Genomic DNA, 57,671 nt, shown 5'->3' with positions numbered 1-57,671 from the left:
AGCTTTTCCGTGCCAGCCTACTGCGTTCTCCATGTAGGAAACGCCTTTACCTTTTACTGTTTTCATGATGATAGCTGTCGGCATACCCTTTGTAGCTCTTGCCTCATCAAAAGCAGCCTTCAGCTGATCCATATCGTTGCCGTCCGCAACATTGATCACATGGAAATTGAAAGCTTCAAATTTCTTGTCGATCGGATACGGGGAGCATACATCTGCAATGTCACCATCGATCTGAAGTCCATTGTTATCTACGATCACAACCAGGTTGTCCAGTTTACGGAAGCCTGCAAACATAGCTGCCTCCCACACCTGGCCTTCCTCGATCTCACCATCACCCAGCAATGTATATACTCGATAGTCATCATTACTGAGTTTGGCAGAAAGAGCCATACCTGCTGCTGCAGAGATTCCCTGACCAAGAGAACCACTGGACATATCAACGCCCGGAATATGCTTCATATCCGGATGTCCCTGAAGATAGGAGCCCAGATGACGAAGTGTTTTCAGATCCTCTTTTGGAAAATATCCTCTCTCTGCAAGTACAGAATAGAGTCCCGGTGCTGTATGTCCTTTAGAAAGGACAAAACGGTCACGGTCTGCCTTCTTAGGATCCTTCGGATCGATGTTCATCTCTTCAAAATATAAATAGGTGAACACGTCTGCTGCAGAAAGGGATCCGCCCGGATGGCCGGCCTTTGCTGCATGGACTGCTGTTACGATATCCTTGCGGACTTCGTTGGCAACTTTCTGAAGTTCTAACTTATCCATGTTATTAATGTCTCCTTTTTAGTGCCCTGCTGTTCACAGGGAATTTGTATATAAAAGAGGTTTCGATCACTCACCGAATACTGCCTTGTAATCAGCCTGGAATTTAGCGATACCTGCATCTGTCAGCGGATGATGTGTCATCTGCTCAATTACCTTGAACGGTACCGTAGCGATATCTGCGCCTGCAAGTGCACATGCAGTTACATGCATTGGATGACGAACGCTTGCTGCGATGATCTCTGTCGGGATATCTGCAACTGCAAACATCTCAGCGATCTGCTGGATCAGCTCAACGCCATCTGTGGAGATGTCATCCAGTCTTCCAAGGAACGGAGATACATATGTAGCACCTGCTCTTGCTGCAAGAAGTGCCTGGTTAGCAGAAAAGATCAGAGTAACGTTTGTCTTGATCCCCTCAGAGGAAAGAACCTTAACTGCCTTCAGTCCCTCTGTTGTCATAGGAATCTTAACAACCATGTTCGGATGGATGGCTGCGATCTCACGTCCCTCACGGATCATTCCCTCAGCATCTGTTGTGGTAGCTTTAACCTCACCGCTGATCGGTCCGTCAACGATCGTTGTGATCTCTTTGATCACCTCGTTGAAGTCTCTTCCTTCTTTGGCGATCAGAGACGGGTTTGTTGTAACTCCACAGATAACTCCCATGTCATTTGCTTCTCTGATATCCTCTACTTTAGCTGTGTCGATAAAAAATTTCATTGTTTTTTCCTCCTGTTTACGTTCGTTCTTTTTCTTGATGATTCCATTATAACAAACTCATTGCGGGGGTCAAGGCACCTGTTTTTTATTAATAAATATTTTATTAATAAAATAGCGTTTTATTAATAGTGCCTGTCAATTTTTTCACCCAAAACAGCTTCTTTCCATTTTCCTCAATTCGAATATCGCCGTAATTATCGTAGCTAACAAGGTTTCTATTCAAATGTGTCATGGAAACTCTCTCTATATATTATTATTAATAATTTTTGCGCCATTATTTATTTTTCTGTTCATCAGACTGGTTTCTGTCCAGTCTTGCATACCCCGTCGTGCGGCGCTTGATCAGCTTCGGGGTATATTCGATATTATACAGGCTGGCAGGTCTTTCATCCAGGTAAAATTTATCATTCATGTCGATCTTACGGATGATGATGTCGCAGGCATCTCTTCCCTTCAGCGCAACAAAATGATCAATGGTTGTCAGGGAGATCCTGCGGATGCCGGAATAAAAAATATTGTCGCACCCTATGACAGAAACATCCTTCGGAACGTGTATCCTCATTTCATGCAGCGCATCAATGGCGCCTATGGCCATCATGTCATTCTGTCCTGCGATAGCCGTAAATTTCTGTCCTTCCTGGAGAAGCTCCATGGTCAGCTCGTAGCCCATGGCATACTCGGAATCCATCCGCGGGATTTTTCTGTCATTGGACTCATCTGCCGCCTTGATGAGCACATGATCCTTTTTTCCCTCTTTTTCAAACTCGCGAACAAAGCCCTCCACACGCTTGGATCGCTGCCACTGCCGTCTGGTAAGTGGCGGCGTGATAAATGCCACATCCGTGTGCCCCAGATCAAGAAGATGTCTGGCCATCAGCCTTCCTACCACTGTGTTGTCCTGATTGATAGCATCTACCGTGGTTGTTTTTTCCTTGTTGCTGATGATGACCAGTGGTGTTTCTTTTGCGATCTTTTCTACCTGATGCTGGAAATCCGGATGAGGATTGCAGGTATAGATGATCCCTGCCGGCCGCATGGTCTGCATCATACGGAGATATTTTTCTTCCAACCCCGCATCGCGCTGGGTGTTGCAGATAAATACCCCATATCCCTGCTCATTGGCCACAGCCTCGATCCCCTGAAGCAGCAGTACATAATAGGGACTGGTGAGTGTGGGGCAGAAAACAACGATCAGCTTTTCTTTTCTGTCAGCTTTGTGTTTCCGACGTCCGGGAAGCTCATAGCCAAGCTCTCTGGCCGCCTGCTCCACCCGCTCCACAGTTTCTCTCGAAAAAGAAACATTATATTTCCGGTTCAGCACCATGGATACCGTTGCCTGGGAAACTCCTGCGCGTGCTGCCACATCCGATGAGGTTGCTTTCTTTTTTGCCACCAGTCTCACCTCCTTTATAACCTGGGGAAATTTCCTGGCTGCTTATCACTTTTTGCAATCCCTCAGGGAATTTTTTACCTGATCCGATTAAAGCTCCACTCTTCCTTCCAATGCCCGGAGAAGTGTCACCTCATCAATATACTCCAGATCACCGCCCACCGGAACTCCGCTGGCGATACGGCTTACTTTGATCCCGGTCGGTTTGATCAGCTTACTGATGTACATAGCTGTCGTTTCACCTTCAAGACTGGAATTAGTTGCCACAATAACTTCCTTTACATCCCCCTGAAGGCGCTTCATCAGTTCCTTCAGTTTGATATCATCTGGCCCGATTCCAAGCATCGGGGAGATCGCACCATGAAGTACATGATATACACCGTCAAATTTACCTGTTTTCTCATATGCTGCCAGATCCCTGGTATTCTCAACCACCATGATCGTGCTGTGATCCCTTTTGGAATTGGCGCAGATCGGACAAAGCTCCTGATCTGTCAGCGTGTAACAGCACTTACAGTACTGAACATTCTGCCTTGCATCGGTAATGGAGGCGGTCAGCTGCTCCACCTGGTCCTTCGGCATATTCATGATATGAAATGCAAGACGCTGGGCAGATTTGGCTCCGATCCCCGGAAGATGGGAAAGCTGCTCAATAAGTTTATTGATATGGCTGCTGTAATATTCCATCAGAAAGGAAGACCTCCGCCAAGACCGCCAAGGCCGCCTGTGAGTTTGGACATCACTGCTGCTGACTCGGACTCAACCTGACGGAGCGCCTCATTTGTTGCTGCCGCGATCATGTCCTCAAGCATCTCGATATCATCCGGATCTACCGCTTCCTCGGAAAGTGTGACCTTTGTTATTTCACGTTTACCGGAAACTGTAACGGAAACAGCTCCGCCGCCTACTGTTGCTGTAAACTCTTTTTCCTCAAGAGCTTTCTGGTTTTCTTCCATCTGACGCTGCATTTTCTGCGCCTGTTTCATAAGATTATTCATGTTTCCCGGCATACCCATGCCAGGAAATCCACCTCTTTTTGCCATAATACTTTCCTCCTGTTTTTTGTTTACGGATTTATGACTCCTCATCCGGGTCTTCTTCCACTACGATATCCATGTGGATATTCTCCCGAAGTGCATCGTCTACTGTGATCTGCGCGAGATTGGTGTGCTGATGTTTGTTGGCTACCAGCATATGTATCTCCACGCTTTTGCCTGTCCGGGCAGCAATAATATCCTGAAGCTCTTTCTTCGCCTCCGGATTGTCTACATAATTCATCCCCAGAAAATCCTGGAATTCCACATAAAGGATGGGATCTCCTGTCTCTCCGTTATACTTGGGGACTGCACGCTGCAGGGACTGCTTGAAAAGTCCGGTAGTCTGACCCACGATGGCACGCCAGCCTGCCACGATCTTCTGAAGATCCTCAGGAGCTGCCTTCTGTGGTTTCTGCTGCTGTACCGTTGCTGTACCGGTCACTGCCGCCCCCGGTTCCCCGGCTCCACCGGCCTCGCTCTCCCGAACGATCACCTGCTGCACAGGCCGTTCCTCCATCTGCTTTTCCAGGACACGAAGCCTGTCAAGAACAGAGTCCAGATTTGTCTCCATGGCCGGTCTGCACAGCTTGATCAGTGCGATTTCCACCAATACACGCTTCTGGCTTGCAAAACGGATCTGATTGGACAGATCGGAAAAAATACGAATGTAACGCATCAGCGTCTCCACATCTGTCATCCCGCTCTCTTCCTTCAGAAGCTTCAGATTCTCAGAAGAAACATCAATGGCTTCCTCTGGATTTTCGGAAGTCTTCACAAGCAGAAGATTTCGCATATACCAGGTAAAATCTGATACAAACTGTCCCAGCTCCCGGCCGCCTGTGATCAGGTCCTCCAGCACATGGATGGAACCTGTCACATCGCCGGAAAGAACCTTTCGGAGAAGCCTGCTGAATACCTCTGTATCCACAGCTCCCAGAACATCCAGGACTTTATCATAAGTAAGCACCTGTCCCAGATAAAAGGAAATACACTGATCCAGAAGACTCAGGGCATCTCGCATGGACCCGTCGCCTTTTTTTGCCACATAGCGTACAGCCTTCTCCTCTGCTTCCACCCCTTCTGCTGTCAGAAGCTCGGAAAGTCTGGCAGCAATGGTATCAATGGATATCCGGTGAAAGTCATAGCGCTGACATCTGGACAGTATTGTGATCGGTATCTTGTGGGCCTCTGTAGTCGCCAGGATAAAAATAACATAAGAAGGCGGCTCCTCCAATGTTTTCAGAAGAGCATTAAATGCACCTGTTGAGAGCATATGCACCTCATCGATGATATAAACCTTGTATTTACCCTCTGTTGGACGATAAGCCACTTCCTCACGGATCTCACGGATGTTATCAACACCGTTGTTGGAGGCTGCATCGATTTCGATCACATTCATGGCAGTTCCCGCCTGAATGGCCTTGCACATGGCACATTCATTGCAGGGGCTGCCATTTACAGGATGTTCACAGTTTACTGCCTTCGCCAGGATCTTTGCAACCGTAGTTTTTCCGGTACCACGCGTTCCGCAGAACAGGTATGCGTGTCCGATACGGTTCGCCTTGATCTGGTTGGTCAGTGTTGTCACAATATGATCCTGTCCTTTTACATCGTCAAAATTGTCGGGACGAAATTTACGGTAAAGAGCAGTATAACTCATAAAACTCTCCTTCTCTTCGCCACAGTCGCCGCGGAAAGACTCCCGCGGCGGCCAGATGACTCATAATTCATTAATCGCCAAAACTGATTCCGATCTGTTTGGCTGCTTTTACAAGCTGATCCTTTGGAGATACCATCTTCAGCTTGCCTGCGCATTCAGCAAGAGGAACCCTCTTGATCTTGCCGTTGATGACACCGATCATAACACCGTATTCCTCATCCATGATCGCCTGCGCTGCACCGGCACCGATCCTTGTGGAAAGAACGCGGTCATATGCACATGGCTCTCCGCCTCGCTGCATATGTCCCGGAACTGTGATACGTACCTCACTTCCGGTCACCTGCTGGATCTGGTCTGCGATCTCATAGGATACAGACGGATATTTCTTCGCTCTTTCCGCAAGCTTTTCTTTGTATTTTTTCTTCGGAAGCTCTGCATCTTCTTTTGAGATAGCTCCCTCAGCTACTGCAAGAATGGTAAAACGCTTGCCTGCCTTGTTACGCTTCTGGATGGCTTCTACAACCTTATTGATATCGTATGGGATCTCCGGGATCAGGATCACATCTGCTCCGCCTGCAACACCGGCATTCAGTGTAAGGCTTCCGACCTTATGTCCCATGATCTCAACAATAAATACACGTCCATGAGATGCAGCTGTTGTATGGATGCAGTCAATGGCATTTGTTGCGATCTCCAGAGCGCTCTGGAAGCCAAAGGTCATATCTGTACCCCAGATATCATTATCAATGGTCTTCGGAAGATGGATGATATTCAGGCCTTCCTCGCGGAGAAGATTGGCGGTTTTCTGCGTTCCGTTTCCGCCGAGGATCACAAGACAGTCAAGACAGAGCTTATAGTAAGTCTGTTTCATGGCCTCAACCTTGTCCAGTCCCTTCTCATCCGGAACCCGCATCAGTTTGAATGGCTGTCTGGATGTTCCGAGAATAGTTCCGCCCTGAGTCAGGATTCCGGAAAAGTCCCTGGCTGTAAGCATACGGTATTTCCCGTAGATCAGTCCCTTATATCCGTCATCAAATCCATAAACCTCAAGGTTCTCAACGCTGTTGCTCAGACCCTTTACAACGCCTCTCATGGTTGCGTTCAGTGCCTGACAGTCACCACCGCTTGTCAGCAGACCGATTCTTTTAATCATAGCGTCCTCCATTCTGTGCCCTCTTATGTGCACATTTTATTTGTTGCTGTCTGCATATAAGACAGATATTCCACCTGACGTATTTCTGCAGAACAACTACTGTATCCTCTCTTTTCACAGAGTTTTACACAATATAATATTATAAAGCATTTTCAGGCAGTGTACAATAGCCAAAAAAGCACGAAAACAGCGAGTGTATTGATTGACTTTACCTGTATCTCATCGTAAAATAAAATTATCAGTAACTTTCGTATGTTTACAGAAAATTTTCATCTAGAAAGGAGAGTCCTATGAAAAAATTTCTCAAAAAACTATCCTGCGCTTTATTAGCCGCAGCCATGGTATGCGCCATGACTCCTCTCGCCGCCAGTGCAGCGATCAATTATTCCAAAACCCGGATCGTTTATATGCCCACATCCGGAAAGGACCTGGGATACGATGAGATCTCGATCAGCAATATTCCTGCTAAACAGAACATTCTCAAATCCAATGTTAAAGTAGTCAGCGGAGGATCTGTGATCGCACTGGATTACTTCGGTTCCAGCAGATTCAAAAGTACCACGGAGGCTTTCCGCAAGGGTGCAAAACCGTACACTCACTCCGATCATTTCTACAATATCGGTTTTGCCGTTAAAAAGCCCGGAACCGGAAAGATTTCCTTCAAGGTCGGAAACAAAACCTATACTTCCACCATCAAGGTGCTTCGTTATGTCAACCCGTTGAAATCCGTCTCCATCACAGGTGTAAAAGGCAATCTTGCCGGAAAATTCAAAAGATCCGGTCATAACGCCTTTCGTTACGCCAACAAGGCACAGAAGAATGCTGTCATGAAATGCACCGCTGCAAATGGCTGGAAGATCACAGGCGTTTCTTTCAACAACAACCGGACCCATACACAGTATAGTACCAATTACAACGCCCCTAACAGCGGGGCTTCTTCTTCCACGCTCCGTATCGGAAACCTTTCCGCGAAGCAGTCCGCCTATATCAGCTTCACCCTTCGCAACACCAAAAACGGGGCGGTACAGTACTGTACACTTAATATGAACTGATTTATTTCGGTCTGTACCTTGACAAATCCGGCTTCAGCGTCTATAATTAAATTCCGCGCAGCCGGGGAGATAGCGGTGCCCTGTACCTGCAATCCGCTACAGCAGGGGTGATGCCAATCTGAGGCTTGTATCTTGCAGAGCAGCCCTTTATAAGTGGCGTTGACGTCTGGGTCTTACGCAACAGGAATCTGTGAACCGTGTCAGGGCAGGAATGCAGCAGCACTAAGCAGAAGCTCTTGTGTGCCGTGAGGGTGCCTGGGCTGAGTTAACTGTAAAGGTAACGTCTGTGAGACCATTCCGAGGTGCGGCGCGCGTAAAAAAGGTTATAATATATGATCTCTATATAAACAGCATTCCCGCCGGGTCCGTCATTTATGACTGATCCGGCGGGATTTTTTGTACTATTATTTTATTTACAATATCCGGCAACTACCTGATTGATCAGCTTGCCGTCTGCCTTTCCCTTCAGATCTCCCATAACTGCCTTCATGATCTGGCCTTTATTTCCTGTTTCCAGAACATCTGCAAATTTCTCCTCGATATAAGCCTTGATCTCTGCTTCATCCATCTGCTTCGGAGCATATTTCGCAATGATATCATATCTTGCCTGATACTCCTCTTTCAGATCTGTACGTTCTGCAGGGCAGGTGTCGATCTGCTCTTTTGCTGTTTTCAGCTCTTTCAGGATAACTTTGTCTACAAGCTCTCCTTTGATGTCATCACGGCATCCCTCATCAATGGCAGCTTTTTTTACTGCTGCGATCAGTGCGGAAACTGCTTCCTTTGTTACCTTATCTTTGGCCTTCATTGCTGCTACCATGTCTTTTCTTAAAGCTTCAAGTTCCATTTTTTGTTCCTCCATTTTCTGTCGTTCCTGTATCAACGACTTTCGTTTGACCTGAATGGATTTTCTGTCTGTAATAGTGAAATCCATTTATGATTTTATTTTGATATTTTCACAGGATTCTGTCAAGAGTAAATCTCCCGGGACTTTTCGTTCTGTTCCGCTCTCTCTGACTGTGTCTGCCCGGCAAGGCGCTCTGCTTCCTGCTTCTTCAGGATTTTTGCCTGCTTCTTTTTCTCCCGCAGTTCCCTGAAAAATGTGGAAAGCATTTCGGAGCATTCCTCTTCCAATACCCCTTCTGTGATCTTTACCTGATGATTAAAGCCTTCGATCTGAAGAAGATTCATCACAGATCCGGCACAGCCTGCTTTCGGGTTCATACAGCCGATCACCACCTCATCGATCCTGGACTGTACCAGTGCACCGGAACACATCTGACAAGGCTCCAGCGTTACATACATGGTGCATCCCTCCAGACGCCAGTCTCCCAGCTTTTTACTTGCCCTTCGGATAGCATTAAGCTCTGCATGGGATAAGGTATTTTTATCTGTATTGCGACGATTGTAGCCTCTGGCTATGATCTTTCCCTCATGCACGATCACGCAGCCGATCGGCACTTCCTCCAATGCACGGGCCTTTTTTGCCTGGCGGATTGCCTCTTTCATAAAACGTTCCTGATCTGTCACGTTTTTACTCCTCCTGTAACTTCACATTCCGGAAAAAGCTCCGGGATTCTATCTGTTCAAACTAAGACTGTTCTCAGCCTTCTGTCCGTTCGATTATAGCTTTTCCGGTATTTCATGTCAATCTGCTGCAAAACAGATATTTGCAACACAAAAAACGCCACAGAAATTTCCACACTAATTTCTGCAGCGTTTTCTTATTGTATAACAGAAAAACGCAGACAACGGAAGCTCTCGCGAACTCCATTGTCTGCGTCAATGAATGCATTATATCTGCTTTTTTTCCGGAAAGTCAAGCAGCCAGATTATTTGTGAAGTGACTCACCATTGGTAGCGATCACATCTTTATACCAATAGAAGGATTTTTTCTTATAACGGTTCAGTGTACCTGTTCCATCGTTGTTGCGGTCCACGTAGATGTAGCCGTAACGTTTTTTCAGCTCTGCTGTAGATGCACTGACAAGGTCAATGCAGCCCCAAGAGGTGTAGCCCATAAATTATATGTTTTTTTCTTCCATGAGCAAGTCCCCATCTCTGCTTACTGCTTTTCGCAGCTCCGCAGGAAACTTACTTGATTCGGTTAAAAAGGCTTGCAGCTTTTTTCGGGGGAGAGTATGCTTGTAGTATCATAAATAAGAGAAACAAGGGGATTTTCCTATGAAAATATGTGGATTTAACAAAACAACCCTGCTGGATTATCCGGGAAGGGTAGCCTGTACCATATTCTTAGGCGGCTGCAACTTCCGCTGCCCATTCTGCCAGAATGGAGCTCTTGTCGTAGAGCCTGACACCCAGCCTGAATATTCCCAGGAGGAAATCCTGGCTTTTCTAAAAAAAAGAAAGGGGATTCTCGATGGCGTCTGTATTTCCGGCGGTGAACCCACACTTGCACCGGAGCTGCCGGAATTTCTCAGCAGGATCAGGGAACTGGGCTATGATGTGAAGCTCGATACCAACGGTTCCCGCCCCTCCGTGGTAAAAAATCTCGCAGCAGCTGACCTGATCAACAAGGTTGCCATGGATATCAAGGCCTGTCCTTCCAACTATCATGTGCTTACCGGTGTACATGCTGATCTGGATGGGATCCGGGAAACTGCCGGATGGCTGCTGGACGGACACCTTGATTATGAATTTCGTACAACAGTTGTGAGGGAACTTCATTCCGAAAAAGATTTTCAGGAGATCAGCCGGTGGTTAAGCGGTGCAAAAGCTTATTATCTCCAGGCTTACCGGGATTCCGATGGAGTTCTGATACCGGGATTCTCTGCCTGCTCCGAGGAAGAAATGAAAAACTACCGGGATATCCTGTCTCAGACGATCCCGGTAGTAGAAATTCGTGGTATGGAGCTGTGATCTGCGGATTTGCAAAACTGTTTGCTTATCTGCATGGATGCCGAAATTTTTCTGATCAGATGTTAATAAAACAGTACCAGTATCCTCCCTTTCCGCCTGGGATATGAATATCCGGACATTCCTTAAAGTAGGGAAAGCCAAACATATTGGCCATAAACCGTTCCTGCTGGCTGTATCCACCGGGTACTCCCAGTATGTACTGTCCCCGGGGATTTCTGCACAGCAGAAGATGGCCGAAATTCTGATATCCGTACATGACAAAACGGTTGCTGCAGAAGCAGCCGTTTTTTCTGCATAAGGCACTGCAGTCCGATGGTCTGATCTTGCTGCAGTCTGTGAAATAGCCGTCGTTAAAGGGATCATCACAGGGTATTCCCGGAAGTGGACGAGATGGCTCCGGTCTCGATGGTTTCGGCGGATGCGGTGACGGCTGGCCTGGCCGTGGTGGTTCCGGCGGATGCGGTGACGGCTGGCCTGGTCGTGGTGGTTCCGGCGGATGTGGTGATGGCTGGCCTGGTCGCGGTGGCTCCGGCGGATGCGGACCGGGAGCCTGATATGAATTTCCGGTTTCCGATGTCTTTAATACATCCTCCTGAATCTCCTCCACCGTCATGATCCTGTCTGACTCCTTCTGATTTTCCTGCACTTCTGGCAAGGTTCCATCTTTTTGATTTTCTTCTTCCTTTTCTTCCCGCTCTCTGCCTTTTTTCTCCGCCGCATTCTGATATTCCGTTCCTGTTTTCTCCGTTTCCTTCCGAGATTCCATTTCTTTTTTCTTCCACTCGCGGAAATTCTCCGGCCGGATCGGCTGATCATCCCATTCCGTTCCCCAGAATCCGCCGGCATCGGAGATCAGAAGCAGTCCTCCAAGCTCCTGAAGACTTTTTCCCATGCCTCCAATATCCCCTGTATCCGTCTCCAGTGCGCACTCGATCCGTTCCCGCCCTGTAACACAGCTTCCGATCAAAATACCATCCATCAGCCCTTCCTGCCGCACAAACCCATACACTCTGCACCGACTTCCAGGCTCCAGTCCAACGCAGCGCAGATGAACCTCCACACGGCATTTCCTATCTCTGGCCTCCACCCTCACATAACCACTGCTGCCATCTTTTTTTCCTTTCCGATACTCGTACACATACGCAACAAAACGCTGATATCCAGCCAACGCACGTCCCTCCGGTATTTCGGTTTCGTTAATATATATGAAGATCGAGAGAAATCATTCCATCAACTGAAAAAAGCTCCAGGATATACAAACATAAAAAAACCTCAACCAAGGGATTCTCAAGCTGTTAGTCGAAAGAATACGACTATACCCGAATCAGTACACCGAAACAGAATATTAACAGACAGGTGAAGAATTAAGACGTACAGAAAATTTGCACATTTGTCAAAAAAGCATTACTATCTTAGAACATTCTGCGCTTGTCAGGATTTTCCGTATATGTTGCACTGTGCAGGAACAATCGTGTTACAGGGTGGCTGACCTCTAGTCCCAAAAGGATGGAGGTGGTGCTGATGAACAACAATTATTTTGACTTCAAAGATCTTATGGCTTTTGGCATGTTCATTCTAGCATTGCTTACGTTCGTATTAACGTTTTGTAAGTAATTCTTTACATAGAAAAACCACCCTAAAACTTTGGCCGAGTACAGGGTGGGATTTTCTAATCTTCTCTTATAAGGTCAACCTCTTGTGGGCGGTTGTCCTTTATATTTGTATTATAGCACTGCTATTTAAAGCATTCAAGAATATTTTCATCTGTAAATATAAAAAAAACTCTGGTGGGCCATGCTCGGGACATTCACCAAAGGCTTTCTCCTTTCTTTTCTCATTGAGGTAACACAAACTTACGTTCTTTCATTTTTCACAAGCAAAAAAAGAACCCCTCAACCAAGGGATTCTCAAGCTGTTAGTCGAAGCGACAGGATTTGAACCTGCGACCTCTGCGTCCCGAACGCAGCGCTCTACCAAACTGAGCCACGCTTCGTTATTCTGTTTCAGTTGTTTATGTATTACTCAACTGCAAGAGCTATTATATTAGAGTTTCTTTACTTTGTCAATAGAAAAAATTAAAATTTTTCAAAAAAATCGAATTTTTTCTTTTTTCCTGCTTCGGGCATACTTTTTTTTGCAGACCCGAAGCAGTTTTTGGAAAGGTTCTTATAAATATCTATGCCCAGCGGCTCTTCTGTTCTTCGCAGATACTGTTCCACTGGCAGTTTCCACAGATTTCCTTACGTTTATCCAGCGCAAGGATTTTTTCCTGGACTTCTTTTGTAAATTCGCTGAAGTACAATGTCTGTCCGGCCTTCAGTCCACATTTTTCCAGCACGGCATTGTCATACTCTGCCACTTTATCTCCGGCTTCGCAATGTCCGCCCAGATTATTCGGACAGGCAGAGCAGATCTCATCCGTATCCACATGAAGCCTTATTTTCTTTCCCTCCAGAAAAATCTTCAACATCTCGGCCATATGTGCAGTAAAACTGTTACTGTAGCCTTCCCCCTTAAAATACGCCAGGCACATACCATGATGAGGGCGCAGCGGAATGACCATTCCCTCTGTGCCCTCATCAGAAGCATATGCCGCAGCACTGCTTTTATCTTGCATATTTACGTACCTTTCCTGATAAAACATAAGCCAGTGCGATCTTGATAAGATCCGGAATGATAAACGGGAATACACACCAGCCAAGAACTGCCATAAGACCTACCGGACCTGTGCTTCTTGTGTAAGCAAACATAAACCATACGGTTCCAAAGGCATAGCATACGATCAGTCCAACGACCATGGAAATGATCTGAACGACCGGCTTTCTGCCAAAAACATGCTCAATTGCCCACATAACAAGTGCGGAAAAGATAAATCCAATGATATATCCACCTGCATTTCCGAGAAGAGCTCCAATGCCTCCGGAAAATCCTGCAAAAACCGGAACTCCTACTGCTCCAAGAAGAACGTAAACCAGAACTGCCAGAGTTCCTCTTTTTCCTCCAAGCACACCAACTGCCATAAATACTCCGAATGTCTGCAGAGTAAACGGTACCTGTGCCGGAATGGAAATCCATGAGCAAACTGCCATCACTACTGCAAAAACTGCAATGTAAACAAGATCATACGTCTTGCTTCTGCCTGCTGCCACTGTTGTCATAATAATCTGTATCCTCTCTTTCCTTTTCTGCTTTTCCTGTCGGAAGATCATTCCTGTCCTTTATAAATGATATCCGTTCTTTCGCTGTTAACAATTTAACACAGCAGGATTTTAATGTCAACTTAATTTTATTTTTTAAGTTTACATTTTGCGATGCCGTTTACAACTATGTAAACCTGCCATTTACAAATGATATTGTCAATTTTCACTTTCAAATTCCACTCTCTGATGCTATACTGAAACCAATGAGTTTTCAGCAAAAAGGGGGATTTTTCCACATGAATATACACGATATTCATAACATCAGCACCAACTGCACACGGACTGAATTTGTAGGGACCGCAGTCCTTGACACAATCGGACTCGTGATCTCCGGAGTTGATGATTCTCTGCTTAAAGAGATGAACGTAGGTACCCAATACCACTGTCTGGGGCTTTTCAGTTCCCGAACAGGCGCTGCCGGCCAGATCACAGCTATTGACGATGCAGTAAAAGCCACAAATACAGAAGTCCTTTCCATTGAACTTCCAAGAGACACCAAGGGCTGGGGCGGTCACGGAAACTATATCGTCCTTGGCGGAAATGATGTATCCGACGTGCGTCACGCCATTTCTCTGGCTCTGGAACTGACTAACAAATATGCAGGTGAGGTCTACATCAGCGAATCCGGCCACCTGGAGTTTGCTTTTTCCGCAAGTGCAGGTCCTGCTATCCATAAAGCCTTCGGCACACCTCTGGGTGAAGCATTTGGTTTCATGGCAGGTTCTCCGGCTGCTATCGGTCTTGTGATGGCAGATAATGCCGTGAAATCCGCAGCAGTATCCATTACACAATATATGACTCCGAATATCGGTACCAGTCATTCCAATGAAGTGATCATCGCCATCTCCGGTGATGCCAGTGCTGTAAAAGCTGCTGTACTGGAAGGCCGTCAGACAGGCCTTGAGCTTCTCATCGGTATGGGAACCTATCCGGAGATCCCGGGTACGCCGTATCTGTAAAATCTCCGGATTGCAGGAAATTTGTGAATTTCCACACACTACACTTCATGAAACACATATCTACGTCATGCATACAAAAGCAGCGCTGCAAGGATTAGCATACGATCCTGCAGCGCTGTATTTCTCTTAAATATTCTCCTCTGGATTTTTCCGGATCAGCCCACCTGATATACATCTGCAGACTGAAGTCCGAAGCTTAATGCCTCAGAATGGCTTCCACAATAGATATCCACATGTCCGTAAGGAGTTCCCAGATCCTCTACCGTATAAACAGTGCCATTGATCAGAAGCTTGGTCCCAAACGGAACACCTGCCATGGCAACGGTACGTCCTGCTGTCGGAACTGTTCCGCTGGCGGTAAGATTGCCGGCTGTACCGCAGCACTGTGCACAGTTGCAGTATGCGGTCAGTGTAAAGTTTCCAAGATATGTTCCCTGACTGGAAGAACCGGAATCGGACGTATCCGCAGAGGCATCTTCCGTCTCCTCGGAAGCTGTCTCATCATTGGAAACCTCCTCAGAAACCTCCTCCTGGGAGCTGTCCTCGGAAACATCTTCGGAACTTCCGGACTGTACATCATCCGCTTCCTCTTCCTCCTCTACAACAATGTCTGTACTTGTAGAGCTACTGGAAGACTCGGTTGTATCCTCCTCCGGATCATAGCCGTAATCATCGTCAGAATCAGCCTCTTCACTGTCCTCGTTATCCTGATCGGCTTCTTCCTGGGCTGCCGCTTCTGCTGCCTGTCTCTCAGCCTCTGCTGCCGCTTCAGCCTTAGCTTTCTCTTCTGCAGCCTTCTCCGCCTCTGCCTGCTGTACCAGAGCGGTAATACTGCTGTCTGCATTACTGATATCTGCCATCAGCTGCTGAGCCTCTTCCTGGCTGGCGCTGATCTGGTTTACATAAGAGTTAATATCATCGCTTGTACTGGAAGCCATGGACTGCACTTCCTGCTGTTTGGCTGCACGCTCCGTCATCAGTTCATCGATCTCTGCGGACTCCGTTTCAACCTTTTTCTCATTCTTCTGGATATTCTTCTGAAGACTCACATATTTATCCAGCATGTCTCTGTCGTATGTAGAAATCTGGATCGCATTCTCCGCGCGATTGAGGAATTCTGCAAGGCTCTCGGAAGAAAGCAGTGTCTCCAGTGCGGAAGTCCCGGCATTCTCATACATATATGCGATTCGAAGCTTCATGGATTCATACTGATCTGCAGATGCCTTCTTCGCTTTTTTCAGTTCTTTTTTTACTTTATTTAATTCATCTTCCTTCTCAGCAGCCTGGATACTAAGCTCAGAAATGCTGTTGGTAAGATCCTCATACTGTGCGTTTAAATCAGCCAGATAGCTCTCCAGCTCCTGCTTCTTGCTCTCCAGTGTGCCGATGCTGCTCTGTACCTGTGCAAGACCCTCTTCAGCGGCCTGTTTCTCCGCCTGTGCCTCTGCGATCGCAGCGTCTGTACCTGATGCATATACGGGGTTTCCCATGGAAAGAGCGAGCATACCCGTAAGCAGTAATGTGAAAACTTTTCTATTCTTCATATAAACACCTTTCGTCCTTTCATGGGTTCTAGTATAACACATTTTTCATAAAAAGCAATAATTTTATTTTATTTTTGTAACAAATACGTAATAATTTAAATATTTATGAACTGGAAAGCGTTTTTTTGTTTTCCGGAGCACAAAAAAACTGCCCTCTCACAGATTTATCTGTAAAACGGCAGTTTTTATTCTATACTGTTCCAATTCAAAAATCATCAGCTACGAGAATACTTCTCTGATGTAATCCCCCCCTGAAGCTGCTTCTCTTACTCCGCAGCCTCCATAAGAACCTCATTCTCAGCTTCCTCAGCCATTACTTCCTGATACTTGTCCAGGATGATCGTCTGGATCTGCTCTCTTGTTGCTGAATTGATCGGATGAGCGATGTCACGATATTCACCGTCGCTTGCCTTACGGCTTGGCATTGCGATGAACAGCCCCTTCTCGCCTTCGATCACTTTGATGTCATGTACCACAAACTCATCATCTATTGTGACAGACACAACGGCCTTCATTTTCCCTTCTTTTGCTACCTTCCTCACACGTACATCTGTAATATTCATTGCTACTTGCCCCTTTCATTTCGCTAACCGTATCTGCGGAAAACTGATCTTCCGCATTTATAATACGTAGCGTTCGTTTTTCTCTACGACGATCTTCACTTCTCCTTCTTCGCCGCAGTAATATGAATTCGCCCGGATGGTATCCCGGCTCTCAACAATGCAATTCTCAATATGCGTATTATCTCCAAGATATACGTCATTAAGGATCACAGAGTTTTTGATCACACAGTTATTTCCTACAAATACATCACGGAACAGAACAGAATTCTCCACAGTTCCGTTGATGATACATCCGCTGGACACCAGACTGTTCTTCACAGTTGCACCCGGATTGTACTTAGCAGGAGGTACATCTGCGATCTTGGTTTTGATCGCCGGCTCCTGTTTGAAGAAATAGTTCCGGATCTCCGGTTTCAGGAAATCCATATTTGTCTGATAATAAGCCTCTGCAGTAGAGATATTATTCCAGTAGTTATCGATCTTATATCCGTAAATTCTCTTCAGATTTTTGTAACGGATAAGAATATCATTTACAAAATCATGCCTTCCTTCCTGGGCAGCACGCTCGATCAGTTCGATCAGCTGCCTTCTTCGGATGACATAGATACCAGTAGATACCGTATTATAGGAGGAAACGATCGGTTTCTCCTCAAATTCCTCGATCCGACAGTCCTCATTCATGCGAAGAACACCAAATCTCTCAACCTGGCTCTGATCCTTGCATGTAGTACATACAACGGTAACATCTGCCCGCTTTGCGATATGATACTCCAGGACTTTATTGTAATCCAGCTTGTAGATTCCATCGCCGGAAGCGATCACCGCATAGGGTTCATGACTGTTCTTTAAAAAGCTCAGGTTCTGATAGATCGCATCTGCAGTACCCTGATACCATAAGCTGTTATCTCTGGTAATGGTTGGAGTAAAGACATAAAGTCCTCCCTGTTTTCTTCCGAAATCCCACCATTTAGATGAACTTAAATGCTCATTAAGGGAACGGGCATTATACTGTGTCAGCACAGCAACCTTCTGGATATGTGAATTTGCCATGTTGCTGAGGGCAAAGTCGATCGCGCGGTAACTTCCTGCAATAGGCATTGCCGCGATTGCTCTTTTGTTTGATAATTCTCTCATGCGGTTATTATTACCGCCTGCCAAAATAATACCTATCGCTCTCATTCTTTCCCACCGTCCTTTGCTGCAATTACCTGGCCGGCTGCCAGTTCTCCGTCAGGGTAGTCTTCTTTTGTTGTAACACCGGCGATAGCGGTATTCTTACCGATTTTGACACTGTCTGGAATCACGCTGTTTTCGCCGATAGCCACAAGTCCAAAGGAATATACAGCCGGTTTCAGAACATTCGGTGCCTCCTCGCCGCATCCGATCACAACATTATTTCCGATGACAACATCTTCTGCCACGATGGCTTTATCCATAACAACGTTCTCACCAACTGCTGTATTCTTCATGATAATAGAATCACGGATCACACTGCCCTTGCCGATGATAACATTCGGACCGATCACTGAATTATGTACTTCACCATAGATTTCTGTTCCCTCACCGATGATACACTTGTCCACAACTGCATCTGCGGAAATATACTGTGGCGGGATCACATCTCCCTTGGTGTAGATCCTCCAGAATTCCTCATAAAGATTAAACTCCGGAATGATATCGATCAGCTCCATATTTGCTTCCCAGTAAGAACCAAGAGTTCCTACATCTTTCCAGTAGCCGTTGTACTCATAAGCAAAAAGGCGCTGCCCCTTCTCTTTACAGTACGGAAGGATATGTTTACCGAAGTCACAGCCATTCTGATCCTTCAGGGCGATCAGTGCTTCCTTCAGAACCGGCCATGAGAAAATATAGATACCCATGGATGCAAGATTGCTGCTTGGATGCTCCGGCTTCTCCTCAAACTCAGTAATACGGCTGCTCTCATCAGTAACCATAATACCAAAACGGCTGGCTTCCTCAATGGGAACCGGCATACACGCGATCGTAATATCTGCCTTGTTCGCCTTGTGGAAATCCAGCATCACTTCGTAATCCATCTTATAGATATGGTCACCGGAAAGGATCAGTACATAATCCGGGTTATACTGCTCCATATAAGCCAGATTCTGATAGATCGCATTGGCAGTTCCTGTGTACCATTCACTGCTTGTGCTCTTCTCATACGGAGGAAGGACTGTGACACCGCCTTCATTGCGGTCAAGATCCCACGGAATACCGATACCGATATGTGTATTCAGGCGGAGAGGCTGGTACTGTGTCAGCACACCCACCGTGTCAATTCCCGAGTTAATACAATTGCTCAGTGGAAAATCGATGATACGATATTTACCACCAAAAGCGACTGCCGGCTTTGCAACCTTTTCTGTCAAAACTCCTAACCTGCTGCCTTGCCCACCGGCCAAGAGCATGGCAATCATCTCTTTCTTAATCATGCGATCACCTCTTGTATGTTATGATTATTCCATTATAGCATACTTTACTGTATTAGTGAACATTTTTTACAATTATTTTATCTGTATTTTACTTTTTTTATCGCTATTGTATATTATAAATTGGTAAGACTCATCATTTTTTTCATTCCTCTGGTAATTTTCAACATTTTTCGATGTTATTTTCTGGTTACTTTTATATTCCGTAAAAAACCGCTTTTTTAGCCAAAAGAACCACTTTTCAATTGTTTCTGTTGGCGTTATAATAAAACAGACAAAAGAACTACGAAAATAACATATATATAAGGAGATTATTATGTATCAGATAGACTTTCATAAACCGCTCCATATTCATTTCATCGGGATCGGAGGCATCAGCATGAGCGGCCTTGCCGAGATCCTTCTGGAAGAAAATTTCCGGATTTCCGGTTCCGATGCCAAATCCAGCCCGCTGACCCGCACCCTGGAAGAACGTGGCGCTGTGATCTATTACGGACAGCGCGCTTCCAACATCAAGGATGATGTAGATGTGGTTGTCTATACAGCAGCGATCCACCCGGACAACCCGGAATTTGCCTGTGCGAAAGAAAAAGGGCTTCCAATGCTCACCCGCGCAGAGCTTCTGGGACAGATCATGCGGAACTACGATACACCGATCGCAATTTCCGGAACCCACGGAAAAACCACTACTACTTCCATGGTTTCTCATATCCTTCTTGAGGGTGACTGTGATCCTACCATCAGTGTTGGCGGAATCCTTCCTGCTATCCACGGAAATATCCGCGTTGGAAATTCTGAGACCTTTATCACAGAGGCATGCGAATACACCAACAGCTTTTTAAGCTTCTTCCCTAAGATCAGTGTGATCCTGAACATGGATGCCGATCATCTGGATTTCTTCAAGGACATCGATGACATCCGCCATTCCTTCCGGAAATTTGCAGAGCTTCTCCCTGCTGACGGTACTCTGATCATCAACGCCGACACACCGAAGTATGAGACGATCACCCGGGAGCTTCCATGCAATGTTCTTACCTATGGTCTGGAGCACGATGCCGATTACACCGCGGCAGACATTACCTGGGATAAATACGGACATCCTTCCTTCTCCGTTCTCTTCCGGGGCAAAAAGATCGGCAGCTATTACCTTCGTGTACCGGGCATCCACAATGTATCCAATGCGCTGGCTGCTATTGCCATAGGACGCCTTCTGGACCTTCCGGATGATGTGATCGTCAAAGGTCTCGGAAGCTTTACCGGTACAGACCGTCGTTTCCAGTATAAAGGCGAGATCGGCGGTGTCACCATCATTGATGATTACGCTCATCATCCAACCGAGATCGAGGCAACCCTTCATGCTGCAAAGAATTATCCGCATCAGAAGGTATGGTGTGTATTCCAGCCTCATACCTACACACGTACCAAAGCTCTTCTTCCGGAATTTGCAAAAGCACTGACTCTGGCCGATCATGTTGTACTGGCTGATATTTATGCCGCACGAGAAACAGACAATCTTGGTATTTCTTCCCAGGATCTCCAGAAACAGATCCAGGAACTTGGAACCCCCTGCGAATATTTCCCGACTTTTGATGAGATCGAGAGCTTCCTCTTAAAAAGTTGTGCACATGGTGATCTGTTGATAACTATGGGCGCCGGAGACGTTGTAAACATTGGAGAACACCTTCTCGGAAAATAATTATCCACATTATCCACATGCTTATGCACATTTCAGACGTGCCTGGCATGTGGATTTTTTTGTGTATAACCTACTTGACATAATTCAACAGCCAAATCCAACAAATACCGCATTTTTCTTACAAAATTAAGGTTTTTATTAGTTGCTGATAATGTTATCCTCAAAGTTTTCCACACTATCCACATTTTCCACATGGAAATTGGTGCACAACTTCTGTGAAAATAGACTATTCTCAAGTAAAAGCGGTTGTGCTATAATCCTTTTTAGCATGGCGGACTTTGGGATATCGCCTGAAATATCTGCCGTATTTTAGAAAGGGAGCTGCTGATCATGAGCCTGATTTCACTTCAGAATTCCTCTGAACTGGGGGTAACGATTCTTTCCAATCGCTTTATTGACAATTTCATGCCTCGTGCCAACGGGGAGTTCGTAAAGGTATATATCTACCTTCTCCGGATGGTATCTGCCACTCCTTCTTCTTTCAGCCTGGAGCATATGGCAGACAGCCTTTTCTGCACGGAAAGAGATATTTCCCGTGCACTGAAATACTGGGAAGGTGAGAAACTGATCGCATTAGCCTATACTGCAGAGCAGAAGCTTTCCGGGATCACTTTGCTGGAACCTTTTGCTGATACCGGTCATAGAGAGAGCAGCGCTTCCATGGATACTTTCACCGGTTCCGGCAATTCTGCTTCCGTTTCCGGAAACACGGATCCGGGAGTCCCGAGCTCCGCTGATTACATTCTCAGTCTCACTCCTGACCGGATCAGAGAACTTAAGCAAAACGAAGAGATCAGTCAGCTTCTCTATATCACAGAGCAGTATCTGACCAAAACACTGACGCCTACAGAAATGCAGAAGATCCTTTTTTTCTATGATGAGCTCCATATGTCTGCGGATCTCATCGAATATCTGGTGGAATACTGTGTTTCCAGAGGCCGCAAGAGTATGCGTTATATTGAAACTGTTGCACTCGCCTGGGCAAAGGACGGCATCACCACCGTCGAGATGGCACGGGATTCCAGCTCCCGTTTTTCCAAGGATTATTACACGATCCTGAAGGCTATGGGAATCAGCGGCCGCAACCCTGTTGATAACGAGATCACTTACATTGATACCTGGCGCAAGACCTACGGTTTTGATCTGGAGCTGATCCAGGAAGCCTGCAGCCGTACTGTCCTTTCCACCGGACAGCCCAGTTTCCAGTATGCGGATAAGATCCTCTCCGGCTGGAAAAAGAAAAACGTACATACGCTGGAGGATATCCGGCTTCTGGATGCCGCACACAAAAAACGCCAGCTTGAGAAATCTGTTTCCAGGAAGAAGCAGCCCCAGGCCCAGCCTCAGAATAGCAACCGCTTCAATAATTTCCACCAGCGTGATTATGATTTTGCAGAATATGAGAAACGTCTTTTAAATAATCAGTAACAGAAACTGGAAGGAGCGCTTTATGCCTTTACAGAATTTTCAATATGATACTATAATGAGAGAATACAGCCGCCGGCAGGCACAGAATCACCGTATTCTGGAGGAACACACAGCCGAAGCCTACGGAAAGATCCCCCGTCTGAAAGAGATCGATGACGAGGTGGCAACTTTAAGTGCCGACAAAGTCCGACGTCTTTTAAACGGCGAAGAAAAGGGAACTTCAGACCTGAAGGCAGCCATTCAGGAGCTTTCCGATGAACGGATCACCCTTCTTGTCGCAAACGGCTTTCCCGGAGACTATCTGGAGATGCCTTACACCTGCCCTGACTGCCAGGATACCGGCTATATCGGCAGCCGGAAATGCACCTGTTTTAAAAAAGCTGAGATCGAGCTGCTTTATGCACAGTCCAATCTGAATGAAATTCTCGAAAAAGAGAATTTTGACAGCTTTTCATTTGACTATTATTCTGCTACAATAAAAAACGAAGCCACGGGACTGTCTGCCCTGGAAACAGCCAGACGGGCCTATGATACTGCACAACGCTTTGTGCAGAACTTCGACCATAAATTTGAAAACCTGTTTTTATATGGTGATACCGGTGTGGGAAAAACCTTTCTTTCACACTGCATCGCCCGAGAGCTTCTCAGATCCACCCACTGTGTCCTGTACTTTTCCGCCTACGATCTTTTTGATATGATGGCTGCGAATTCTTTTTCCCGAAAAGATACCGGCACAGACGAGGAACTGATCTATGACTGTGATCTTCTGATCATTGATGACCTGGGAACGGAGCTTACCAACAGTTTCGTATCTTCACAGCTTTTTCTCTGTCTCAATGAGCGGATCATGCGCAGGAAATCCACGATCATTTCCACGAATCTGACGCTCAAAAATTTCTCGGATACCTATTCCGAGAGAACATTTTCCCGAATTGCCAGCAACTATCAGATGATATCGTTGATCGGGAAGGACATCCGTATACAGAAAATATTTTTAGGAGGAAATTAAAATGGCACAGGTAAATACAAAAGATTTTTCCACACTCCCGGTAGGAAGACTTGGACTGATTCCCCTTCAGAGCTGCAGCTCATTAGGCGCGAAGGTGAATGACTGGCTGGTCAAATGGCGTGCCGAAAGACAGTATCCTGGAATGGACTCCTTTGCATTCGAGGGATACAAGCGCGATTCTTACATTATTGACGCCAAGACTCCACGTTTCGGCTCCGGTGAGGGTAAATGCACTATCAACGAATCTGTCCGCGGTGATGATATCTACGTAATGGTAGATGTGACAAATTACAGCTTATCCTATCCAATCGGACCTTACACGAATCTTATGTCCCCGGATGATCATTTCCAGGATATGAAGCGTGTTATCGCCGCTGTAGGCGGAAAAGCCCGCAGAGTCAACGTGATCATGCCATATCTCTATGAGAGCCGCCAGGACAAACGTGTCGGAAGAGAGTCTCTTGACTGTGCCAATGCACTTCATGAGCTGATCGATATGGGTGTTGAGAATATCATCACCTTTGATGCACATGATTCCCGTGTACAGAATGCGACTCCTCTTCATGGTTTTGAGACTGTACAGCCATCCTACCAGTTCATCAAGGCTCTTCTTAATAATGAAAAGGGACTTCATATCGACAAAGATCATTTCATGACGATCAGCCCGGACGAAGGAAGCATGAACCGTGCGATCTATCTCGCTAATGTCCTCGGTGTTGATATGGGTATGTACTATAAACGTCTGGATTACTCAAGATATGTAAACGGCCGTCATCCGATCGCAGCATATGAATTCCTCGGACCAAAGATCGAGGGCAAGGATATGATCCTGATCGATGATATGATCTCCTCCGGTGATACGATCATTAAGATCGCGTCTCTCCTGAAAGAGAAAGGAGCAGGCAGAGTTTACATCTGCTCTACCTTCGGATTCTTTACCGATGGTCTTGATAAATTTGACGATGCTTACAAGAAGGGCTACTTCGACAAGCTCCTTACTACTAACCTGGTTTATCAGTCACCGGAGCTTCTTGAGAAGCCATACTACATCAGCTGCGATATGAGCAAATATATTGCTCTGATCATTGATACGCTGAACCATGATACCTCTGTCAGCCACCTTCTGAATCCGGTAGACAGAATCAAACGCTGCGTAACAAATTACATGAGCCAGCATGAGAAATAAATAAATCATAACGCACGCAAAGCGGCTGCACCTTCTGAGAACGATATAACAGTTTCTCAGAAGGCGCAGCCGCTTTATATTTCTGTAACAGACGGATATCCATGATCCGCATCTGCTGTCTGCTTTGCTTTTGATCTTTATGCTGAAATCTTCCTGCAAAAGCTCACATAGGAAGCTTCTGATAGGGAATCCTCTCTTTATCCAGGATCTCCATTTCTCTTTATGGCAGGTACTTATGATCACCTGTCTGTTTTCTTTATGCAGCCACCTGAGAGCCGCTGCAAGACGTTCTTCATCATACATGCCAAATACATCATCCAGGATCACAGGGAACGGTTCCTCTTTGCAGAAAAGCTCTCCTGCTGCCATACGAAGGGCAAAATAAATCTGCTCCAGTGTCCCGCGGCTCAGTCTCTCAATGGATACGATACGCTCCCCTGTGTTCACAGACATATGCAGTGCCTCATCCATCAGAACCTCCTGGTATCTGCCACCGGTGATCTCACTTAATATCTCAGATGTACGTTTTTTCAGACGGACCCCTACCTGATCCGTAATGTTTCCGGAAAGTGCCTCAATCGTCTCCATAGCCATATTCAGCGCCTGGATCTCCGTTTCCTCTGGAGTGATCACTTCTGTATTTTCTTCACATTCCGTCAACTCTGCCTGCAGGTTCTCCAGCGCTGTATGCTTCTCTTCGTAGTCACTGTCCAGACTGTTCCGGTTCCAGGTCAGCTCCTCATGTCTGGAATGCCAGCGCTCTCTCTGACGTTCTCTCTTATTCAGCTCCCTGCTGAGCCGTATGCGAAAAAACAATGCCGCTACAGAAATCGCCGCAGTTGCCACGCCTGCCAGAACACTGAAAATGACCTGCCCGGAAAAAGCTGCCAGACAGCCGGTACCGGCAATCCCACCAAGCAGCACAACTGTCAGAACTGCATCTGTCAGCTCCCGCCTTCTTTTTACACGATCGATCCGAAGCTCAAGAAGATCCTCAGTACTCCGTTCTCTGGTCCCTATGTTCATCCCATCCTGCTGCTGCATGATCCGATCACGCTTCTCATCCAGTTCACGGATTTCTCTGCGGATATATTCCATGTTTGCGGAAATCTTTTCTTTTTCCTTTTCCAGCTCCTTTTTTCGCCGGGCCGCTTCTGTCAGATATCCTTTTCTGGACATTTTCAGCATCTGCATGGCTCGTCCCATGTCAATGGAACTGTCACCGGTTCCCTGATAGCTGGCCATGTAATTCTGCAGTTCACGTACGAGATCTTTTCCTGTAACGCTTTTCAGCTGTGCCACAGACACCGTATTATCATAAACTGCCTCACTTACATTTCCGAGAATAGTCCCAAGAGCTCCCTGTTCCGCATCTACAAGGCTGCCATCATCTTCACAGAGAAGCTCTCCCAGCTTCTTTTCTTTATAAAAATTCCTGGTAAGACGATACTTCTTCCCCTTGCTTGTAAACCACATGATCCCACCATATTCTGCCGGATTTTCCCATGGTTCATATTTTGTATATGTATCGTTCAGAGCAGCCTTTCCCCGCAGTCTGCGAACGCCGTAAAACATGGAGCGGATAAATGTATGTGTGGTAGTTTTTCCACTCTCATTTTCACCGTAAAGTACGTTGATCCCAGGTGAAAGCTCCATATCCTTGTCCCGGATCTTCCCGAAATTTTTTATTTTTAAACGTCTGATAACCATCTTATGCTATCCTCCTGTGATGCCCCTTATCGCCGGCTACCTGTCTCAAGCAATGCCTGAAGCCCATAATACAGCGCCTTTTTTTCCACGGTATCCATACCCTTTTTGGCCAGAAAATAACCGATATAATCACCGATCAGAGTACCGCTGTAGCGTTTGTAGAGCTCACCAAGATCATACGCCGGCCAGGATTCATCCACAACATCGGTAACATTTCCGAGACTTTTCAGTTTCTCAGGAATCAGAAGAATATCCGGCGAACGCATTCCCTGAAGAATGATCCTGTAGATATTTCTTCCTCCTCTGCGGAAAATCTGGGATTTTATTGCTTCTTCCAGAGATATCTGTGTGGTTTCCTCGTGAAGTGTCATTACCAGCTGCTGATAGGAACGGCAGGCAAATGGAACGAACTCTGTACGGATCCTTCCGTTGATCAGTCGTCCCTCCATATATCCATGTTCCCCTGTATCATTCCTGTCAATGGGCTCCAGAGCCCCGGAAAAGGCCGCCTGGTCACGGATCAGGATCTGCGGCTTATGGATATGCCCTAACGCCACATAATCGAAGCCTGACGCCGCCAGAGCTGCTGCACTGAGAGGAATATGCTTCTCATCGCCGCCATGGGCCAACAGAATATGGATTCCTTCTTTCTGGACAGGGGCAGCCTGATCATAAAGTCCGTCTTTTATTTCCCGGTCATAGTAACTCAGTCCATATACATAGACATCAAGCCTGGGATCTTTAACGCAGGTCAGTTCCCGGCTCCTGAAAAATATAACATTGGAATTCCACTCAAACGTATTATAAAAAGAATCTCTGCTTATAAAATCATGATTTCCTGCCATCAGATACACTCTGGTATCCGGGATGGTGGAAAACAGATAATTTACTTCCTTAAGCTCTCTCATAAGAGGCTGGCGGTGGAACAGATCTCCGGATATAAATAGCAAATCCACCGGATCTTCGCGGATGCCCGCAATAACCCGGCGGAAAGTGCTCCAGATTTCTTCCTCCCGCTCTTTGCTCCACGGGCAGCCCCTGTCGGGAACCGCGCCCAGATGCACGTCTGCAAGATGAATAAATCTCATAATGTTCTCCCTTGTGTGTCAGTCACACATATCAATACCTGTTGCAATTTCTCTCTGCTGTTCTCTGATCTAAGGAGCACAGAACGTCCTGCTGTGCAAAAGTGTTCTGATCAAAGATCGCAGTTCTTTACAGTTCTCGGGAATGGGATCACGTCACGGATGTTGCCCATACCTGTAAGGTACATGACACATCTCTCAAATCCAAGGCCAAAGCCGGAATGACGTGTGGAACCATATTTACGAAGATCCAGATAGAAATCGTAATCCTCCGGTTTCAGACCCAGCTCATCCATACGTGTTTTCAGCTTGTCGTAGTCATCCTCTCTCTGGCTTCCTCCGATGATCTCTCCGATTCCCGGCACCAGACAGTCCATAGCCGCAACTGTCTTTCCATCCTCGTTGAGTTTCATGTAGAATGCCTTGATCTCCTTCGGATAATCTGTAACAAATACCGGTCTCTTGTAGACCTGCTCTGTCAGATAGCGCTCATGCTCTGTCTGAAGATCACATCCCCAGAATACCTTGTAATCAAATTTGTCATTGTTCTTCTCAAGGATCTCAACAGCCTCTGTATAGGTCACATGTGCAAATTCAGAATTAAGCACATGGTTCAGTCTGTCAAGAAGCCCCTTGTCAATGAAGGAATTGAAGAAGTTCATTTCCTCCGGTGCATTCTCAAAGACATAACGGATCACGTATTTCAGCATAGCCTCTGCAAGCTCCATAGCGTCCTGAAGGTCTGCAAACGCACACTCAGGCTCGATCATCCAGAACTCAGCTGCATGACGGGTAGTGTTGGAATTCTCAGCACGGAAGGTCGGTCCGAATGTGTAGATGTTGCGGAATGCCTGTGCATAAGTCTCTCCGTTCAGCTGTCCGCTTACGGTAAGGTTTGTCTCCTTTCCGAAGAAATCCTGTGAATAATCAACACTTCCATCCTCTGTCAGCGGAATATTCTTCGGATCCAGTGTTGTTACCTGGAACATCTCTCCTGCACCTTCACAGTCACTTCCTGTGATCAGCGGTGTATGCACATAGACAAAGCCTCTCTCCTGGAAAAATTTATGGATCGCATATGCGCAAAGAGAACGTACACGGAATACAGCCTGGAAAGTATTTGTTCTCGGTCTTAAATGTGTCATGGTCCTTAAGTATTCAAGACTGTGTCTCTTCTTCTGAAGTGGATAATCCGGTGCGGAAGCCCCCTCTACAGATATCTCTGTTGCCTGGATCTCAAATGGCTGCTTCGCCTGAGGGGTAGCTACCAGTGTTCCCTTGACAATGATGGCTGCTCCAACATTCAGCTTGGAAACCTCTGCGAAATTCTCCATGTTATCGTGATATACGATCTGAAGAGTTTCAAAAAAGCTTCCATCATGAAGTACGATGAATCCAAATGCCTTGGAATCACGAACACTTCGTACCCATCCACCTACAGTGATCTCTTTGTCAAGATACTGTTCACGGTTTCTGTAAATCTCTTTCACTGTTGTCAGTTTCATAATCTATACCTCATTCCTCATATTCAGGATCACACGTCCCTGCGGACCTCCAAACGTCCGTATCGAATTAAGTATAGACTATTCTCATGGTTCGTGCAAGGAGTAATTGCCTTGCCGGACAGAAAAATAGCGGACCACCGGACAGAAAAATCCCGCCTGGCGGAATGTCTCCGGCAGACGGGATTTTTCTGTCTGTAATACCATTAATAATAAGATGCGTTGATACTTCCTGTGTTGAGATAAGTAATGCAGTAATAATAGATCCTCTTGAATGTCTTTGTTGTGTAGTGAAGTCCGTCATCGCCGTCATCCACACCATCATAGCGGGCATTGGTCCCGTAGCCTTTTTTCATAAGTACGCTGTACATATCAATATACTTGTAATACAAAGAAAGGCCGGAACGGATCTTGCTGTTGAATTCTCTTACCTGTGCCTCTGTACGGGCACCTCTTCCTGCTTTTGTGATCATAATGCTGTTGATCGGGTTTACGGACATGTAAAAGAGTTTACAGTTCTTACTTTTCAATGTGGATGCGATACTGGTCATATAGCTGACATAATTGCCTGCATTTCCCAGGTCATTGACACCCAGGTTAAAGATAACGGCGATCGGTTTGGAACCTTCTGTTTTGTCGATCTCTTCTATAAGCTGTGCATATCCTGTATCCCGGAACCAGCTCAAGCCCTTTCCTGGGTTTGCAACAAAAGAAACCCCATTTGTTACAGAACTGCTCATCTGTTTTTCAGTGTCGCCTGTATTCCTGCAGTACGGGAATCTCCCACAAAAATGACCTTACTGTACATCATACCGATAGCCGGATGAGCCATCTCATCGGAACTGATGTCCTTCTCCAGTGCACGGTTAAATACCGTCGCATACAGATTGGTGTTTTTGCTGATCCGCAGAAGTTCGCCGGCTTCATAATCCGGATCTGTGGAAGAACCGGTCCGTCTGGTCTTAGACCAGCCCATAAACGTATAACCTGTCGCATTGGATACGGATGGGAGCTTAAGGTAACCGCCCTTTCCAAGTGTTACTGTCTTCCATACGGTTCCGTTTGCCTTGCGGAGATTTACTTTTACTGATTGCATCTGTACGGAATAATATCTGATATTACCGGAGATTTTAATCTTCGTTCCTGCTTTTTTTGCAGTAGATGCCTTGCCGTTCTTTGCTGTCGACCAGCCAAGATTTACATATCCCGATCTGGACGGAACTGCAGGCAATGTGTAATATGTACCCTCTTCTACTTTTTTCTGCAGCTTCTTATATGCGGAATTGGTGCTTCCATTTCCAAGATAGAAGTTTACGGTATAATACTTACTCTTTCTGCGGACCGCATACAGAGTCATATCTTTTCTGACCTTTACGCTGGCACCTGCTTTATATACTACCTTGCTGCTCCTCTTCCGTGTGGTCCATCCGAGATTCTGATATCCCACAGCCTTGGGTACTGCCGGAAGCCGGATCGTGGTATTTAATGTCACATTCCGTGTCAGTGCAGTATACGTCTTACTTTTGCTGGTACCTGAATTATTATTGAACTTAACGGTATAAACAAGCTTCGCCGCCGACACCTTATGCGATGCAGCCGGCACAAAGATCAGTGCAGCTGCCACAAGTGCCAGCAAAAGCCATTTTATGCGAAGGACCTTACCGGTTTTTTCCCTGTTTTTCATATAAACAAACTCCTCCTGAAATACATATCCATCCCCGGGTGCCTCCGTACTTTTTACAGAGTATTGATAAATCTCATAAATGCATCCCTGCCCTCTGGTGTGCATTTATAAACACCGGCATCCTCCAGTACATGAACAAATACATTGCCCACTTCCCTGCGAAGGACTTCCTGGATATTATCTTTATCAAGTTTCTCATATTTTGGCAGAAATTCTGCAACCCATGCAGCATGTTTCTCAATTTTCTCATTGGAAGCGATATCCCTGCCGCTTAAAATGTATTCTTCAAGAAGCTCCAGCTCTTCTTTCAGACGGGCCGGAAGAACAGCGAGTCCCATAACTTCGATAAGACCGATATTCTCTTTCTTGATATGATGATAGCATGCATGCGGATGATAAACCCCCAGCGGATGCTCCTCTGTTGTGATATTGTTACGTAATGTCAGATCCAGTTCAAAGGTATCTCCCACTTTACGTGCGATCGGTGTGATTGTGTTGTGCGGCTCTCCGTCTGTTTCTGCAAAGATAAATGCAGCCTCATCCGTATATCCTCTCCAACCTGCCAGTACATGTGTTGCCAGATCGATCAGTCTCTTCTCGTCTTTGCTGCGGATACGCAGTACGGAAAGAGGCCATTTTACAATGCCGGCTTCCACATCTTCGTATCCCGGGATCGTCACATGCTTTTCAATCTCTGCCTTCGCCATGGCAAAGGTATAATGCCCGCCCTGGAAATGATCGTGGCTGAGGATAGAACCTCCTACGATTGGAAGATCCGCATTGGAGCCAAGGAAATAATGTGGGAACAGCTTTACAAAATCAAACAGCTTGATAAATGTATTTCTCTCGATCTTCATCGGAGTATGCTGACTGTTAAATACGATACAATGTTCATTGTAGTAAACATATGGAGAGTACTGGAAGCCCCATGGACTGTCATTGATGGTGATCGGGATGATCCTGTGGTTCTCCCTTGCCGGATGATTGACTCTTCCTGCATAGCCTTCATTTTCCGGACAAAGCAGACATTTTGGATAGCTGCTGGATTTTACCAGCTTGGCAGCTGCGATAGCCTTTGGGTCTTTTTCCGGCTTGGACAGGTTGATCGTGATATCGATCTTGCCATATTCGCTGTCTACTGTCCATTTCTGATCTTTTTTTACGCGATAACGTCTGATATAGTTACTGTCCTGACTCAGCTTATAAAAATAATCTGTGGCTTTTTCCGGATTTTCTTTATAAGCATCCCAGAATTCTCTCTGCACCTGGGCAGGACGCGGCATCAGACAGTTCATCAGTTTTGTATCAAAGAGATCTCTGTACACAATACTGTCCTCGATGATGCCCCTCTTTACAGCCTCATCAAGAAGTTCGTTCAAAGTCTCCTCAAGATTGATTTTAGCATACTCTGTCTCCGGTTCTGTATATTCGCTTTCCCCAAAGGCATCCAGAAGAAGATTGGTTGCATAAATTCTTTCGCATTCCGGAGTAATACCACTCTCCACCCCATACTGTACCAGTTTTTTAATACTTTCACTTAACATTGATTTTTCCCCTTTCCTGTCGCGCTTTTCCCGGAAAACAGGAAATTTTTTCCTATTTTCCGATTTATGCCAAACGGGAACTCCCGTCTTGCCATCCTGCTGTAACCCCATGGCCTTCATCCGGCCTGCTCTGTAAGCATCACTCTATGACGTTTTCTATATAGGTGAGAAATACATTTCCGGCACTCTCAAACAGCGCTGTACTGTCATTCATTCCATACGGGCTGATCTGCCCTGTTGCCGGATCATAAAGATAGGTATTATATTCATCATAGCCTACGATCACCACACTGGAATTTTCTCCTGTCTTGGCGATCACCGGTCTCTGGGCACTGACCTCATAAAGAACATTGTCAAGAGTGCAGCCGGTCAGATCGATCACCGTTCCCATATCACCAAGGCTATCCTGAAGTTCTTTTTTCTTCCAGTTGGCTGTACGTATACTTTCCGGTACATCCTCTATATTCATCTGGAGCTTTGTTTTTTTGTTTCCACGTTCCCAGACATACTGCTGCGCACGGTTAAGTACCACTCCAGTCTGCGCATCCGCGCGTTTCACAGCTGCAGCCGGATCGGTATAGATACGGTCAAGAGAACCATATGCATAAACATAATAAAGTTCTCCCTGTGGAACGGTAGTATCCAATGTTACCGATGAGTCTTCAGTACTCTCGATCTTGGAACAAACAAGCAGCGGACTGTCTGTCTCCGGTTTCTGGGTCATGGTCAGGCGGATCAGCGTTCCTGCACGGTTTGTAGTGATCAATGCTACATCTATCTGGCTTCCGGATGCTTTTTTGTTATTCATGATATTGTCCTTTTTCTGGACTGTATAAGCATTCCCCGATTTTGCAGAAAGTTCAAACTCCATCATGGTACTGCCAACCGTTACGTTGGTGATATAAAGGCCATCCTGACGATACTCTTTTTTCACCTTTCCTTTAAAGCTTTCAATGCGGAATGTACTGATTCCCTCTGTTTCATGTCCGTTGGCATCCGTAAGAATGTCTTCATCGGAAAGGATCCCATATACCAGATCTTCATTCATAAATCCCAGAGCTCTCAGATTTTTTCCGCTTTCCGGCGAAATATCTCTTGTTTTCAGAGAATCAAATTCAATTTCCCGGATCTTCCCTGCATCATCTCCGGATTCGATCAGCCATGCTGCATGTGCCTTGGTATCTGACACAACAAAATGGTTCTGTTTGATTCCTTCTTCCAGAACCTGTGAGGTTCCTGTCTCAATATCTACCTGATACAGCTTCTGTGCAAACAGCAGAAACAGCTGATTGTTTTTGTTTACATAAGTGAGTGTTCCAAGATCTTCCTTCAGGAACTCGTAGGATTCTGTACTTGGTATGAATACTTTTTCTTCCACCACATTACGGTCGCTGTTGTAGTGATAAACACAGACACCGCTGTATCCCTCGTGAACACCACGGTTCATGTAACCGTACAATACAAAGTCCACATCCCCGTTATCTGCCACTCGGATGATCTTGATATCATGTTCGTTGCGCACATATCTGGAATCGTTATCTTCCTCTTTGCGGAAGCTGAAGATCCTTGTGATCTTTCCGCTGGACGGTGCATAAGACCAGAGATCCCCATCCTGCTCAAAAGCAACGATCTTTCCACTGCTGTCTGAAGCATAGGTGACATTCTTATCACGGACACCCAGAAGCAGGCCTGCATCGGAAACTACCTTCTGAGACGGATCAAATACCTTCGTTGCAGAACGTTTAAAATCAAGCAGCATGATCCTTGTTTCTGTATAACGCATACGGTAAAATTCCGTAACATCATAAATTTCGGTTTTACCCTCATCATCCTGTGCGGAAACCTGATAATCCAGCGTGATACTTGCAGTCGTTTCATTGATATCATCGATCAGCGGAACTCCTTCCATGTAGAGCTTCGGAGAAAGGGATCCCCAGCTGATATTGGAAAGTCCAGAACTGATGGAAATATTATTGTAATTCGTTCCGCCGGAAATATCCTCCGCTTCCAGATATCCGGTCAGCGTATCTGCCTGTTCCTTGTCCAGACACTTTGTGGAAAAATCCTTGACAAACTGAAGATACGCTTCTGTATTCAACTGGGTTCTGGAAACCACTCTTGTATAGTAGTAAACTTCCCCCTCACTGGTATCCAGCGTGATCTGCATAGAATACTCCTGGTTCATGCGAAGGTCACTGCCGATCTCAATCTCTGTACTTAAACAGCCGTTGTCCTCTTTCGTGAGATTCTTGATCTTACGGTTCTCCATAACCTTGCTTCCGTCTGAAGTCCGTACCTCATAAGCAAGCCCTGTTACTGTATCAGCATATGGGTTGATCTCAAAAGACACTTTTTTGGTCGTATCCAGCGGAGTAATACTTCCTCTCATGAAATCGGTCTGCATCTGCTGTCTGTATCCATACATCTTATTTGCCTGGGTACTTCCGATCTTTACCATAACCTCCGGAAGTGTGGCATCGTTCATATCTGAGCGGTTATCTGTAGACTGACTGTTCATCAGAAATGAGGTCCCGGCTACTACTGCCACAAAGATCACCAGCAGTATCACTCCCTTACGTAGGATCTTCATCATGTCATTCTCCCTTCTGTGAGGCTGACTCTTCCGGATAAAGAAGCCTGTCCAGGGTAGGAGCCACATGAAGAGCCTTCATGGTATCCGAAAAACTGTCCCTGCTCTTTTTCTTTCCGGTTTTTACTGCGCGGATCAGAATATTCTTTGGTGTATGTTCCATATCGATAAATTCAAGAAGCTGGGTTTCATATCCTTTGCTTTCCAGAAGCTCGGCACGAAGACCATCTGTGATCAGAGCTGCCATTCTTTCCTTCAGGATCCCATAACGCATAACAGGCTGGAGCATTTCGTTTCGGATCTGACGATTCAGTTCATGCTGACAGCATGGAACAGACAGGATCACCTGAGCCCCCCATTCCACTGCCTTGGCCAGAGCGAAATCTGTTGCTGTATCGCAGGCATGAAGTGTCACCACCATGTCCACAGATGAAACACCTTCGTACCCTGCAATATCTCCCTGGTAAAAATGCAGCTTGTCATAACCATAAGATCTGGCCAATTCACTGCAATGCCGTATCACATCTTCCTTAAGATCCAGCCCTATGATGTTTACATCAAAACCCTCCAGTTCTCTGAGATAATAATACATAGCAAAAGTAAGATAGGATTTTCCGCAGCCAAAATCCAGGATCGTGATCTCTCTGTCTTTAGGAAGCTTCGGAAGGATATCCCTGATAAACTCCAGAAAGCGATTGATCTGTCTGAACTTGTCATATCTGGAAGCAACGATCTTTCCATCCTTTGTCATAACTCCCAGATCCACCAGAAACGGAGCTGCCGTTCCCTCTCTGAGAATGTACTGTTTCACCCGGTTATGAGGAGCGATCTTTATCTTCTCATTCTGTGCAGGCCCGTGTTGTTTTGTTTTGATGGTTGCTTTCCCTTTCTTGCTGATAAGGATACTTCCATCCTGACTGCGTCCGGTTGCCTGAAGCTGACGAAATTCCTCCATGGCATGCTCCAGATAAGCGATCATCTCTTCCCTGGTAAAATTCTTATGATAAACCTTCGTCCCTTCTGTCATGGACGCCTGGTAAAAAATCTGACCCTTCAGCTCCACAGGACGAAGCTTCACCTTGGAAGGTCCCTCGCCAGTCCTGCGGCCACTGACAACAGCCTGTATCAGCTGTTCATTAATCTGTTCTTCTAAAAATTCCCTTATTGTTTTCATCATACTTCCATTATATTCACTTTTTGTTTTATTGTATATGGACAGATGTTGTGCGAACCAGTTTTGGTCGCTTCTGCCAGTATCACTGTATCGTTCATGGGTAAACCGCCATTTTAATACTCAGTGCGGAAACATTTTCTGCACCTTCTCCTCCTGCATCTTCGTCTGGAAATCTCCTGATACACCAGCACTTCGATCAGATCATCCAGGAACCCTCCTGGAATCTCCTGTACACTGGTATCTCCTTCCATCTGTCCTTTCACCTGGTGGCAGATGTGATAGAGCATGAAACGATCCGGATATTCATCATACAGCCGGCTCCCCTCATAATCCAAAAGCTGACACTGTGCTTCCGCTTTTTCCTGGATCCTTCGGGCTGTATCCGGATAGTATGATCTCATCAGATCAAATTCCTTTTCCTGTTCTCTCTCTTCATTATAAAAACCAGGACTTCCCTGTGTAGCATAAAACGGATAAAAATCTGGATAGATCATAACTCTTCTGCTGTCCTCTCTCTGCTATCTCTTACAGTATATGCAGAAGAAAAATGACGGTTCCCTCCAAAGTTCCGATCAGGCCATCCGTTTCAGCATTCCCTGGGTCAGACGTACGCTGTGCTCAATTGCAAGCTTTTCAAAAGCCGGATAATCCATGTTTGCACTATTATCTGCTTTATCTGAGATAGCACGAATGATCAGGAATGGAACCCCGTTAAGAGCTGCTGCCTGTCCGATCGCTGCGCCCTCCATCTCAACAGCATAGGCGCTGAATTCCTTTACAATATTATCTTTTACACCCTGATCACATACAAACTGATCTCCGGAAGCAATTCTTCCTTCAAAAACCCTGATCTCCGGATTTACTTCCTCGCATACATCATGTGCGATCTTACGAAGGCACTCATCTGCCTGGAAGGAAAACTCTTTCATCTGCGGAATCTGTCCCTTCGGATATCCGAATCCGGTTGCATCCATATCATGATGAAGAACATCTGTGGAAAGTACGATATCTCCAATATTGATATCATTGTTAAGGCTTCCTGCGATACCGGTATTAATCACCGCTTCCACCTGAAAGAGATCTGCCAGGATCTGGGTGCACATGCCGGCATTTACCTTACCAATCCCGGACTGTACCACAACTACCTTCTTTCCTTCCAGAACACCCTCATAAAAATCCATTCCGGCTCTGGTAGTAATGGATACATTCTCCATAACCTCTTTCAGTCTTGCTACTTCCTGTTCCATTGCTCCTATGATTCCAACACATTTCATGATCTGTAAATCCTCTCTTTCAATATGATATCCCGCTGAATTTCACAGTTTTTTCCGTTCAGCAGTATCTTTTTCTTTTTCTACATTGTTCATTATAACAAATTTTATTTTTTATGGAAACTTTTTTTGAGAGATGCTATAATCGATAAATAAACAGAACAGGAGGTAACCAGAATGGTTTATAAGACAAAAGGCGTCTGTGCTCAGGGAATTGAGTTCGAGATCGACGATAATAAAAAAGTTCACAATATCAAGTTTACAGGCGGATGTTCCGGAAACACACAGGGTGTTGCACAGCTTGCAGAGGGAATGGATGCAGATGAAGTGATCTCCCGTCTGGAAGGCATCCGCTGCGGATTCAAACCAACTTCATGTCCGGATCAGCTTGCAAAAGCCATCCGCCAGGCATTGAACGAAGGCTGATCTCACATAATCTTATTTTGTATATCGTATTTATCATCACCCTGCGAAAAATTTCCGCAGGGTGATTTTAGGATGATTTGACAAAATAATTGTTTCAATGTTATCTTTGTTATCCGGTTAAATATCTGTTCTGTCCCACTTGTCACACAGTGACTGGATATCTCTTGTAAAACGATCCAGATCTTTATTGGGGCAGCCTTCATTCTTCCGGATCACGGACATCAGGCGACGTCCCATAGCCAGCAGCTTCTCATATGCACGGGCAGCCTTGGTTGTTTTCGGCGAAGCAGTTACCTTTACGATCCGAACACCAACAGCCTCATGGATACACCGGTTCTCTAGAAGATCATATTCAGTTCCACTAAAGGGTGCTGTTGCATCATACCCAAGCTCTTCTTTAAGCCTCTGGGCAAAAATCTCCGTCACCGTATCATCACCATGCGTAACAAATACGTGTTTTGGTCTCGTTTCAAAGGCTTTCGCCCATTCTATAAGTCCGTTTACATCAGCATGACCGCTGATTCCCGGCATTTTGCATATTTCAGCAGCTACCTGCACAGTCTCACCAAACAACTTCATCTCCACAGCACCTTCCAATAATGCCCGTCCCGGAGTTCCGATAGCCTGGTATCCAACAAAAAGAATGGTATTTCTGGGATTCCACAGATTGTGTTTCAGATGATGTTTGATACGACCAGCATCACACATACCGCTGGCGGAAATGATCACCTTGCAGTCCTCATCAAAATTGATAGCTCTGGAATCATCGGTAGTAACGGAGGTCTTCAATCCCTGAAAGGATAACGGATTGATACCTTTATTCAAAAGATCCATTGCTTCCTCATCATAGCAGGTATATGCATTCTCACTGAAGATCGTAGTTGCCTCATTGGCAAGGGGACTGTCTACATATACCGTAAAACCATCATGGCCGTGAACCAGTCCCTGTTCTTTGATCTGTCGGATAAAATACAGCATTTCCTGAGTACGGCCTACTGCAAAGGACGGGATCACCAAACTGCCGCCTCTGTCAAAGGTCCTCTGGATGATCTCTGCCAGTATTGCCGGATAATCCGGACGTTCTCCATGGCTGCGGTCTCCGTAGGTAGATTCCATCACAATATAATCTGCCTCTCGGATATATACCGGATCCCTGATCAGCGGCTGATTGATATTTCCGATATCGCCGGAAAAAACGATCTTTTCTGTTTTGTCCTCTTCCGTCATCCAGACTTCAATACTGCTAGAGCCAAGAAGATGTCCTGCATCCACAAATCTTACTTCGATTCCCTCTGCCGGTTTGATGATCTTATCATATGGGCATCTGACGAAGTTCCGGAGCACACCCATGGCATCTTCCATAGTGTATGCAGGAATAAATTCCGGTTTTCCTTCTCTCCGCCCCTTTCGGTTTCTCCACTCAGCCTCGAACATCTGGATATGTGCGCTGTCACGAAGCATGATATCGCAGAGATTACAAGTTGCCTCTGTCGCATAGATCGGCCCCTGATAGCCTTTTGCATACAAGGCCGGAAGATTTCCGGAATGATCCATGTGTGCATGTGTCAGAAGCACAAAATCCAGATCACCCGGAGCCACCGGAAGCTCCTTATTTTCATAATAATCCGGTCCCTGCTCCATTCCATAATCCACCAGAAACTTCCGTCCTGCCGCTTCCAGATAATAACAGCTTCCAGTCACCTCATGCGTAGCACCGATAAATGTTATCTTCATGCACAAGCCCCCTTTTCCGTCCCACGTTCTGAAATTTCCATATCAAAAAAGCCTGAAGGATCTCTCTGTGATATCCGATCGTCCAGAAACGCTGTGATATACAATTCCAAGAAGAAATAATCGACTTTTTGTTTATTAACGGTTTGTTATTGTATTTATTATACACGAAATATATGTTTTTTGACAGTCTTTTTGTGAAATATGTTTCTTTTTTTAAGGGGATTTTTTTAGTTTTTTTGATATTATTCAGAATTTTTAGACATTCCCCAGCGAAGGTAATGTAAAGTTTACTGGATTTTTTATTTTTTTTGGGGGTGTGGCATCGCTGGGGGTGTGATTTATTTTGTTGATTTGTTATTTTACGAGAATACCGCTGGTTAAGGTCTTTGTAGACTCTTTGCTTCCATCTTTAGCTGCGTGATAGCCTCGTACACGATAATAATATCCCTTCGGAACAATAACTGTAATATCTTTAACTAAATTACTTGCATTTGATGCGGAAAAACTCCAGTTTTTATATGTAGAATATGTTCCATTTACTTTTCTTTCCAAATAAACGTTCAAATAAACTTTATCGCATACATGATGGCACTGAGTTATTCCAGAGATTCCAACTTTATTACTTGCCATCTTTTTTATCGTTGTTGTTCCAAAACTTAAATTATTGCCTCTAAGAACACTGTACGTCGTATCTTCTGCATAATCTTCGTTTGTATCCGTTTCCACTGAAAAATCATCTGACAAACTTTCTGCCATCGCTGGAACTGCAAATAATATACTACAGCAGCATGCTAAAAACAACAGGCTTACTATTCTTTTCATTTTCTCTTTCATATAATGTCTTTCCTCCTTTAAACTTTCATTACACTATATATACGATGTGGAAAAGACATTATCTCGCTAAAATTTTATATTTTGAATCAATTTTATAAACTCCTTTTCTTCCATTTGAGCTTCTATTTGATAAAATTCTGTAGAATTATTCCAATACGCAACATAACTGACTTTCTTATCTCCTTTTGCCATTATTTTTTTTACCTCAATACGAATTTCCTCCTCCGGTAATTTAATAGTTTCTATTTCTTTTCCATCTAAACTTGCACCACTGCTTTTAGTTTCTTTATCATATTTATTAACATATACCGTTAAAATTGTATCCTCATAATCATACTGCAATAAAGCATATTCAAAGTCTTTACTGACATTGTAGTCTTTAAATTTGAAACCTTGAGGACGATACATTAAATATGGCAAATCAATATCCAATTTCTCTTCTATATCATCGATTGCCTTTTGTTCGTCTTCATATTCTTTCTCACTCTTTCTATCGTTGTCTATTACAATCTTCGTATCATCCCCAAACCAATACCTCACAGAATCAAGGAAATAACTCCTGTTCGCCTGGCTGGTCATGCTTGCGGCGAAGATGCTGGCTGAGCATACAAGTACTGCTGCCGCTACGCGAGCTGCTTTATGACTTTTCTTTTCGGGCAGATAAACGATTTTTACATTCTCTTTATGATCATCAGTTTTAATACTGTCAGTTTCGTCTTCTTTGTAAACACCATCTGCTTTCAGTTTTTCTACAAGCCTCTGATAAGCAGCCTTTGCCTCCTCTTCTGTTTCTCCATCATCAGGAATCACTCCATCTGGAAACAGGATTTTTTCCATCTCTTCGGTTTCTTTTTCATATTCTTCTGCCAACCATTTTTTCAGTTCAGCATCCCTGAAATTTTCCATTATTTTTCTCCTGTAATCCTATCTTTCCTTGACAATTCCTCCGTTAGAGTTCATATTTAATGATAGTATATGACTATTCAGGAGGAATCCAAATGAAACACATCGTACTTACCGGCGGTGGTACTGCCGGACATGTAACTCCAAATATTGCCCTGATTCCAAAGCTCAGGGAGCTTGGTTATAAGATTTCCTACATCGGTTCCTACGAAGGAATCGAAAAAAAACTGATCGAAGAACTTGGAATCCCATATTATGGAATCTCATCCGGAAAGCTGAGACGTTACTTCGATCTCAAAAACTTCTCTGACCCGTTTCGTGTACTGAAGGGATTCAGCCAGGCCAGAAAGATTCTGAAAGAGTTGAAACCGGACGTTGTTTTTTCTAAAGGCGGTTTCGTTACGGTTCCCGTTGTGATCGCGGCCAAACGTTTAAAAATCCCCGCACTGATCCACGAGTCCGACATGACTCCAGGTCTTGCCAATAAACTCTGTCTCTCTTCTGCATCCAGAATCTGCTGTAATTTTCCTGAGACAGTCGCCAATCTTCCTGCTGACAAAGCAGTTCTTACAGGAACTCCGATCCGCCAGGAACTTCTTTCCGGAAATGCGGAAAACGGTCGTAAATTCTGTGGTTTCACTGCTGACAAGCCGGTACTTATGGTCATCGGTGGAAGTCTGGGAGCTGCTTCTGTCAATGATAATGTCCGCAAGATCCTCCCTGAACTTCTGAAGGAATTCCAGGTTGTTCATCTCTGCGGAAAGGGAAAAACCGATGAATCTCTCAACGGTACTGCCGGATACGTCCAGTATGAATATATCCAGGACGAGCTTCCGGATCTGTTTGCCATGGCTGATATCGTGATCTCCCGCGCAGGCGCTAACGCAATCTGTGAGATCCGCGAACTTCATAAGCCAAATCTTCTGATCCCGCTTTCTGCCAAAGCCAGTCGTGGTGACCAGATCCTTAACGCTCGATCCTTCGAACGCCAGGGCTTCAGTAAAGTGCTGGAAGAAGAGGAGATTACAGAAGAAAAGCTTCTGGAAACCATCCGCCAGCTCTATACCGATCGTCAGAAATATACAGATGCTATGGCAGGAAACGGCCAGGTAGATTCCATCAGTAAGATCACTGATCTTATTGAAGAATGCGCCAGAGCCTGACTATATTTCCACAACATCCATATGAAAACTCTGCCACTCCCTTCCGGGCTGGCAGGGTTTTCTTTTATTCGTATACTTTGCGAAATTCTTCCTGCAGCCAGCGCTTCGCTTTATATATCCTGTTATTGACACCACTTTTCGTCAGACCATATTCTTCTGCAACTGTTTCAACGGAAATCTCCAGATATTTGACCTGAATTAAGATCTCATAATTTATCGGCTGTTTCTTTCGAAATCTTCTCAGCACCATATACATAAATTCTTTCTTCTCTTTACGCAGAAATACCTCTTCCGCATCAACCGAATTCTGTTCTTCCAGAAATGCCGCAACTTCTTCCTGACAGACAAACTCATGCTTGGAGCTTGATTTCTTTATATAATCCAAAGCCTTATTCATAGATGCCCTCTTAATCAGAGAAAACATCATCTTTTCATTATCAATATTCAGGCCATCCTTTATAGTATACATTTTGTAAAGTACATCCTGACTGACATCATCAGCAATACTCCAGTCATGGAGAACCCCATACGCATACCCTCTGGATATTTTTCGGTATTTAAGATAAAACTCTTCAAATGTCTGATTATTCATTTTTCCTCTTTAGTGGCTATTTGTCATTCTTTAATTTTCTTTAAGATTTCATCTCTCACCTCATCGCTGAGTTCTCCGGGTTTCCAGGTTAAACCAACACCATCTCCCTCATATCTCGGAATCAGATGCATGTGAAAATGAAACACAGTCTGTCCTGCGATCTCTCCATTGTTCTGCACAACATTAAATCCATCACAGTTCAGTGCATCTCTCAGCTTTCCTGCCATTTTTTTAGCCAGGATCATTGCTTTTCCGGCAGTCTCATCCGGAAGTTCATAAATATTCGCTGCATGCTTTTTCGGCAGGATCAATGAGTGTCCTTTGCTTGCCGGTCCCAGATCCAGAATCACGCGAAATTCCTCATCCTCATAAAGTGTTGCTGATGGAATCTCTCCATTTGCGATTTTACAAAATATGCAATCTCCCATTATTTTGTCCTCCTTGTTTGCAAAATTATTTTATCTATATTCTTATTTTGTCGTATTTTCTCGAATTTTTCAATACTGTTCTTGTTGATATTTGAAATTTCTGATGTTAATATTTTTTCGAGGTGATAATATGTGCAACGATACTACAGTCAGTAAATTGAAAAACGATTTTCATTATACACTTTCAAAATTTTCACATGAACTCCGGAATCCTCTGACTCTTATTAACAGCGGACTCCAGATGATCGCATCTGCACATCCTGAGGTCAAAGAATATGAGCACTGGGATGATGTTATGGATAATCTTGATTATGTAAAAGAACTTCTTGATGAACTTTCTGCATTTAATAATGCAGGCCATGTCAAAAGAGAAAACATTGACACCTGCAGCTACCTCCGAACGATCCTTTCCTCCATAAAACCTACTCTGGATTATCTGGAGATCACACTTGAAACAGATATTCCGGATTCATTGCCATCGATGGCTCTTGACCGGATCCGTGTCCGGCAGATGCTTCTGAATCTTCTGAAAAACGCATGGGAAGCCGTTCCCATTCCCGGAGGAAAGATTTCTTTTTCTGTCATTCCGGAAAATTCCGGCATCCGCATTGATATCCGGGATAACGGATGTGGAATCTCAAAAGAACAGCAGGCTACGATATTTCAGCCATTTTTTACAACCAAAGAATCCGGGACCGGCCTTGGCCTTGCTGTTTCAAAACAGATCGCTCAGGCACACAGTGGAGACATCACGCTTGAGAGCGCTCCCGGTCAGGGAACTGTTTTCCATATTTTTCTGGGATGATAAAGAATTACAGTGATCAGGAAACCACTCAACAAACCGCCTATATGCGCTACGTTATCCACGCCTTCACTTGCAAATCCGAAATACAGTGAAAATGCGGCCATGATCAGCATCTGTCTGACAGTTAGATCCGCCACTCTTCCTCTGTGCCGTATGATCACATAGATCATACCGCCCATGACTGCAAAAACAGCTCCGGAAGCTCCTGCAGATAAAGAAGCGTTTCCTGCATACATATCAAAAAACAAAGAGAGCATATTTCCGCCCAGACCACCAAATATATAGATCAGAAAAAATTTTATCTTTCCTGTTACCGGTTCCAGTCTCTGGCCAAGCACAAACAGAACCAACATATTATTGATCAGATGCGGCGCACCAAAATGCAGAAACATACTGCTAAACATCCGATACCACTGTCCCTGTTCCAGGATCAGCGGTGCATAAGCAGCACCGCATTCCAGCATATGCTGCCCGTTCTCCGAGCCGCCGGTAAATTCCACCACAAGAAAGATCAGCGTATTTATGAGGATCAGCAAAACTGTCACAGGTTCTTTTTTTATTTCTTCCAATTCCGGCCTCTTTCCACAGCGGTTCCGGAAATATCTCCCATAACTCGCTGTTATAATCTGAAAATTCGAATTTATTTCATTATTTTAACAGATTTTCATCAGGCGGACAACCTACGGTCCCATATTAGTACGATACAAAACTGGATTTTTCGCTCTGTTATTTCAAAAAAATATAACGGGCCTGTGCAAAATCAACTTCATCCTCATCCTCCAGCAAATAATCTTCTCCTGTTTTCAGAAGCTGTCCATTTACAGAAGTCCCATTTCTGGAGTTCAGATCTGCCAGATAATATGCCCCCTCCCTTTTTCGGATCTTGGCATGGATCCTGCTGACAGTTGGTATATTGATCACTGCATCCGCCGCAGTTTCCAGTTTTCCGATCACTGTGATATCTTTTTCCAAATAAATGGTAGCCAATTCCCCCGGTTCCCGGCTTACTAATGTAGCAGGACCTTTGGATGCACCTGCCGAAAGAACTACTGTTTCACCAAATCCATCTGAAAAATCTTCCGCTTTTGTCGGGATATTTTTGTTGATCTTTTCCAGTTCTTTTCTGCTGTCACCGACATTGCTCTCTGACAGCGTACCAGATTCTTTCTGATCTTCAGAATATACAGCTGCCTCTTTTTCCGCCGCACCATATTTCTGCTCAGGCACCGGCGTATCCAGTTTTTTCTTTTTTCTACAGACTTTTTTGATCAGAATATAGCTCAGCATCCCCAGTATCATTGCTGCAAGAATTCCCAGAAGAAAAATTTCTTTACTTATTCTTGGAATATATCCGCCGGCCATTCCTGCCGTAATTCCCAGAAGAAGCGCCAATGCTGCACCAAATCCAGCCACTGGCTTCCATATTTTGTTTGTTTTCCGCTTCTGTGAGTCCGCTGAAGATTTTTTCTGTTTTTCATTTCCAGACACACTGGCTCTTTCCCAGCCTTCCACCTGCCACAGATCCTCTGCTTTTTCCTCCTCTGTCATCCTGTTTTCTTCCTGGAGCACTGTTTTCTTTTTTTCATATGGAGAAAAATCTTCCTCGTCGCTGTTACATATTTTATATAACTCTTCCTTGATGTATTCCAGATGAAAGCTGTCCTCCAGTGCACGTCTGTATACATTATATCCCAACATGACCGCTTTTCCGTCTTCATGATCCAGCTTTGGAAGGATATACTCCGCAAGACTCTGAAACTGTTTCTGTATTTCCCCATGAAATCCCGGAAGATAACAAAATCGGACACTTTTTCTTTCCGCATCCAGATAGATATATTCCGGTTCCAGGATCAGCTGACAGGGATTCAAAAGATACTCGGACATTTCTTCCATGATCTGTATAAAGCCTCCCAGTATCACCTGAAGCGACTCCAGATCCATCTTTTTTTCCTCAAAAAGTGCAGTCATGGAATGCCTGGAAGTTATATCATAATACACCATGAATTTTCCGTCGATTCCCTGTATCCGACACTGAAGAAGATCAGGCACAGCATTGGCCACGATCATCCTTACCTGGTAAGAATCTGTATCGATTCTCTCATCTCCTGTCAGGATCAGATAATTATGATTCATATCTCTTTTATATTCCGTTCTCATTTTATGGCGTCACCTCTCCCAGCATATCCACAGTTCCTTTTACCTTGCGGATCCATCCCACAGGCCGCAGAGGCTTTGCCTTACCACTGACTTCCAGCTTCCATTTCTGCCCCAGGAACCCGGCAGGTACTTCCAGTCTGTAAGTTACTTTCACAGTTTTTCCTGCATTTGTCTGCATGCTCAGATTCTCTCCTCCCGGCAGCCCGATATCTCCCAGCATTCTACCCTGTATATCCGCCTTTTCATATATGTTCCCTTTCTTTTTATATCCTTCCATACTGCCGCTGACTGCTGCCTCATAAGCTGCCGCAGTGAGATATGCTCTGTCATGTACAAAAAAATCCAGATACAGCACTCCGATCAGTATCATAAGCACCAGAGGCATGAGCAATGCAGCTTCTATTGTAAAGCTTCCCTTTTTTATTTTTCTCACAAAAATATCCCTCCCAAATATCCGATCAGCAGAAACGGTACAAAAGGAATTTCCTCACTTCGACTCTTTTTTAGCATAAGATACTCAATGCCTGAGTAGATTCCGCACAACAATAATGCACCACAGAGGATCCCTGCCAGTTCTCCGGCTCCCAGCACAGAGCCCATTGTCAGTATCAGCAATCCGTCTCCAAATCCGACCATTCCTCCACTGATCAAAGCGATCAAAATTATAAATACTCCGATTCCCATGGAAATAATCCCTGCCGGCCAGAGAAGCCCCTGCCTGATCCGCCACAGGATCCCGCCTGCCAGAAATATAAAAAGCACCGGTAAACAGATTTCTTTTTTTCGGATATCTGTCCAGGTATTAATTACAAGAAGTACAGTCATGCAAATTTTTACACTGCTCATGATCTCTCCCTTCAGCCACATCGTCCGCAGGCACTCATTTCACCGGAAACCTCTGTTTCTTTCACCATCCGTACAGATCGTTTCAATGCGCTGCAGCTTTCCCTGTTATGAAAACGGTTACTCTTTTTTGTGATATATACCACTCCGGCCGGTTCCTGCCCACGACTGCACAGCTCACAGGCCTGATACTTTTCTCCATATGCATTTTTTAAAGCTTTAACCGAAGAGCCTGATATCTGCTGAACAGACAGATTCAGATAACTGCACCCCAGTTTTCTGTGATACACACTTCCTGATTCTGTCACATACACCATAGGCTGGCTCTCCACTGTATCCTTTCCATTTTCGTATATCACACCATTCCACGTATGAACCTTTACCGTATTATGGAACCATATTTTAGGAAGCGGGATCAGACCGCCTATGGGCTGATAGGAATATAAGTCCGGCAATGTGATCGTTTCTGTACCTGAACCGCCAGCACCATACGCATACATACCTGCTTCCTTTGCTTTCTGGCACAAGCCGGTCAGATGCTCCGTCTGTACCTTGTAAATATCCATAAAAGAAAGCAGCGTGAGCACTCCGAAAAAAAACAGCGGCAAAGCCATCGCAGTCTCCAGGGTGAGACTTGCTTTTTTCAGAAAGGTGCACAGGGATACTTTTCCAGAAAGCGTTTTCCGGCTTATCGGGGAAAGCAGGAAAAAAGCTCTTCGAGAGCGCCTTTCTCTTTTTTGATCCAGTCTGTTTATCTGATTTTTATCTTCTTTTTCTTTCTGAAAAAGCATCCCTGTACACCTCTCTTTCTATTCATACGCATACTGACGTGTAACTGTAAATATTTTCCGTCTGTTTGCTTTTACATCTGCAGACGCTTCCAGGGCAGTGATGCAGTGATCCATCTGAAAACCCGGTCTTTTTCCCTTTTCACGTACAGAGCACTCGATCATGTCCATTCCTCTCAGAACTTTATCCTGTTTTCCTTTCGCCATAAGCAGAACCTGAAGATAATCCTCATAAGACATTCCATTCCCTGCATCCTTTCTTGAAGAATCCAGTTTGTCCAGGATATTGGGCAGATTACTCAAAGACAGCTGCCAGTCTGAGGAGTTTTTTATAAGAGGTACATGTCCTCCTGCAAAAAGTTCCCGGACATCCAGAATACTCTCCGCAAATGCCCAGCAAAAAATCAGTGCCGCTTCGATCACTGCTGCCGCCGGTGGGATCAGAAAACCTGATGCAATCGCCAGCGCCAGTGTTTCGACCTGTATCCGTTTTCCACCATCTGAAAGCAGATACGCCATGTTAACCCCCTGACGGATCACCAGAAGTTTTCCTGCCACGGACTTCAGATTTTCCCGATCACTGTTCTTCCCTCCAAGAATATATTCCACCTGATAATTCAACCCCGCCGCTGCCGGTCTTCGATAATTTCCCAGTTTCTTTAGCAGATACTGTCCAAACAATATTCCGGACGTATACGAATTATCGGATCGTATATCCGTATCCAACATTAGTCCTGTCTGGAGTTTTCTTCCGGATGTAAGGCTTTTTCTGTCTGTAACCGCATCCGATATTCCCCGTTCGGATGGTACTACCAGATCAAGAAGTCCCATTTTACGGACTCTTCTGATGATCGGAATAGGATTTTCCACGCTTTCATCAACACCGCCGGTAAAATCATCCCCATTTCCTGCATCCGAAAAATCTCCCTGGTTTTTTTGTTGTTCCTGTTCTTTTTTGGCTTCTTCGCTCTTCTGCGCGGCGTCCGTAATAGCAGAATCATAGGAATCCAACGTTCCTTTATTTTCTGCCTGTTCTCCTTTTTTCTCTGCATCCTCTGTCTTCTTTTCCTGATCCTTCAGTTTTCCGAGAAGAGTCTGTACCCCCTGGCTTCCCAGAGTTTCACGCATATACTGAACAGCCTGCTGGTAAAAAATCTCGCCTTTTCCGTCGCTCAGAAGCTGATAACCATTGAATCCGCCCTGGAGAAGCTCCAGTTTCTGACTGTTCTGTTTCAATACAGGTTTCATATAAGTCTGAAAATCATCATATACAGAAGCCATATCCAGTTCTTCTTTTCCACCTGCATACAGTGCAAACAGCTCATAATCTTCCAAAAGCGTTCGGTCATACTGTCCAAATAAGGAATATAAGCCAATATCCATACTGTTAAGTATCTGTGTCCTGGCAGCTGCCATGCGTACAGATTCAATGCTGGCACACACAAGAGAAAGAACCAGGCTCAAGATCAGAGCCAGAAAGATCGTAATGCTGCCTTTTTTCACATTTCCTGCCAAGGGGTACCTCTCCTTTCCAAAACGAAAATATCAGCAGATATCACCGTTTTTTCTTATTTTCAGATCGTATTGCTTTGTTTTGTGATTTTTGTAAGGATTTTTTTAACAAGTGCTGTAAGCTGTTCCTTAAAGATGATGACCAGACTGATCAGAACCACCAGAATCAGGATGATCTCCACAACACCCACCGCATCCTCTTCCATCGCAAATTCTTTTACATACTTCCACATATTTTCATTTGTCACCTCACATTTCCTTTCTCTGTTCTCCAGTCCTACCCTCCGTAAAAGGAAAGGCATGCCGGCAGCATGATCACCGCCATCACCACCAGGAGCATCAAGACCATCGGAAGAAGCAGTTTTGTTGCTGCTGTATCTCCCAGCACTCTTGCTTTTCTTTTTCGCTCCTCCCAGGCTTCCACGGATTCCTTTTCCAGCAGATCGGCCAGATACCTGCTTCCTTTCTGGAGGTTCTGGATCAGTAGTGTTGACAGAGTTTTATACTTTACCTGTCCGCACCGTTCTCCAAATCTCCGGTAAGCCTCTGCTTCGGAAATCCCACTGTCCATCTCATAACAGGCTACTCGGATTTCTTCGTAAGCCTCACGTTTTTTACCATCTTCTCTCTTTCCGTAATCCAGTGCTATTTTCTGGAACGCTTTTCTGGCAGTTAAGCCTGCCTGCACCAGAAGGGTAAATTTCATGATCAGTCCTGGGTAATCCATCAGCATCTGTTCTCTTCTTTTTATCTGAGCATTCTGTTCTTCCCGTTTTTTTGCAATGACAGCTGCTGCCGCTGCTGCCAGACCAAGAGCTGAAAGCAGGTTTCCTGTTTTGTCTTTTGGCTGCTCCCATTCAAGATGTTTTCCATTCCATTCATCTGGAAGATAATAGTACTGCGGATCGTTTTTTTTCTGATTATATTGTACGATCATGTCCTGCAGCTCTTTCTCGCGCTGCTGTTCTTCGCTAAGTTCTGTTTCCGGTTCTTCTTCGGATCCTTCTGTTTCTTTTTCCGGCACCTGCACATACAGGGAACCGGCTTCTTCTCCGTCTACAGATACTTTGAATTTCTCTTCATAAGCACCTGTCTCCTCTTTTTCCATACGGTATCCGGATGAATAAACCTTATCTCCGCCACTTTGAAATGTCAGGAGCATACCGATGATATTTCCGGTAAGCGCTATCCGTATAAACAGTTTCTTTTCTTCCGGATTTCCGGCTTCCGGAGGCAGCCGCCCCATTTTTCCTGCCAGAAACACCCCAAGGATCACCATAAATATCAAAATATGTATCCACATTATCCTCACCTACACTTCTATGTCTACAATCTTCACACCCAGCCAGTAAGACAAGCCATAGATCACCATGCAAACTGTCATGGTACAGATTCCGAAAGGATTCCCATAAAGTACATCCAAAAATCCCGGCGAAGTCAGTTTCAGATAGCAGATGATACCGGCCGGCATGATACTCATAACCATCTGTTCCGATTTCTTTGCGGCCAGCGTTGCCTCGATCTCTTTTTTTACCTCAATCTTATCACTAAGCATTCTGGCTACTTTCTGGATCACCTGCGTCATATCCCCGCCTGTTCTTTTTGCTGTATAAAATACTGCTGCAAAATTTTCAATATCTTCCACTCCGCTGCGTTTTCCCAGATCCAGGAACAGCTCTTCCACCGGAACACTCAGACGCAGCTGGCTTTCGATATACCGAAATTCATCCAGGATATCACTTCCCTTTTCATAAAGTCTCCCCAGATCCTTTACACTGGCACGCACCGCATTCTCCGCGGAATAGCCGGCCTGTACCGCCACATTCATGGCCGTCAGAGCATCCCGGAACTGGTAATTCAGCTCCCTCTGCTGCCGTGCAGTGCATTTTTTCCTCTGCATTTTCAGAAAAAGCACTGGTATTGGAAGCATAAACAGCAACACAGGAAGGCTCTGATAAAACAGATAGTCGGCTGCAGCGCATACGGCAGCTCCCTCCAGAAGATACTTTGCAGTCTCCTTCCCCGTAAAATGATACATCCTGTAATCTTTCCTCGTAGATCTCCATTTCTGATTCTTTCCTTTCCGCTCTTTCATAGTCTGATTCCTGCCCGTTTCATTTTTTCACAATGCAAAAGTTCTCCGGTTTTTACAAGTCCCTTTCCTTCTTCCCAGCGATACAGCGGCCTGGTCTGGATCTCTCCGTTTTCAAATCCACATACTTCTGTGATTTCCAGCAGCTTTCTGCTTTTATCCCGCATACGCCCGAGATGTACCAGAATGTCTACCCCGGAAGCGATCTGCCTTCGGATTGCTTCCAGGGGAAGATCGATCCCCATCAATGTCATCGTTTCAATTCTGGAAAGCATATCCTGACTGCTGTTTGCATGAAGTGTTGAAAGGCTTCCATCATGTCCCGTATTCAGGCTCTGCAGCATATCCACTGCCTCTCCTCCACGGACTTCCCCTACAATTATCCTATCCGGTCTCATTCGAAGGGCTGACCGGATCAGATCTCGGATCGTTACTGACACCGCGCCCGCCATATTGGCCATTTTTGCCTCCAGACATACCAGGTTATCAATTCCCCGGATCTTAAGCTCCGCATTATCTTCAATGGTGATCAGGCGCTCATCTTTTGGAATATATTCTGTAACAGCTCCAAGGAATGTTGTTTTTCCACTGCCTGTACCTCCACCGATCACAATAGAATATCTTGCCTGAACAAGTTTTTTTAAAAACTGTGCACATTCTTCGGTGATGCTTCCAAAAGCGATCAGTTTTTCCATTGTGATAGGATCATCCGGAAAACGACGGATCGTCAGGATCGGACCATTCAGAGCAACCGGATAAACCACTGCATTCACACGTGCTCCGTTTTCCAGCCTTGCATCTACAATAGGCATGGACTCGTTGACAACCCGGTTACAGCGCCCTACGATCTGCTGGATCACATCCTCCAGCTTCTCTTCTGACGTGAAGACCTTATTCCATCTGGTCAGTTTTCCTCCACGTTCCACAAAAATATGATCCGGACCATTTACCATGATCTCCGTAACACTTTCATCATCGATCAGTTCCTGCAGAACATCCAGCTTGCGCACAGAACAGAACAGCTCCTGTCTGAGCTCTACTTTCTCCTTCAGTGAAAGAAACAGTTCCCTTGCCTGAGTTAATATCAGTTCATCGATCACCCCCAGGATTTCATCATCGGACAGCTCTCTGGAAACATCCAGCTGTTCCATGAGCAGATCATACATTTCCCGGAATTTTTCTCTGTTCATGACCGCTCCTTTCTCAAAAGTTCACGGATATAATCTCCCAGTTCACTCCAGACCAGCTGTTCTACGTAAGCGTCAGAAGAGATCCTATCCATATGAAAGGGCAGATGCACCTTTTCTGTTTTTTCCAGGATCTTTTCTTTATTCCAGATACGCAGAAGATTTTCGAATTGTGTCACCTTACAGACAGAAAGTGTGTCATTCAAAACCGGCATATAGATTTTTCTGCACATTTCCAGAAGCCGGAAATCCTCATCTCCATTTTCTCCCATATCCAGGATCAGCACTTCATAGGAACTGTGAAGTACGATCTCCTGCAACAGCCGCTCCCAGTCTTCCCAGTCCACGGTCCGGATATCTGAAGGTGTTCTTACAGGCGGTATAAAATCCAGATTGTTTACTGTCTGGATCATTCCGTTCATTCTATGGATCAGGTTTTCATTTCCCTGGCGAACATAATAAAACAGATCACTCAGATTAGCCGGAAATTTTTTCCCAAGAAGTTCTTCAAAACCAGAATAGGATTCCAGATTCAGATAAAGAACGGCACGTTCTTTCGCCAGTATCTGTCCCAGCGCAAGTGCAAAGGATGTCTTCAGACATCTGCCAAGAGGAGAAAAAACACCGATGATCTCCATTGTCTTTTTCAACACAGGAAAAGTTACCGGATCAAGAGACTTCTCTTCTCCATAGCAGGCCATCACCTCCCTTATCACATCTGAGGAAGATTGATATTTATACACACTTGAATACTGATCCAGTTCCGGAGGATGCACACCCTCTGAAAGAATGATGATCTTTCCGATACCAAGGTCACGGACTTCTTTTCTCATTGCTTTATCGGAAATCAGCAGCAACTCAATATGATTTTCTTTTCCGTAGGCAATGAGACTTTCCGCCGTGGTAAATGCCTGGATCTCAAACGGAAGATTCTTTTTCTGGTTCAGATAATCCATAAAATTGAAAGCATAATCCACCTCCAGATCACAGACTGCAAATATGTTTTTCTTCAATACACACCTCCTGCATAAAGCACCGCACTCAAAAATATGGGTACCGTAAAATGAAAGTTCTCCGGAAAGCTCATCCCCTTTCTGTAATAAGGACGTATCTCACCGGTACAGTAAAACTCATTCATATACTGATATAAATAAAGGAATCGTCGGCGGATACCGCCTGTAGAAATAAGAATTGCCAGAGAAATGCCTGCACCTGCAAGCAGAGAATAAACAATACATTCCATAACTGTCCGCGGCCCCATGATCCCGCCAAGTGCGCACAGAAGCTTGATATCTCCGGCGCCGATCATATGGAATATAAAAAGGATTCCCAAAAGAAGCACCGGCACGGCCACTCCTGCCAAAAAGATCACTCCACCTTTCAGCCCGTTTTCTGTAATCTGGATCAGGAAACCGATCATAAAAGAAAAAAGGATCCATCCATTGTCTACAGATGCATCTTTAAGATCCATCCAGACCGCCATCGCAGATATCACCACGGATAATTCTCCATAAAGAAACATACACGCCCCCTTTCCTTCTTAAAATATATGTTTATTCGGTTATGATAAAAATGGAATTTCCCGCCTGACCTGGCGGTGATCGATACCAGAAGATCTCTGGTGAAATTAATTATAGAATTTCAGGAGCATTTTGTCCAGCATTTTCGTTCGACAAATTCTGACACGAATTTTGCTGTCATCTGCTCCTGAAATTCTTTTTATCTTTTTATTTTTTATCGTTTTATCTTCTATGATCCTATCGAATCTTTACTCCGTCCTTGATCACTGCTTTCAGTTCCAGATCCTGATCCAGCAGTACCACATGAGCTTTTTTACCTGCTTCCAGAGATCCGTACTGTTCTTCCACACCAAGGCTTCTGGCCGGATTTATAGTCGCGCAGGCCACGGCTGTTTCCAGCGGAAGATCCATCTTTTTAACAACTGTACGCATACAATCCATCAGATTTGTGGCAGATCCTGCGATCGCACCGTCAGATACCAGCGTGGCAAGTCTTCCCACAACCTTAACATCCAGTCCGCCCAGTGTATACTGGCCGTCCGGCATACCGGTAGCTCTCATACTGTCGCTGATCAGGATCATCCTGTCAGCTCCCATCATCTGAAAGGTAGCTCGAACAACAGACGGATGGATATGGATCCCGTCACAGATGATCTCTGCCATAACATCCTTATTATCAAAAACAGCCCCTACGACACCTGGTGCACGATGCGTAAACGCAGGCATTGCGTTATACAGATGGACTGCATGGTTTGCTCCTGCTCTGCATGCTTCCATTGCTGTATCGTAATCTGCATTGGTATGTGCCAGAGAAACATTGACCCTTTCATGAACTTCCCGGATAAATTCTGCTGCATGCTCACTTTCTTCAGGTGCAATCCCTATAAATTTTACCAGACCTTCCGAGGCCTTTAAAAAACGGTCACAGATTTCCACATTACATGGCAGGATATTTCTCGCGTCCTGTGCCCCTTTTTTTGCCGGGCTGATAAAAGGCCCTTCCATATTGATCCCCAGAAAATCCGCCTTACGGCAGTCCTTTGTTTCTTTTTTATATTCTGCTGCTGTATGGAGGATCTGCTCCAGTTCCTCTACCGGTAAAGTCATAGTAGCCGGTGCAATCGCTGTAACTCCTACCGATGCCTCATATTCCGCGATTCTTCCGATCGCAGCCTTGTCTCCATCGCAGAAATCATCTCCCTTGCATCCATGAAAATGCAGATCGATCAGTCCCGGAATGGCGTAGCAGCCTTTTCCGTCCAGAACATCCCCGTTAAGCTGCGGCGCATCCTTTTCTTCATAAACCTGTCGGATCTTATCCCCATCCAGGATAATCCCGCCTTTTACAAATGCTTTGTCCGGTGTAAAAACATACACATTATCAATGATCATAGTAAAACCTCCCAAAATCCCCATTTGTGATCATAAACAAAAAAGCAACCAGAAACATGTTCTGATTGCTTTCAGTTAATAGCCAGTACGGGAATCGAACCCGTGTTTCCGCCGTGAGAGGGCGGCGTCTTAGCCCCTTGACCAACTGGCCATATTCTTTTGTTTCTGTCGTTTGATTTCGTTTTTTGTTGTTTCCCTCAACCGACTTCGTTAGTATATAACACTTTCTTTCAAAATGCAAGTACTTTTTTTAATTTTTTAAAAAAATTTTCATGTTTTTCACGTTTATTCGTTTTTTACCCATTTTCCGGTATTTCGTACTCTTGACCACTGCTGGTGTAAGTGCTACTATCAAAGCACCAATACGAAAATAATCGACTGCGGATAATGATCCGCCCGGTATAACAGAAAGAAGGAATTGGATGACTCGCATTTTGTGTCTCGGAGACAGTATCACAGATTGCGGACGGCTTTTCTCCGCAGATCCTCTTGGAAAAGGATATGTGAAGCAGCTCTCCTGTCTGCTTCATAACACAGATCACCGATTTTCCATTGAAAACAGAGGTATTGATGGTTTCACCCTGGAACGGCTTCTTCAGAACACAGATTTCTGGCTGGAAAGCTCTGATCCGGATATTGTTACCGTCCTGATCGGGATCAATGATGTGGGGATCATGATGAACACCCGCCGTTCATCTGCACAACAGCAGGATCTGATGAACAAATTTGTCACCCGTTATGAGCTCCTTGCAAAAAAGCTATCCTGCACAAACTCCCGGAAACGAAAGCTCTATTTCCTGGAACCCTTTGTTTTTCCATGGCCACGCTGCTACGCTTCCTGGGCTCCCCTTCTTTCACAGATGTCCGTGCATATTAAAAAGATCAGTCAGGATCATGGCGCCGTTTTTCTCCCGCTGCAGAACGATCTGGATCAGGAAGCTGCACGGTCCGGGCCTGCATCAATAACTTCTGACGGTATCCATCTCACACCACAGGGGCATCAGATCCTGGCAGATAAACTTTATAAATTGATCATATCAGAAAGGTAATACTATGGAAACAACGATCAAAAAAATCGAAGATATGTCACTGAACGCATGGCCTTCCCATAAAATGGAACTTTATGACGGATGGATCTTACGTTTTTCTTATTTCTATACGCACAGGACCAACAGTGTGGAACAGTTCGGAACCTCCACACTTCCATGGCGCGAAAAAATCCCCTACTGCGAACAGGTCTATAAGCGTCTGGGAACTCCTGCGATCTTTAAGATCAGCCCCCTTGTATCCCCGGATTTTGACTATATGCTGGAAAACAGGGGCTATTCCGTTCAGCACATAACAAATGTTATGACTGTAGACCTGGACAATGCCGTTCTGGATGCGTCTGTCACCGATGTGCTTTTTTCCAATGAAATTCCTGATTTCTGGATCCACAGCCTTTTTGACTTGAAAAGAACTACAAATCCGATCCATCGAAGCGTCGTTCCTTCCATGTACCGTGCCATTCTTAAGGAAACTGTCTGCGCTTCCATAACAAAAAACGGCGAGATCATTGCCACAGGTCTTGGAATCCTGGATCGCGACTACATCGGTATCTATGCCATTCATGTGCGTGAAGATTATCGCCGCAGAGGATATGCCCGTCAGATCTGTACCGGTCTTCTCAATGAGGGCAAAAAAAGAGGCGCCAGCCACGCTTATCTTCAGGTGGTAAAAAACAATACTTCCGCAGAAAAGCTTTACAGCTCTCTTGGATTTCAGTATTCCTATACCTACTGGTTCCGTGTTCAGCCTGTAGGAACACGTTTTCAGTAAATGCATGGATTTTCCGTAAATCCCTGTAGAAATCAAAAAATCTTTTTGCTATAATACCCTTAATATGTATAAAATCTTTCCTGCCTTCATATACTGATCCTTATCAATCAATAAGGAGACTGATCCGATGAACGATCCGCAGGAAAAAAACACCCAAAATCCCTATCATATTTATTACGATAATTATCTGGATACCAATGCCTGTACTGAATGCACGGGTCT

56 protein-coding genes, 2 tRNA genes, 1 other RNA gene and 2 pseudogenes (2 of these 61 cut by a window edge) are annotated in these 57,671 nt (G+C 45.1%); 14 read left to right on the top strand and 47 right to left on the bottom strand.

Annotation, left to right across the window (positions count from 1 at the left end):
• From CCC17_RS08815 to CCC17_RS08785, 7 genes are all read right to left on the bottom strand, one after another.
• Positions 1–768: the 5' portion of a transketolase gene (locus tag CCC17_RS08815; protein ID WP_015525669.1), read on the bottom strand. It extends 72 nt beyond the left edge of the window; 768 of the gene's 840 nt are visible here — the first part of the coding sequence; its start codon is at positions 766–768; its stop codon lies off the left edge, out of view.
• A 66-nt stretch (positions 769–834) separates the two neighbouring features.
• A complete protein-coding gene (gene fsa / locus CCC17_RS08810) occupies positions 835–1,488 on the bottom strand; it encodes a fructose-6-phosphate aldolase (protein ID WP_015525668.1) in 654 nt (217 codons plus the stop codon).
• A 274-nt stretch (positions 1,489–1,762) separates the two neighbouring features.
• Positions 1,763–2,881 (bottom strand): LacI family DNA-binding transcriptional regulator, encoded by a 1,119-nt coding sequence (locus tag CCC17_RS08805; protein ID WP_044961150.1) that lies wholly within the window; start codon positions 2,879–2,881, stop codon positions 1,763–1,765.
• Between the two features lie 87 nt (positions 2,882–2,968).
• Positions 2,969–3,565, bottom strand: coding sequence for a recombination mediator RecR (gene recR, locus CCC17_RS08800; protein WP_173761376.1), 597 nt, complete (start codon positions 3,563–3,565; stop codon positions 2,969–2,971).
• The gene (locus CCC17_RS08795; RefSeq protein WP_015525666.1) at positions 3,565–3,921 is read right to left on the bottom strand and encodes a YbaB/EbfC family nucleoid-associated protein; all 357 of its coding nucleotides are present in this window, start codon (positions 3,919–3,921) and stop codon (positions 3,565–3,567) included. Before CCC17_RS08795 ends, recR begins: the two co-directional genes overlap by 1 nt.
• Before the next feature lie 31 nt (positions 3,922–3,952).
• Entirely contained in the window at positions 3,953–5,575 is a 1,623-nt protein-coding gene (gene dnaX, locus CCC17_RS08790) for a DNA polymerase III subunit gamma/tau (RefSeq protein WP_092072216.1), read from the bottom strand.
• 70 nt (positions 5,576–5,645) lie between these two features.
• Positions 5,646–6,728 carry a 6-phosphofructokinase gene (locus CCC17_RS08785; RefSeq protein ID WP_021977972.1) on the bottom strand — a complete coding sequence of 361 codons (1,083 nt, stop codon included), beginning with the start codon at positions 6,726–6,728 and terminating at the stop codon, positions 5,646–5,648.
• A 290-nt stretch (positions 6,729–7,018) separates the two neighbouring features.
• Between CCC17_RS08785 and CCC17_RS08780 the strand changes: the two genes are divergently transcribed.
• On the top strand, positions 7,019–7,780 hold the full coding sequence (locus CCC17_RS08780) for a hypothetical protein (RefSeq protein ID WP_173775457.1): 762 nt from the start codon (positions 7,019–7,021) through the stop codon (positions 7,778–7,780).
• Between the two features lie 53 nt (positions 7,781–7,833).
• Positions 7,834–8,095, top strand: an RNA gene (gene ffs / locus CCC17_RS08775) — signal recognition particle sRNA large type.
• Between the two features lie 94 nt (positions 8,096–8,189).
• Here the strand turns inward: ffs and CCC17_RS08770 are convergent.
• From CCC17_RS08770 to CCC17_RS08760, 3 genes and pseudogenes are all read right to left on the bottom strand, one after another.
• Entirely contained in the window at positions 8,190–8,627 is a 438-nt protein-coding gene (locus tag CCC17_RS08770; protein ID WP_044961152.1) for a GatB/YqeY domain-containing protein, read from the bottom strand.
• Between the two features lie 122 nt (positions 8,628–8,749).
• A complete protein-coding gene (tadA, locus tag CCC17_RS08765; protein ID WP_084449135.1) occupies positions 8,750–9,310 on the bottom strand; it encodes a tRNA adenosine(34) deaminase TadA in 561 nt (186 codons plus the stop codon).
• 302 nt (positions 9,311–9,612) lie between these two features.
• Positions 9,613–9,801: pseudogene (locus CCC17_RS08760) on the bottom strand (family 1 glycosylhydrolase); the annotation flags it as partial.
• Between the two features lie 163 nt (positions 9,802–9,964).
• On the opposite strand from CCC17_RS08760, the gene CCC17_RS08755 reads away from it, so the two are divergent.
• The gene (locus tag CCC17_RS08755; protein WP_021650953.1) at positions 9,965–10,660 is read left to right on the top strand and encodes an anaerobic ribonucleoside-triphosphate reductase activating protein; all 696 of its coding nucleotides are present in this window, start codon (positions 9,965–9,967) and stop codon (positions 10,658–10,660) included.
• A 55-nt stretch (positions 10,661–10,715) separates the two neighbouring features.
• Here CCC17_RS08755 and CCC17_RS08750 read toward each other — a convergent pair whose 3' ends face one another.
• From CCC17_RS08750 to CCC17_RS08735, 4 genes are all read right to left on the bottom strand, one after another.
• Complete coding sequence (locus CCC17_RS08750) at positions 10,716–11,828, bottom strand: DUF6128 domain-containing protein (protein WP_287082948.1); 1,113 nt, start codon at positions 11,826–11,828, stop codon at positions 10,716–10,718.
• A 751-nt stretch (positions 11,829–12,579) separates the two neighbouring features.
• Positions 12,580–12,653: transfer RNA gene (locus CCC17_RS08745), tRNA-Pro, on the bottom strand.
• 183 nt (positions 12,654–12,836) lie between these two features.
• Positions 12,837–13,277 (bottom strand): DUF1284 domain-containing protein, encoded by a 441-nt coding sequence (locus CCC17_RS08740; RefSeq protein ID WP_287082947.1) that lies wholly within the window; start codon positions 13,275–13,277, stop codon positions 12,837–12,839.
• A complete protein-coding gene (locus CCC17_RS08735; protein WP_287082946.1) occupies positions 13,267–13,818 on the bottom strand; it encodes a biotin transporter BioY in 552 nt (183 codons plus the stop codon). The genes CCC17_RS08740 and CCC17_RS08735 overlap by 11 nt, the downstream gene beginning before the upstream one ends.
• A gap of 278 nt (positions 13,819–14,096) precedes the next feature.
• On the opposite strand from CCC17_RS08735, the gene pduB reads away from it, so the two are divergent.
• Positions 14,097–14,819: a microcompartment protein PduB gene (gene pduB / locus CCC17_RS08730; RefSeq protein ID WP_330577304.1), complete on the top strand. Its 723-nt coding sequence runs from the start codon at positions 14,097–14,099 to the stop codon at positions 14,817–14,819.
• A gap of 155 nt (positions 14,820–14,974) precedes the next feature.
• On the opposite strand, the gene CCC17_RS08725 is transcribed toward pduB, so the two are convergent.
• The 4 genes from CCC17_RS08725 to CCC17_RS08710 form a co-directional block, all read right to left on the bottom strand.
• Positions 14,975–16,363 carry a PcsB-like coiled-coil domain-containing protein gene (locus CCC17_RS08725; RefSeq protein ID WP_287082945.1) on the bottom strand — a complete coding sequence of 463 codons (1,389 nt, stop codon included), beginning with the start codon at positions 16,361–16,363 and terminating at the stop codon, positions 14,975–14,977.
• Between the two features lie 266 nt (positions 16,364–16,629).
• Complete coding sequence (gene spoVG / locus CCC17_RS08720; RefSeq protein WP_015525652.1) at positions 16,630–16,926, bottom strand: septation regulator SpoVG; 297 nt, start codon at positions 16,924–16,926, stop codon at positions 16,630–16,632.
• Positions 16,927–16,983: 57 nt separating this feature from the next.
• A complete protein-coding gene (gene glgD, locus CCC17_RS08715) occupies positions 16,984–18,105 on the bottom strand; it encodes a glucose-1-phosphate adenylyltransferase subunit GlgD (RefSeq protein WP_021652857.1) in 1,122 nt (373 codons plus the stop codon).
• Positions 18,102–19,379 carry a glucose-1-phosphate adenylyltransferase gene (locus tag CCC17_RS08710; protein WP_059086196.1) on the bottom strand — a complete coding sequence of 426 codons (1,278 nt, stop codon included), beginning with the start codon at positions 19,377–19,379 and terminating at the stop codon, positions 18,102–18,104. The genes glgD and CCC17_RS08710 overlap by 4 nt, the downstream gene beginning before the upstream one ends.
• A 313-nt stretch (positions 19,380–19,692) precedes the next feature.
• Between CCC17_RS08710 and murC the strand changes: the two genes are divergently transcribed.
• From murC to CCC17_RS08690, 4 genes are all read left to right on the top strand, one after another.
• Complete coding sequence (gene murC / locus CCC17_RS08705) at positions 19,693–21,072, top strand: UDP-N-acetylmuramate--L-alanine ligase (protein WP_287082943.1); 1,380 nt, start codon at positions 19,693–19,695, stop codon at positions 21,070–21,072.
• 330 nt (positions 21,073–21,402) lie between these two features.
• Positions 21,403–22,500: a DnaD domain protein gene (locus tag CCC17_RS08700; protein WP_173753990.1), complete on the top strand. Its 1,098-nt coding sequence runs from the start codon at positions 21,403–21,405 to the stop codon at positions 22,498–22,500.
• A 22-nt stretch (positions 22,501–22,522) separates the two neighbouring features.
• Complete coding sequence (locus CCC17_RS08695; RefSeq protein ID WP_015525647.1) at positions 22,523–23,509, top strand: ATP-binding protein; 987 nt, start codon at positions 22,523–22,525, stop codon at positions 23,507–23,509.
• Position 23,510: 1 nt separating this feature from the next.
• Positions 23,511–24,695, top strand: a complete 1,185-nt coding sequence (locus CCC17_RS08690) for a ribose-phosphate pyrophosphokinase (RefSeq protein ID WP_015525646.1) — start codon at positions 23,511–23,513, stop codon at positions 24,693–24,695.
• Between the two features lie 1,044 nt (positions 24,696–25,739).
• Here CCC17_RS08690 and CCC17_RS08685 read toward each other — a convergent pair.
• The 10 genes and pseudogenes from CCC17_RS08685 to CCC17_RS08640 all read right to left on the bottom strand — a co-directional run.
• Positions 25,740–26,405: pseudogene (locus CCC17_RS08685) on the bottom strand (ATP-binding protein); the annotation flags it as partial.
• A gap of 26 nt (positions 26,406–26,431) precedes the next feature.
• Entirely contained in the window at positions 26,432–27,493 is a 1,062-nt protein-coding gene (locus CCC17_RS08680) for a metallophosphoesterase family protein (RefSeq protein ID WP_118607830.1), read from the bottom strand.
• A 110-nt stretch (positions 27,494–27,603) separates the two neighbouring features.
• Positions 27,604–28,995: an asparagine--tRNA ligase gene (gene asnS, locus CCC17_RS08675; protein ID WP_015525643.1), complete on the bottom strand. Its 1,392-nt coding sequence runs from the start codon at positions 28,993–28,995 to the stop codon at positions 27,604–27,606.
• Positions 28,996–29,198: 203 nt separating this feature from the next.
• A complete protein-coding gene (locus CCC17_RS08670; RefSeq protein ID WP_287082942.1) occupies positions 29,199–29,732 on the bottom strand; it encodes an SGNH/GDSL hydrolase family protein in 534 nt (177 codons plus the stop codon).
• Positions 29,729–30,676, bottom strand: a complete 948-nt coding sequence (locus CCC17_RS08665) for an InlB B-repeat-containing protein (RefSeq protein WP_287082941.1) — start codon at positions 30,674–30,676, stop codon at positions 29,729–29,731. The genes CCC17_RS08670 and CCC17_RS08665 overlap by 4 nt, the downstream gene beginning before the upstream one ends.
• A gap of 53 nt (positions 30,677–30,729) precedes the next feature.
• Entirely contained in the window at positions 30,730–32,220 is a 1,491-nt protein-coding gene (gene galT, locus CCC17_RS08660; protein WP_287082940.1) for a UDP-glucose--hexose-1-phosphate uridylyltransferase, read from the bottom strand.
• Positions 32,221–32,359: 139 nt separating this feature from the next.
• Positions 32,360–34,813, bottom strand: a complete 2,454-nt coding sequence (locus CCC17_RS08655) for a hypothetical protein (protein WP_161209118.1) — start codon at positions 34,811–34,813, stop codon at positions 32,360–32,362.
• 1 nt (position 34,814) lies between these two features.
• Positions 34,815–35,984, bottom strand: a complete 1,170-nt coding sequence (locus CCC17_RS08650) for a class I SAM-dependent methyltransferase (protein WP_015525637.1) — start codon at positions 35,982–35,984, stop codon at positions 34,815–34,817.
• Positions 35,985–36,097: 113 nt separating this feature from the next.
• Positions 36,098–36,478 carry a hypothetical protein gene (locus CCC17_RS08645; protein ID WP_021652849.1) on the bottom strand — a complete coding sequence of 127 codons (381 nt, stop codon included), beginning with the start codon at positions 36,476–36,478 and terminating at the stop codon, positions 36,098–36,100.
• A gap of 78 nt (positions 36,479–36,556) precedes the next feature.
• Positions 36,557–37,258, bottom strand: coding sequence for a 5'-methylthioadenosine/adenosylhomocysteine nucleosidase (locus CCC17_RS08640; RefSeq protein ID WP_278654913.1), 702 nt, complete (start codon positions 37,256–37,258; stop codon positions 36,557–36,559).
• Positions 37,259–37,432: 174 nt separating this feature from the next.
• On the opposite strand from CCC17_RS08640, the gene CCC17_RS08635 reads away from it, so the two are divergent.
• Complete coding sequence (locus tag CCC17_RS08635; protein ID WP_015525634.1) at positions 37,433–37,681, top strand: TIGR03905 family TSCPD domain-containing protein; 249 nt, start codon at positions 37,433–37,435, stop codon at positions 37,679–37,681.
• A gap of 117 nt (positions 37,682–37,798) precedes the next feature.
• On the opposite strand, the gene CCC17_RS08630 is transcribed toward CCC17_RS08635, so the two are convergent.
• The 3 genes from CCC17_RS08630 to CCC17_RS08620 form a co-directional block, all read right to left on the bottom strand.
• Complete coding sequence (locus CCC17_RS08630) at positions 37,799–39,415, bottom strand: MBL fold metallo-hydrolase RNA specificity domain-containing protein (protein ID WP_287082938.1); 1,617 nt, start codon at positions 39,413–39,415, stop codon at positions 37,799–37,801.
• A gap of 354 nt (positions 39,416–39,769) precedes the next feature.
• Positions 39,770–40,249, bottom strand: a complete 480-nt coding sequence (locus CCC17_RS08625; protein WP_287082937.1) for a DUF6147 family protein — start codon at positions 40,247–40,249, stop codon at positions 39,770–39,772.
• 66 nt (positions 40,250–40,315) lie between these two features.
• Complete coding sequence (locus CCC17_RS08620) at positions 40,316–41,155, bottom strand: DUF4367 domain-containing protein (RefSeq protein WP_287082936.1); 840 nt, start codon at positions 41,153–41,155, stop codon at positions 40,316–40,318.
• 92 nt (positions 41,156–41,247) lie between these two features.
• Here CCC17_RS08620 and CCC17_RS08615 point away from each other — a divergent pair, with 92 nt between their 5' ends.
• Positions 41,248–42,315: an undecaprenyldiphospho-muramoylpentapeptide beta-N-acetylglucosaminyltransferase gene (locus CCC17_RS08615; RefSeq protein WP_092072263.1), complete on the top strand. Its 1,068-nt coding sequence runs from the start codon at positions 41,248–41,250 to the stop codon at positions 42,313–42,315.
• A gap of 64 nt (positions 42,316–42,379) precedes the next feature.
• Here CCC17_RS08615 and CCC17_RS08610 read toward each other — a convergent pair whose 3' ends face one another.
• Both CCC17_RS08610 and CCC17_RS08605 read right to left on the bottom strand, forming a co-directional pair.
• The gene (locus tag CCC17_RS08610) at positions 42,380–42,907 is read right to left on the bottom strand and encodes an RNA polymerase sigma factor (protein WP_059086207.1); all 528 of its coding nucleotides are present in this window, start codon (positions 42,905–42,907) and stop codon (positions 42,380–42,382) included.
• A 23-nt stretch (positions 42,908–42,930) separates the two neighbouring features.
• Positions 42,931–43,335: an HIT family protein gene (locus tag CCC17_RS08605; RefSeq protein ID WP_015525628.1), complete on the bottom strand. Its 405-nt coding sequence runs from the start codon at positions 43,333–43,335 to the stop codon at positions 42,931–42,933.
• Positions 43,336–43,465: 130 nt separating this feature from the next.
• Here CCC17_RS08605 and CCC17_RS08600 point away from each other — a divergent pair, with 130 nt between their 5' ends.
• Positions 43,466–44,140, top strand: coding sequence for a two-component system sensor histidine kinase NtrB (locus CCC17_RS08600; protein ID WP_144093378.1), 675 nt, complete (start codon positions 43,466–43,468; stop codon positions 44,138–44,140).
• On the opposite strand, the gene CCC17_RS08595 is transcribed toward CCC17_RS08600, so the two are convergent.
• The 14 genes from CCC17_RS08595 to CCC17_RS08530 all read right to left on the bottom strand — a co-directional run bounded on the left by CCC17_RS08595 (position 44,107) and on the right by CCC17_RS08530 (position 55,782).
• On the bottom strand, positions 44,107–44,709 hold the full coding sequence (locus CCC17_RS08595) for a rhomboid family intramembrane serine protease (RefSeq protein ID WP_287082935.1): 603 nt from the start codon (positions 44,707–44,709) through the stop codon (positions 44,107–44,109). The two genes, CCC17_RS08600 and CCC17_RS08595, sit on opposite strands and share 34 nt — an antisense overlap.
• A 157-nt stretch (positions 44,710–44,866) precedes the next feature.
• Positions 44,867–46,297: a DUF6382 domain-containing protein gene (locus CCC17_RS08590; protein ID WP_287082934.1), complete on the bottom strand. Its 1,431-nt coding sequence runs from the start codon at positions 46,295–46,297 to the stop codon at positions 44,867–44,869.
• A 1-nt stretch (position 46,298) separates the two neighbouring features.
• Complete coding sequence (locus CCC17_RS08585; RefSeq protein WP_021652838.1) at positions 46,299–46,730, bottom strand: TadE family protein; 432 nt, start codon at positions 46,728–46,730, stop codon at positions 46,299–46,301.
• Positions 46,727–47,143 carry a prepilin peptidase gene (locus CCC17_RS08580; protein ID WP_173761354.1) on the bottom strand — a complete coding sequence of 139 codons (417 nt, stop codon included), beginning with the start codon at positions 47,141–47,143 and terminating at the stop codon, positions 46,727–46,729. Before CCC17_RS08580 ends, CCC17_RS08585 begins: the two co-directional genes overlap by 4 nt.
• Before the next feature lie 11 nt (positions 47,144–47,154).
• Positions 47,155–47,754, bottom strand: a complete 600-nt coding sequence (locus CCC17_RS08575) for a hypothetical protein (protein WP_287082932.1) — start codon at positions 47,752–47,754, stop codon at positions 47,155–47,157.
• A gap of 195 nt (positions 47,755–47,949) precedes the next feature.
• Positions 47,950–49,443: a DUF5702 domain-containing protein gene (locus tag CCC17_RS08570; protein ID WP_278796093.1), complete on the bottom strand. Its 1,494-nt coding sequence runs from the start codon at positions 49,441–49,443 to the stop codon at positions 47,950–47,952.
• A gap of 59 nt (positions 49,444–49,502) precedes the next feature.
• Complete coding sequence (locus CCC17_RS08565) at positions 49,503–49,673, bottom strand: Flp1 family type IVb pilin (protein WP_044962312.1); 171 nt, start codon at positions 49,671–49,673, stop codon at positions 49,503–49,505.
• Positions 49,674–49,717: 44 nt separating this feature from the next.
• Positions 49,718–50,743, bottom strand: coding sequence for a type II secretion system F family protein (locus CCC17_RS08560; RefSeq protein WP_021652833.1), 1,026 nt, complete (start codon positions 50,741–50,743; stop codon positions 49,718–49,720).
• A gap of 9 nt (positions 50,744–50,752) precedes the next feature.
• Complete coding sequence (locus tag CCC17_RS08555) at positions 50,753–51,535, bottom strand: type II secretion system F family protein (protein ID WP_287082931.1); 783 nt, start codon at positions 51,533–51,535, stop codon at positions 50,753–50,755.
• A complete protein-coding gene (locus CCC17_RS08550) occupies positions 51,532–52,722 on the bottom strand; it encodes a CpaF family protein (RefSeq protein ID WP_092071684.1) in 1,191 nt (396 codons plus the stop codon). The genes CCC17_RS08555 and CCC17_RS08550 overlap by 4 nt, the downstream gene beginning before the upstream one ends.
• Entirely contained in the window at positions 52,719–53,732 is a 1,014-nt protein-coding gene (locus tag CCC17_RS08545) for a hypothetical protein (protein ID WP_021652830.1), read from the bottom strand. Before CCC17_RS08545 ends, CCC17_RS08550 begins: the two co-directional genes overlap by 4 nt.
• Complete coding sequence (locus tag CCC17_RS08540; protein ID WP_022427135.1) at positions 53,729–54,241, bottom strand: prepilin peptidase; 513 nt, start codon at positions 54,239–54,241, stop codon at positions 53,729–53,731. Before CCC17_RS08540 ends, CCC17_RS08545 begins: the two co-directional genes overlap by 4 nt.
• A 235-nt stretch (positions 54,242–54,476) precedes the next feature.
• Positions 54,477–55,631, bottom strand: a complete 1,155-nt coding sequence (nagA, locus tag CCC17_RS08535) for an N-acetylglucosamine-6-phosphate deacetylase (protein WP_173741083.1) — start codon at positions 55,629–55,631, stop codon at positions 54,477–54,479.
• Positions 55,632–55,710: 79 nt separating this feature from the next.
• Positions 55,711–55,782 (bottom strand) — tRNA-Glu (locus tag CCC17_RS08530).
• Between the two features lie 271 nt (positions 55,783–56,053).
• Here CCC17_RS08530 and CCC17_RS08525 point away from each other — a divergent pair.
• From CCC17_RS08525 to CCC17_RS08515, 3 genes are all read left to right on the top strand, one after another.
• A complete protein-coding gene (locus CCC17_RS08525; RefSeq protein ID WP_021652827.1) occupies positions 56,054–56,680 on the top strand; it encodes an SGNH/GDSL hydrolase family protein in 627 nt (208 codons plus the stop codon).
• Between the two features lie 4 nt (positions 56,681–56,684).
• Positions 56,685–57,449, top strand: a complete 765-nt coding sequence (locus CCC17_RS08520; RefSeq protein WP_015525590.1) for a GNAT family N-acetyltransferase — start codon at positions 56,685–56,687, stop codon at positions 57,447–57,449.
• Between the two features lie 127 nt (positions 57,450–57,576).
• A protein-coding gene (locus CCC17_RS08515; RefSeq protein WP_021652824.1) for a hypothetical protein crosses the window boundary here: on the top strand, positions 57,577–57,671 show its start. 106 nt of this gene lie beyond the right edge of the window; 95 of the gene's 201 nt are visible here — the first part of the coding sequence; it begins with the start codon at positions 57,577–57,579; the stop codon falls past the right edge of the window.

The organism is Blautia sp. LMAG:36, assembly GCF_008680535.1.
In the GTDB taxonomy this organism is placed as follows: Bacteria; Bacillota; Clostridia; order Lachnospirales; family Lachnospiraceae; genus Blautia_A; species Blautia_A fusiformis.
This window is presented reverse-complemented; position numbering and strand designations above follow the sequence as displayed.

What these genes read in the sequence shown, in the direction of transcription:
- CCC17_RS08735 (WP_287082946.1), bottom strand. Translation starts at nt 13,818, where the DNA reads ATGACAACAGTGGCAGCAGGCAGAAGCAAGACGTATGATCTTGTTTAC.
- CCC17_RS08525 (WP_021652827.1), top strand. Translation starts at nt 56,054, where the DNA reads ATGACTCGCATTTTGTGTCTCGGAGACAGTATCACAGATTGCGGACGG.
- CCC17_RS08520 (WP_015525590.1), top strand. Translation starts at nt 56,685, where the DNA reads ATGGAAACAACGATCAAAAAAATCGAAGATATGTCACTGAACGCATGG.
- glgD (WP_021652857.1), bottom strand. Translation starts at nt 18,105, where the DNA reads ATGAGAGCGATAGGTATTATTTTGGCAGGCGGTAATAATAACCGCATG.
- CCC17_RS08795 (WP_015525666.1), bottom strand. Translation starts at nt 3,921, where the DNA reads ATGGCAAAAAGAGGTGGATTTCCTGGCATGGGTATGCCGGGAAACATG.
- CCC17_RS08640 (WP_278654913.1), bottom strand. Translation starts at nt 37,258, where the DNA reads ATGAAATGTGTTGGAATCATAGGAGCAATGGAACAGGAAGTAGCAAGA.
- CCC17_RS08555 (WP_287082931.1), bottom strand. Translation starts at nt 51,535, where the DNA reads ATGAAAGAGCGGAAAGGAAAGAATCAGAAATGGAGATCTACGAGGAAA.
- CCC17_RS08625 (WP_287082937.1), bottom strand. Translation starts at nt 40,249, where the DNA reads ATGAAAGAGAAAATGAAAAGAATAGTAAGCCTGTTGTTTTTAGCATGC.
- CCC17_RS08645 (WP_021652849.1), bottom strand. Translation starts at nt 36,478, where the DNA reads ATGATCTATCCAGATTTTTATCCGTTTTATGCTACACAGGGAAGTCCT.
- CCC17_RS08575 (WP_287082932.1), bottom strand. Translation starts at nt 47,754, where the DNA reads ATGGCTTTGCCGCTGTTTTTTTTCGGAGTGCTCACGCTGCTTTCTTTT.
- CCC17_RS08590 (WP_287082934.1), bottom strand. Translation starts at nt 46,297, where the DNA reads ATGAGAACGGAATATAAAAGAGATATGAATCATAATTATCTGATCCTG.
- CCC17_RS08610 (WP_059086207.1), bottom strand. Translation starts at nt 42,907, where the DNA reads ATGAATAATCAGACATTTGAAGAGTTTTATCTTAAATACCGAAAAATA.
- CCC17_RS08680 (WP_118607830.1), bottom strand. Translation starts at nt 27,493, where the DNA reads ATGAGATTTATTCATCTTGCAGACGTGCATCTGGGCGCGGTTCCCGAC.
- CCC17_RS08550 (WP_092071684.1), bottom strand. Translation starts at nt 52,722, where the DNA reads ATGAACAGAGAAAAATTCCGGGAAATGTATGATCTGCTCATGGAACAG.
- spoVG (WP_015525652.1), bottom strand. Translation starts at nt 16,926, where the DNA reads ATGAATATTACAGATGTACGTGTGAGGAAGGTAGCAAAAGAAGGGAAA.
- CCC17_RS08780 (WP_173775457.1), top strand. Translation starts at nt 7,019, where the DNA reads ATGAAAAAATTTCTCAAAAAACTATCCTGCGCTTTATTAGCCGCAGCC.
- CCC17_RS08650 (WP_015525637.1), bottom strand. Translation starts at nt 35,984, where the DNA reads ATGAAAACAATAAGGGAATTTTTAGAAGAACAGATTAATGAACAGCTG.
- CCC17_RS08725 (WP_287082945.1), bottom strand. Translation starts at nt 16,363, where the DNA reads ATGAAGAATAGAAAAGTTTTCACATTACTGCTTACGGGTATGCTCGCT.
- CCC17_RS08665 (WP_287082941.1), bottom strand. Translation starts at nt 30,676, where the DNA reads ATGAAAAACAGGGAAAAAACCGGTAAGGTCCTTCGCATAAAATGGCTT.
- CCC17_RS08655 (WP_161209118.1), bottom strand. Translation starts at nt 34,813, where the DNA reads ATGATGAAGATCCTACGTAAGGGAGTGATACTGCTGGTGATCTTTGTG.
- CCC17_RS08630 (WP_287082938.1), bottom strand. Translation starts at nt 39,415, where the DNA reads ATGAAGATAACATTTATCGGTGCTACGCATGAGGTGACTGGAAGCTGT.
- CCC17_RS08560 (WP_021652833.1), bottom strand. Translation starts at nt 50,743, where the DNA reads ATGTGGATACATATTTTGATATTTATGGTGATCCTTGGGGTGTTTCTG.
- galT (WP_287082940.1), bottom strand. Translation starts at nt 32,220, where the DNA reads ATGTTAAGTGAAAGTATTAAAAAACTGGTACAGTATGGGGTGGAGAGT.
- CCC17_RS08565 (WP_044962312.1), bottom strand. Translation starts at nt 49,673, where the DNA reads ATGTGGAAGTATGTAAAAGAATTTGCGATGGAAGAGGATGCGGTGGGT.
- CCC17_RS08695 (WP_015525647.1), top strand. Translation starts at nt 22,523, where the DNA reads ATGCCTTTACAGAATTTTCAATATGATACTATAATGAGAGAATACAGC.
- murC (WP_287082943.1), top strand. Translation starts at nt 19,693, where the DNA reads ATGTATCAGATAGACTTTCATAAACCGCTCCATATTCATTTCATCGGG.
- CCC17_RS08700 (WP_173753990.1), top strand. Translation starts at nt 21,403, where the DNA reads ATGAGCCTGATTTCACTTCAGAATTCCTCTGAACTGGGGGTAACGATT.
- CCC17_RS08620 (WP_287082936.1), bottom strand. Translation starts at nt 41,155, where the DNA reads ATGGAAAATTTCAGGGATGCTGAACTGAAAAAATGGTTGGCAGAAGAA.
- CCC17_RS08690 (WP_015525646.1), top strand. Translation starts at nt 23,511, where the DNA reads ATGGCACAGGTAAATACAAAAGATTTTTCCACACTCCCGGTAGGAAGA.
- recR (WP_173761376.1), bottom strand. Translation starts at nt 3,565, where the DNA reads ATGGAATATTACAGCAGCCATATCAATAAACTTATTGAGCAGCTTTCC.
- CCC17_RS08710 (WP_059086196.1), bottom strand. Translation starts at nt 19,379, where the DNA reads ATGATTAAGAAAGAGATGATTGCCATGCTCTTGGCCGGTGGGCAAGGC.
- CCC17_RS08635 (WP_015525634.1), top strand. Translation starts at nt 37,433, where the DNA reads ATGGTTTATAAGACAAAAGGCGTCTGTGCTCAGGGAATTGAGTTCGAG.
- CCC17_RS08755 (WP_021650953.1), top strand. Translation starts at nt 9,965, where the DNA reads ATGAAAATATGTGGATTTAACAAAACAACCCTGCTGGATTATCCGGGA.
- CCC17_RS08670 (WP_287082942.1), bottom strand. Translation starts at nt 29,732, where the DNA reads ATGAGCAGTTCTGTAACAAATGGGGTTTCTTTTGTTGCAAACCCAGGA.
- CCC17_RS08770 (WP_044961152.1), bottom strand. Translation starts at nt 8,627, where the DNA reads ATGGAACTTGAAGCTTTAAGAAAAGACATGGTAGCAGCAATGAAGGCC.
- pduB (WP_330577304.1), top strand. Translation starts at nt 14,097, where the DNA reads ATGAATATACACGATATTCATAACATCAGCACCAACTGCACACGGACT.
- CCC17_RS08740 (WP_287082947.1), bottom strand. Translation starts at nt 13,277, where the DNA reads ATGCAAGATAAAAGCAGTGCTGCGGCATATGCTTCTGATGAGGGCACA.
- fsa (WP_015525668.1), bottom strand. Translation starts at nt 1,488, where the DNA reads ATGAAATTTTTTATCGACACAGCTAAAGTAGAGGATATCAGAGAAGCA.
- nagA (WP_173741083.1), bottom strand. Translation starts at nt 55,631, where the DNA reads ATGATCATTGATAATGTGTATGTTTTTACACCGGACAAAGCATTTGTA.
- CCC17_RS08615 (WP_092072263.1), top strand. Translation starts at nt 41,248, where the DNA reads ATGAAACACATCGTACTTACCGGCGGTGGTACTGCCGGACATGTAACT.
- asnS (WP_015525643.1), bottom strand. Translation starts at nt 28,995, where the DNA reads ATGAAACTGACAACAGTGAAAGAGATTTACAGAAACCGTGAACAGTAT.
- CCC17_RS08785 (WP_021977972.1), bottom strand. Translation starts at nt 6,728, where the DNA reads ATGATTAAAAGAATCGGTCTGCTGACAAGCGGTGGTGACTGTCAGGCA.
- CCC17_RS08605 (WP_015525628.1), bottom strand. Translation starts at nt 43,335, where the DNA reads ATGGGAGATTGCATATTTTGTAAAATCGCAAATGGAGAGATTCCATCA.
- dnaX (WP_092072216.1), bottom strand. Translation starts at nt 5,575, where the DNA reads ATGAGTTATACTGCTCTTTACCGTAAATTTCGTCCCGACAATTTTGAC.
- CCC17_RS08600 (WP_144093378.1), top strand. Translation starts at nt 43,466, where the DNA reads ATGTGCAACGATACTACAGTCAGTAAATTGAAAAACGATTTTCATTAT.
- CCC17_RS08580 (WP_173761354.1), bottom strand. Translation starts at nt 47,143, where the DNA reads ATGAGCAGTGTAAAAATTTGCATGACTGTACTTCTTGTAATTAATACC.
- CCC17_RS08540 (WP_022427135.1), bottom strand. Translation starts at nt 54,241, where the DNA reads ATGTTTCTTTATGGAGAATTATCCGTGGTGATATCTGCGATGGCGGTC.